The sequence below is a fragment of the Prochlorococcus sp. MIT 1201 genome (genome assembly GCF_047303415.1).
GTDB classification, from domain to species: Bacteria; Cyanobacteriota; Cyanobacteriia; order PCC-6307; family Cyanobiaceae; genus Prochlorococcus; species Prochlorococcus marinus_D.
Genome location: NZ_CP138947.1, coordinates 456,021 through 513,691 on the forward strand (window position 1 = coordinate 456,021; position 57,671 = coordinate 513,691).

The 57,671-nt window shown below is 50.0% G+C and carries 53 protein-coding genes (2 of these 53 cut by a window edge); 26 read left to right on the plus strand and 27 right to left on the minus strand.

Annotated elements, in window-relative coordinates; translation table 11 throughout:
* Both SIB41_RS02185 and SIB41_RS02190 read left to right on the plus strand, forming a co-directional pair.
* On the plus strand, positions 1-1,614 hold the 3' portion of the coding sequence (locus tag SIB41_RS02185; RefSeq protein WP_413360106.1) for a cysteine peptidase family C39 domain-containing protein. 546 nt of this gene lie to the left of the window's left edge; 1,614 of the gene's 2,160 nt are visible here — the last part of the coding sequence; the start codon falls outside the window, past its left edge; its stop codon occupies positions 1,612-1,614.
* Positions 1,611-3,731, plus strand: coding sequence for an ABC transporter transmembrane domain-containing protein (locus SIB41_RS02190; protein ID WP_413360109.1), 2,121 nt, complete (start codon positions 1,611-1,613; stop codon positions 3,729-3,731). The genes SIB41_RS02185 and SIB41_RS02190 overlap by 4 nt, the downstream gene beginning before the upstream one ends.
* Before the next feature lie 5 nt (positions 3,732-3,736).
* Here the strand turns inward: SIB41_RS02190 and SIB41_RS02195 are convergent, their stop codons facing one another.
* From SIB41_RS02195 to SIB41_RS02210, 4 genes are all read right to left on the minus strand, one after another.
* Entirely contained in the window at positions 3,737-5,104 is a 1,368-nt protein-coding gene (locus tag SIB41_RS02195) for a hypothetical protein (RefSeq protein WP_413360112.1), read from the minus strand.
* Positions 5,082-6,440: a nitroreductase family protein gene (locus SIB41_RS02200; protein ID WP_413360114.1), complete on the minus strand. Its 1,359-nt coding sequence runs from the start codon at positions 6,438-6,440 to the stop codon at positions 5,082-5,084. Before SIB41_RS02200 ends, SIB41_RS02195 begins: the two co-directional genes overlap by 23 nt.
* Positions 6,441-8,873, minus strand: coding sequence for a YcaO-like family protein (locus tag SIB41_RS02205; RefSeq protein WP_413360116.1), 2,433 nt, complete (start codon positions 8,871-8,873; stop codon positions 6,441-6,443).
* Positions 8,874-8,983: 110 nt separating this feature from the next.
* Positions 8,984-9,256 carry a Nif11-like leader peptide family natural product precursor gene (locus SIB41_RS02210; RefSeq protein WP_413360118.1) on the minus strand — a complete coding sequence of 91 codons (273 nt, stop codon included), beginning with the start codon at positions 9,254-9,256 and terminating at the stop codon, positions 8,984-8,986.
* Between the two features lie 696 nt (positions 9,257-9,952).
* Between SIB41_RS02210 and SIB41_RS02215 the strand changes: the two genes are divergently transcribed.
* Both SIB41_RS02215 and SIB41_RS02220 read left to right on the plus strand, forming a co-directional pair.
* The gene (locus SIB41_RS02215) at positions 9,953-10,552 is read left to right on the plus strand and encodes an inorganic diphosphatase (protein ID WP_063415604.1); all 600 of its coding nucleotides are present in this window, start codon (positions 9,953-9,955) and stop codon (positions 10,550-10,552) included.
* Positions 10,553-10,725: 173 nt separating this feature from the next.
* Entirely contained in the window at positions 10,726-11,199 is a 474-nt protein-coding gene (locus tag SIB41_RS02220) for a L,D-transpeptidase (RefSeq protein WP_413360120.1), read from the plus strand.
* Positions 11,200-11,300: 101 nt separating this feature from the next.
* Here SIB41_RS02220 and hemC read toward each other — a convergent pair whose 3' ends face one another.
* Together hemC and rpoD are read right to left on the minus strand one after the other, a co-directional pair.
* Positions 11,301-12,254, minus strand: a complete 954-nt coding sequence (gene hemC, locus SIB41_RS02225; RefSeq protein WP_063419793.1) for a hydroxymethylbilane synthase — start codon at positions 12,252-12,254, stop codon at positions 11,301-11,303.
* 559 nt (positions 12,255-12,813) lie between these two features.
* A complete protein-coding gene (gene rpoD / locus SIB41_RS02230; protein ID WP_413360122.1) occupies positions 12,814-14,148 on the minus strand; it encodes an RNA polymerase sigma factor RpoD in 1,335 nt (444 codons plus the stop codon).
* Between the two features lie 416 nt (positions 14,149-14,564).
* Between rpoD and priA the strand changes: the two genes are divergently transcribed.
* Positions 14,565-16,841, plus strand: a complete 2,277-nt coding sequence (priA, locus tag SIB41_RS02235) for a primosomal protein N' (RefSeq protein ID WP_413361328.1) — start codon at positions 14,565-14,567, stop codon at positions 16,839-16,841.
* Positions 16,842-16,855: 14 nt separating this feature from the next.
* Here priA and SIB41_RS02240 read toward each other — a convergent pair whose 3' ends face one another.
* Genes SIB41_RS02240 through SIB41_RS02255 form a run of 4 tightly spaced genes read right to left on the minus strand, consistent with a single transcriptional unit; the run spans position 16,856 to position 19,101 of the window.
* Positions 16,856-17,101, minus strand: a complete 246-nt coding sequence (locus SIB41_RS02240; protein WP_236072640.1) for a hypothetical protein — start codon at positions 17,099-17,101, stop codon at positions 16,856-16,858.
* Positions 17,102-17,120: 19 nt separating this feature from the next.
* Positions 17,121-17,612, minus strand: a complete 492-nt coding sequence (locus tag SIB41_RS02245) for a hypothetical protein (RefSeq protein ID WP_011130638.1) — start codon at positions 17,610-17,612, stop codon at positions 17,121-17,123.
* A 3-nt stretch (positions 17,613-17,615) separates the two neighbouring features.
* On the minus strand, positions 17,616-18,542 hold the full coding sequence (gene argB, locus SIB41_RS02250; protein WP_063415596.1) for an acetylglutamate kinase: 927 nt from the start codon (positions 18,540-18,542) through the stop codon (positions 17,616-17,618).
* Positions 18,529-19,101: a DUF2854 domain-containing protein gene (locus tag SIB41_RS02255; protein WP_063415594.1), complete on the minus strand. Its 573-nt coding sequence runs from the start codon at positions 19,099-19,101 to the stop codon at positions 18,529-18,531. The genes argB and SIB41_RS02255 overlap by 14 nt, the downstream gene beginning before the upstream one ends.
* A gap of 52 nt (positions 19,102-19,153) precedes the next feature.
* On the opposite strand from SIB41_RS02255, the gene SIB41_RS02260 reads away from it, so the two are divergent.
* The gene (locus SIB41_RS02260; protein ID WP_063415592.1) at positions 19,154-19,354 is read left to right on the plus strand and encodes a hypothetical protein; all 201 of its coding nucleotides are present in this window, start codon (positions 19,154-19,156) and stop codon (positions 19,352-19,354) included.
* A gap of 9 nt (positions 19,355-19,363) precedes the next feature.
* Here SIB41_RS02260 and SIB41_RS02265 read toward each other — a convergent pair whose 3' ends face one another.
* Positions 19,364-19,846: a single-stranded DNA-binding protein gene (locus tag SIB41_RS02265; protein WP_063415590.1), complete on the minus strand. Its 483-nt coding sequence runs from the start codon at positions 19,844-19,846 to the stop codon at positions 19,364-19,366.
* 29 nt (positions 19,847-19,875) lie between these two features.
* Here SIB41_RS02265 and SIB41_RS02270 point away from each other — a divergent pair, with 29 nt between their 5' ends.
* The gene (locus SIB41_RS02270; protein WP_413361330.1) at positions 19,876-20,697 is read left to right on the plus strand and encodes a precorrin-6A/cobalt-precorrin-6A reductase; all 822 of its coding nucleotides are present in this window, start codon (positions 19,876-19,878) and stop codon (positions 20,695-20,697) included.
* A 20-nt stretch (positions 20,698-20,717) separates the two neighbouring features.
* Entirely contained in the window at positions 20,718-21,059 is a 342-nt protein-coding gene (gene cutA, locus SIB41_RS02275; protein WP_413360126.1) for a divalent-cation tolerance protein CutA, read from the plus strand.
* A 13-nt stretch (positions 21,060-21,072) separates the two neighbouring features.
* Here cutA and SIB41_RS02280 read toward each other — a convergent pair whose 3' ends face one another.
* The 4 genes from SIB41_RS02280 to SIB41_RS02295 all read right to left on the minus strand — a co-directional run bounded on the left by SIB41_RS02280 (position 21,073) and on the right by SIB41_RS02295 (position 25,820).
* Positions 21,073-22,080 (minus strand): adenosine kinase, encoded by a 1,008-nt coding sequence (locus SIB41_RS02280; RefSeq protein ID WP_155728099.1) that lies wholly within the window; start codon positions 22,078-22,080, stop codon positions 21,073-21,075.
* A 64-nt stretch (positions 22,081-22,144) separates the two neighbouring features.
* Positions 22,145-23,464: an adenylosuccinate synthase gene (locus SIB41_RS02285; RefSeq protein ID WP_413360128.1), complete on the minus strand. Its 1,320-nt coding sequence runs from the start codon at positions 23,462-23,464 to the stop codon at positions 22,145-22,147.
* An 87-nt stretch (positions 23,465-23,551) separates the two neighbouring features.
* Complete coding sequence (psb27, locus tag SIB41_RS02290) at positions 23,552-23,992, minus strand: photosystem II protein Psb27 (RefSeq protein ID WP_196757478.1); 441 nt, start codon at positions 23,990-23,992, stop codon at positions 23,552-23,554.
* A gap of 28 nt (positions 23,993-24,020) precedes the next feature.
* A complete protein-coding gene (locus tag SIB41_RS02295; protein ID WP_413360130.1) occupies positions 24,021-25,820 on the minus strand; it encodes a proline--tRNA ligase in 1,800 nt (599 codons plus the stop codon).
* A gap of 147 nt (positions 25,821-25,967) precedes the next feature.
* Here SIB41_RS02295 and SIB41_RS02300 point away from each other — a divergent pair, with 147 nt between their 5' ends.
* The 3 genes from SIB41_RS02300 (at position 25,968) to SIB41_RS02310 (ending at position 27,742) form a co-directional block, all read left to right on the plus strand.
* On the plus strand, positions 25,968-26,432 hold the full coding sequence (locus SIB41_RS02300) for a hypothetical protein (RefSeq protein WP_011825410.1): 465 nt from the start codon (positions 25,968-25,970) through the stop codon (positions 26,430-26,432).
* 366 nt (positions 26,433-26,798) lie between these two features.
* On the plus strand, positions 26,799-27,323 hold the full coding sequence (locus SIB41_RS02305) for an inorganic diphosphatase (protein WP_011130626.1): 525 nt from the start codon (positions 26,799-26,801) through the stop codon (positions 27,321-27,323).
* Positions 27,324-27,379: 56 nt separating this feature from the next.
* Positions 27,380-27,742: an arsenate reductase family protein gene (locus tag SIB41_RS02310; RefSeq protein ID WP_413360132.1), complete on the plus strand. Its 363-nt coding sequence runs from the start codon at positions 27,380-27,382 to the stop codon at positions 27,740-27,742.
* A 641-nt stretch (positions 27,743-28,383) separates the two neighbouring features.
* On the opposite strand, the gene SIB41_RS02315 is transcribed toward SIB41_RS02310, so the two are convergent.
* Positions 28,384-29,877, minus strand: a complete 1,494-nt coding sequence (locus SIB41_RS02315; RefSeq protein ID WP_413360134.1) for a hypothetical protein — start codon at positions 29,875-29,877, stop codon at positions 28,384-28,386.
* An 81-nt stretch (positions 29,878-29,958) separates the two neighbouring features.
* Between SIB41_RS02315 and lepB the strand changes: the two genes are divergently transcribed.
* Positions 29,959-30,684 (plus strand): signal peptidase I, encoded by a 726-nt coding sequence (gene lepB / locus SIB41_RS02320; protein WP_413360136.1) that lies wholly within the window; start codon positions 29,959-29,961, stop codon positions 30,682-30,684.
* Here lepB and SIB41_RS02325 read toward each other — a convergent pair.
* Entirely contained in the window at positions 30,674-31,930 is a 1,257-nt protein-coding gene (locus SIB41_RS02325; RefSeq protein WP_011130622.1) for a dihydroorotase, read from the minus strand. The genes lepB and SIB41_RS02325 overlap by 11 nt on opposite strands.
* Positions 31,931-31,934: 4 nt before the next feature.
* Entirely contained in the window at positions 31,935-33,266 is a 1,332-nt protein-coding gene (locus SIB41_RS02330; RefSeq protein ID WP_413361332.1) for a histidine phosphatase family protein, read from the minus strand.
* A 151-nt stretch (positions 33,267-33,417) separates the two neighbouring features.
* On the opposite strand from SIB41_RS02330, the gene SIB41_RS02335 reads away from it, so the two are divergent.
* From SIB41_RS02335 to SIB41_RS02355, 5 genes are all read left to right on the plus strand, one after another.
* Positions 33,418-34,809, plus strand: coding sequence for a type II CAAX prenyl endopeptidase Rce1 family protein (locus SIB41_RS02335; protein ID WP_413360138.1), 1,392 nt, complete (start codon positions 33,418-33,420; stop codon positions 34,807-34,809).
* A gap of 92 nt (positions 34,810-34,901) precedes the next feature.
* On the plus strand, positions 34,902-35,369 hold the full coding sequence (locus tag SIB41_RS02340; RefSeq protein WP_011130619.1) for a hypothetical protein: 468 nt from the start codon (positions 34,902-34,904) through the stop codon (positions 35,367-35,369).
* Positions 35,369-37,177, plus strand: a complete 1,809-nt coding sequence (locus SIB41_RS02345; protein ID WP_413360140.1) for a peptidoglycan D,D-transpeptidase FtsI family protein — start codon at positions 35,369-35,371, stop codon at positions 37,175-37,177. Before SIB41_RS02340 ends, SIB41_RS02345 begins: the two co-directional genes overlap by 1 nt.
* A gap of 92 nt (positions 37,178-37,269) precedes the next feature.
* On the plus strand, positions 37,270-38,442 hold the full coding sequence (locus tag SIB41_RS02350; RefSeq protein ID WP_413360142.1) for a transaldolase: 1,173 nt from the start codon (positions 37,270-37,272) through the stop codon (positions 38,440-38,442).
* Positions 38,443-38,710: 268 nt separating this feature from the next.
* Entirely contained in the window at positions 38,711-39,376 is a 666-nt protein-coding gene (locus SIB41_RS02355) for an SDR family oxidoreductase (protein ID WP_011130616.1), read from the plus strand.
* A gap of 169 nt (positions 39,377-39,545) precedes the next feature.
* Here SIB41_RS02355 and SIB41_RS02360 read toward each other — a convergent pair whose 3' ends face one another.
* From SIB41_RS02360 to SIB41_RS02385, 6 genes are all read right to left on the minus strand, one after another.
* A complete protein-coding gene (locus tag SIB41_RS02360) occupies positions 39,546-40,673 on the minus strand; it encodes an NAD(P)/FAD-dependent oxidoreductase (RefSeq protein ID WP_413360144.1) in 1,128 nt (375 codons plus the stop codon).
* On the minus strand, positions 40,670-41,218 hold the full coding sequence (gene frr, locus SIB41_RS02365; protein WP_011130614.1) for a ribosome recycling factor: 549 nt from the start codon (positions 41,216-41,218) through the stop codon (positions 40,670-40,672). The genes SIB41_RS02360 and frr overlap by 4 nt, the downstream gene beginning before the upstream one ends.
* A 50-nt stretch (positions 41,219-41,268) precedes the next feature.
* On the minus strand, positions 41,269-41,982 hold the full coding sequence (gene pyrH / locus SIB41_RS02370) for a UMP kinase (protein WP_413360146.1): 714 nt from the start codon (positions 41,980-41,982) through the stop codon (positions 41,269-41,271).
* A gap of 311 nt (positions 41,983-42,293) precedes the next feature.
* A complete protein-coding gene (gene cobO / locus SIB41_RS02375) occupies positions 42,294-42,986 on the minus strand; it encodes a cob(I)yrinic acid a,c-diamide adenosyltransferase (RefSeq protein WP_413360148.1) in 693 nt (230 codons plus the stop codon).
* 43 nt (positions 42,987-43,029) lie between these two features.
* Positions 43,030-43,659, minus strand: a complete 630-nt coding sequence (locus SIB41_RS02380) for a class I SAM-dependent methyltransferase (protein WP_413360150.1) — start codon at positions 43,657-43,659, stop codon at positions 43,030-43,032.
* Positions 43,656-44,819 (minus strand): site-specific integrase, encoded by a 1,164-nt coding sequence (locus SIB41_RS02385; protein ID WP_063419812.1) that lies wholly within the window; start codon positions 44,817-44,819, stop codon positions 43,656-43,658. The genes SIB41_RS02380 and SIB41_RS02385 overlap by 4 nt, the downstream gene beginning before the upstream one ends.
* Positions 44,820-44,893: 74 nt before the next feature.
* Between SIB41_RS02385 and hemH the strand changes: the two genes are divergently transcribed.
* The 5 genes from hemH (at position 44,894) to SIB41_RS02410 (ending at position 51,547) form a co-directional block, all read left to right on the plus strand.
* Complete coding sequence (gene hemH, locus SIB41_RS02390) at positions 44,894-46,069, plus strand: ferrochelatase (RefSeq protein WP_413360153.1); 1,176 nt, start codon at positions 44,894-44,896, stop codon at positions 46,067-46,069.
* A gap of 208 nt (positions 46,070-46,277) precedes the next feature.
* Positions 46,278-48,059 (plus strand): biosynthetic-type acetolactate synthase large subunit, encoded by a 1,782-nt coding sequence (gene ilvB, locus SIB41_RS02395; RefSeq protein ID WP_413360155.1) that lies wholly within the window; start codon positions 46,278-46,280, stop codon positions 48,057-48,059.
* Complete coding sequence (locus SIB41_RS02400; RefSeq protein WP_063406467.1) at positions 48,059-48,421, plus strand: hypothetical protein; 363 nt, start codon at positions 48,059-48,061, stop codon at positions 48,419-48,421. The genes ilvB and SIB41_RS02400 overlap by 1 nt, the downstream gene beginning before the upstream one ends.
* A gap of 110 nt (positions 48,422-48,531) precedes the next feature.
* A complete protein-coding gene (locus SIB41_RS02405; protein ID WP_074160848.1) occupies positions 48,532-49,797 on the plus strand; it encodes an amino acid ABC transporter substrate-binding protein in 1,266 nt (421 codons plus the stop codon).
* A gap of 73 nt (positions 49,798-49,870) precedes the next feature.
* Positions 49,871-51,547 (plus strand): NAD(P)/FAD-dependent oxidoreductase, encoded by a 1,677-nt coding sequence (locus SIB41_RS02410; protein WP_413360159.1) that lies wholly within the window; start codon positions 49,871-49,873, stop codon positions 51,545-51,547.
* Here SIB41_RS02410 and pgeF read toward each other — a convergent pair.
* Genes pgeF through SIB41_RS02425 form a run of 3 tightly spaced genes read right to left on the minus strand, consistent with a single transcriptional unit; the run spans position 51,532 to position 54,544 of the window.
* Positions 51,532-52,386, minus strand: coding sequence for a peptidoglycan editing factor PgeF (gene pgeF / locus SIB41_RS02415; protein WP_413360161.1), 855 nt, complete (start codon positions 52,384-52,386; stop codon positions 51,532-51,534). The two genes, SIB41_RS02410 and pgeF, sit on opposite strands and share 16 nt — an antisense overlap.
* Positions 52,383-53,282, minus strand: coding sequence for a Tab2/Atab2 family RNA-binding protein (locus SIB41_RS02420; protein WP_413360164.1), 900 nt, complete (start codon positions 53,280-53,282; stop codon positions 52,383-52,385). Before SIB41_RS02420 ends, pgeF begins: the two co-directional genes overlap by 4 nt.
* Positions 53,279-54,544 (minus strand): S1 RNA-binding domain-containing protein, encoded by a 1,266-nt coding sequence (locus SIB41_RS02425; protein WP_413361334.1) that lies wholly within the window; start codon positions 54,542-54,544, stop codon positions 53,279-53,281. The genes SIB41_RS02420 and SIB41_RS02425 overlap by 4 nt, the downstream gene beginning before the upstream one ends.
* A 69-nt stretch (positions 54,545-54,613) precedes the next feature.
* Between SIB41_RS02425 and SIB41_RS02430 the strand changes: the two genes are divergently transcribed.
* From SIB41_RS02430 to SIB41_RS02445, 4 genes are all read left to right on the plus strand, one after another.
* On the plus strand, positions 54,614-55,435 hold the full coding sequence (locus tag SIB41_RS02430; protein ID WP_413360167.1) for a creatininase family protein: 822 nt from the start codon (positions 54,614-54,616) through the stop codon (positions 55,433-55,435).
* 74 nt (positions 55,436-55,509) lie between these two features.
* Complete coding sequence (locus SIB41_RS02435; RefSeq protein WP_413360170.1) at positions 55,510-56,241, plus strand: aldehyde oxygenase (deformylating); 732 nt, start codon at positions 55,510-55,512, stop codon at positions 56,239-56,241.
* A gap of 163 nt (positions 56,242-56,404) precedes the next feature.
* Positions 56,405-57,442, plus strand: a complete 1,038-nt coding sequence (locus SIB41_RS02440; protein WP_413360173.1) for a long-chain acyl-[acyl-carrier-protein] reductase — start codon at positions 56,405-56,407, stop codon at positions 57,440-57,442.
* A 26-nt stretch (positions 57,443-57,468) separates the two neighbouring features.
* Positions 57,469-57,671 carry the start of an acetyl-CoA carboxylase carboxyltransferase subunit alpha gene (locus SIB41_RS02445; RefSeq protein ID WP_413360175.1) on the plus strand. The gene runs 787 nt beyond the window's last position, so only the first 203 of its 990 coding nucleotides appear in the window; it begins with the start codon at positions 57,469-57,471; the stop codon falls past the right edge of the window.

The window sequence follows — 57,671 nt, forward strand, 5'->3', positions numbered from 1 at the left end:
TTTATTACTGGTATATTTGTTCAAAACGTATTACAAGATGGCTGGCTAAATTGGTTTAGGCCATCTGTTTCTTTACTACTTTTGATGGCACTTTTGATGACTGCAATCAAATTTTATCAATTCTATTTGCAGCGAAGAATAAGGCTTAAACTACTCAAAGTTTCAATTGAAAAATTTTTTAATTCGCTTCTTGAAAAACCAATTGACTTTTTTGACCAACGACAACCTGGAGAGGTGGCATCCAGGCTTGGTCAACTTACAAATACAGTACTGCTCACAACAGGACAGTTTGTTGAAGGCATGTCTTCAATCATCAGTGTGTTCATTTATCTCATAGCAATATCATTAATCAACCCAACAATATTTATTGCAATCCTGCTCTCAATAATCTTTTATTTTATTTATATTTTATTAGCAGCGCCTATTTTGATTGAAAAATCAAAAAGAGTTGCAGTTACTGGTGGCTATGCCTTTTCATCAACATTGTCAGCTATTGACTCTATTGACACCGTCAAATCAATGAGTTTGCAAGTAGGTGTACTCGACCAATTTCTAGAAAACTTTAATAAGCAGTCTTCTATTAAGCAAGAAGTAACAATATTGTCCCAATCAGTAGATGCCTTGGCAGACGTTTTAAGTAACATAATGAAACTCATATTGATTGGACTTGGAAGTCATCTTGTTATTAAAGGAGAGATGCAATTGAGTGGTCTCGTAACAATAAGTATGTTACTACAACAAGTTATTGACCCTGCTCTTACAAAAAGCGTTTCCTATATTAGAAACCTTGGTACATCCTATGGCGATGTTGCTAGGTTAGCAGATGTTTATCTAGATCGATCTAAGGTTAAACCAGATACCTCACAGCTTGCAGAGTATAATGCAAATCAAATTATTTTTGAGCAAGTTGAACGAAGGCAAATAGATAAGATCGACAATGCCTCTTTCTCAATAATAATAGAGAAAGGCAGTCAATTCTATTATATCGATCCAATCAAGTTCAACCTTGGCTTTAATCAGCAACTCAAATTCGATCCAGGAGGAGTATATTTATTTAAGGGACCACATGGTTCCGGAAAGACAACATTCTCTAATATTCTTTTGGGCAACCTTAAATTTAATACAGGTAATGCTGTCTTTCAAGTCAAAGATAAATCTGGTCAGACCAATAACTTATCTTTAAGTTCTCCTGGTATTATGAGCTCTTATGTTAATGAATCCTCCTCATTTTTTCCGGGACCAATTTCTGATTCAATCACCTATTTTGGTCAATTACATAATCTTGAGACTTTCACTGATGTTGCCAGTGAATTAGGCATTACGGAGCTTATTGATAGCATTCCTGGAAAGCTTTCATATCAATTAAATGCTACAAGTAGTAATATAAGCTCCAGACTTCTGAAAATGATTGAGATTACTAGAACTGTAGCTTTAAATCCAAATCTAGTTATTTTTGATTATGCTTTTGATAGCTTAGACTCTAAATTCTGTCAAAGAGTGATTGATTGCCTTTCAAGAAGAGGCTCAATTGTAGTAATTATAGCACACTCCTTGTCATTTATTGATAGCTACCAAACTATCACAATGTCACCATTGGAGGCATCTGAATTATGACTCAAACTATCCACGATATCTATAGGAACGAAGAAATTCCGATTCAAAGAAAATACAGACAATTAATGGGTCAAGATCTTCTAACAAAGAGTATAAACCCTGCCTTCCTTAACGAATTTGAGCTTGTTGTTAGTTTTGTGTTTTTCTATTTTGGCATACCCTTAAAATATTCTGAGATTGATGTTCCTGAACTTGAATCACATGCAGAAGGGCACCATCTTCTATCTAAATACCTTAGAGATCACGAATGTATTGTCAAACATGAGTACTTTAACCCTGACGATTCAACTTTGATTAACAGTCAACTGCTTATTGTCTTTGATTCTAAAACTAATCTACCTTATGTTCTAACTAAGCCTAATGGAATCAATCTATTTGTTTTTGATTCAACTAAATCCACTAACATTAAAGTCCCCAATTTAAATGAATATGATTTCAAAAGAGATGTCTTAAATATTACCTATACAGACCTAAATAATAAGCAATCCTTTTTTGACTTAATAAAATACTCTGCTAAACACTTAGGCCCTATTTTTTTGGTCCTATCACTTAGCCTTGTCACCGCATCAGTCTTTGGAATATTCTATCCCATTATTCTTTCAACATTAATTAATACTGTTATCCCTCAAGGTTTGACTAATCAATTATTGCCACTTTCGGCATTGTTTGTTGCGATAACGGCTGGCTTTGTTATTGCGCAATTTGCTTCGATCTATGCTTTTATTTTTGCTGATGCTGTTATTGATGTTCGTTTGCAAGTAACAACGTTTAGACGTTTGTTTGAGATGCCTATTAGTTTCTTCCAGAGCTATCGTAGTGGTGACTTAATGGCAAGAGCACAAGCAATCACACAGATACGCTCCATACTATCTGGATCATTTATAGATACATTAGTCCATGGATCTATCATAGTTACTACTCTTCTTGTAATGATAATCTTTAGCTGGAAACTAACAATACTTATAGCAATAATTACCCTGTTATATATTATATTTACATGTTTCTTTGGATTTCTCGAGGCAGGTTCTAAGATCGGTGAACTAAGGTCGAAGGGGCTAAATATTGGCTATATCTTTAACTCCTTAAAACTATATACTCAGATCAAAGCAGAGAAAAGAGAAAAACTTCTCAGCAATCAGTTTGGAAGACTTATTTTTCGACAAATCAAATCAAGTTTTAGGGCTGAGATGTATGGTCAGTACGCTGATCTAATTGATGTCATCTTAAAAACATTTGGTCTTTTTGCACTATTTGTATTTGGCTATCACCTAGCGACTTCTACAAATAAAGCAGGACTCACAGATCTAAATATTGGTAAATTTGTAGCTTATATTAGTTTATACATTACATATGTAGCCTCTTTGTACAAATTGGCACGCTCTATTTCTAAAAATGCCAGTACTTTAAATGCACTCTGGCTACGCACTGATCCAATCTTCTCTTTTGATAGTGAAAGACTAGATAACGAATTTCCACTTTTAGAAAATATATGCTCACTTCGTTTTAGTAATGTTACGTTTTCATATCCTTCACAAACAAGACCACTGTTCGATAATTATTCCCTTTTGATAGAGAAAGGGGCTACCGTAAAAATTCAAGGTGGCCTCGCATCAGGTAAAACAACGTTACTAAACCTTTTACTCGGTTTTGATTATTCATCTTCAGGCTCAGTCGAAATAAATAATATTGACATACGAAGTATTGATTTATTTGATCTCCGCAGGAAATTTGGCGTAGTACCTCAATCTAGAGAAATTCTTCCAGGTTTTTTGAAAGATTATTTGCTTAATGGCAGTCAATTCACTGAAAATAATGTTCTGCAAACAATGGAAGCATTAGATTTTTTAGAAGAGTTTAAAAAATATCCTTTGGGGCTTAATACTCCTTTGGCCTATGGTGGATTTAATTTTCCATCTGCATTTCGAGAGATGCTTTTGATAACAAGAGCATTGCTATCAAAGCCTCAGGTGTTTTTTGCTGACGATTCGCTTTTAAGTTCAGATTCAAGCCTTATCAGGAATATAAGAGAATACCTTGGCATAGATGCAATTATAATTATTACCACACAGTCTGACACTTATAATAGTCAATTTACGAATATAATTCAAATTGACTAAATCCATTAACCTGTTATTTCAATACCTATTTTATTTCCATCAAGATCAATTGCTTTGATACTTAGATCATGACACAGCAGTTCAATGGTCTCGAAGTAATTTATTCTATAGCGTATCGGTTTTGAAATAAAAGGTTGAAGCGAGGCGCAATAACTCACTATATGTTGAGCAAGTAATGATCGACCTTCATTTTTATCTTTATGGTTTTTCCATACCTTGTTGACCAAATAATTCGAGTAATCCTCGAAATTCCCCTGAGCTTGTGCAACCCTCCAACTTGAACCATAGTAATCACTTTTAAATAATCTATTACCTTCGAACTCTTTTCTTCTCATTTTAATCTTATTTGCTGAATCCGCCAAATTTAATAACATCAACCATTTTTTTAAATATGCCGTATATATCATTTCGTAGCCTTGATAATGCTTGCAATCCTGAACGATTCTCAATCCTCTAATAATAGGGATTATTGCATCAATGCGCTTTCTGTGAATTAGAAGACGTGCCATATTCAAACTTCCAATATGCTGATAAAATATCTTCTCTGTGTTTAGTATTATATTAATCTCATGTTTTATAGCCATTTCAATCTGTCCTGTCATTGCACAGCAAAATGCTGACTGGTTTTCAATTAGGAAGTATTTCTCTTCATACTCTTCGGGCAGGCATTTCTTTTTAGAATATAAATTTAGATTGTTCATTAACATAAAGCATTGGAATCTATCTTTTGTTGTAATAGCTTTCATGTAATTGATTAAACTCTTGCTTTTCATTGACAAATGTTTGGCTCCAATGTACTTTATTAGATCCAAACATAGAGAATATTCTTGTGCATTCGTTAGGACCGTAATCAGCTCTTCTAATACTTCACTGGCAGAGTCTGTATCTATTAAGCCGAACTTATATTCGGCCAGTAGATATTCAACTACTGTACTTAAGTAGCCTTCTTCTATGCAGCCCAGTAGTACCTTCTCAAACTTATCGTCAGAGATAGATGTCATTTTATATTTTTTGTCTCTAGAAATCTGTTCTTTAGTAAATGAATGAGCGCTAGTTATATCCCACTTCATTTCCTTGAGGATGTCCCAGTAGTGCATCAAACTCTTTCTTAGAATTTTGAAGTTGTCTATACTCTCGGTGTCGCCATCCTTTAAAACTTGTTCCCAATGGCTTCTAAGTTTTTCATTTGTTTGACCAAAGCGAAGTTTAATTTTCTTACCTATTTCTTCCAAGCAACTACGACAAGGATGATTTTCGTTATTCTTTAGTTGATCAATAGAATTTGCGATACTCAGGATCTCAAGGCAGCCTATACCTTCATATTCCATCCAGTATTTAATTAGATCCTGATTAGCCTGGCGTATGCTTTCCAAAACCTACCTCTAGTACCGGTGTTTCAATATGTTCATCCACTCCTAGTAATTTTGTGATTGCCTTTGTAGGGCCTGTACCTCCTGGGCAACAACCAATGTTCAGCGAACGACATGCTTCATAAAAACTTGATAGAGCGCAACCTGCATTAAGCAACATTAGCCTATATGCAATATTATTATATTTATAACTTAATGCTGGATAAATACCTGTAATTAACAATATATATGCTGGCGCCTCGCTTGAGACCCAACAACGTTTTAGATAACTTTCAATTAATTGCTGCAGTTTTTCATTCCCTTCCTGACTAACGAAATTACGGTATGAACAATTGTAGTTCATAACCCTTGCCGATTTTTCCGAATTTTTACTCTCTGTTTTTAGTAGATAAAACTTTTGCTCGTATATTCCGCCTGCACTGGGATAAGGCCTATGTAATATATCAAAATTATACTTTTCACTATTCCCGCAATCATTTGTATTTTTCGCTTTAAGATTAGCGAAAGCCCTATTAAATAATTCTAGTAGTTCTTTTGTATCTATTTCTGCGCACTTTGATTTTGGTATGCGCTGCGAATATGGAGGCAACCCTCTTTGAATATGATACTGAAGTGGCTCCAGGGCATTATTACGATCTAATCGACTTAACCATTCATTTTTTCTTCCAAATCGATAACTGCCTGTTCTGTCAGTTAAGTCATCATGATCCCTTGTCATTTTATTGAAACTTATATCATGTCTTGCCCACATCGAATTCACCAATTCATTATTAATTTCGCTTTCCATATTTAACACCAATAGATTATACACTTCGTTCTTCCATTCGTCCTCCCATTTGTCCAAACCTTCCATTACTTCTGTTATGTATCCAGTTATTGTTGCCTCGCTTTTTTTCCATTTGACTATGATCTTGCTGAGACTATTCTCAAGCTGCCATTTATCATTGCGGCAATTCATGCTCATGAGATCTATTGATAAATTTAATTTTTCTGGTCTCAATGTTAGTATTTTTGCTGCATAAGAATTTTCTTCTATTTTACAATAGCAACTTCCACCTTCGCCGATTAGCTTTACATCAAGCATTGAGGATGCGAACATATAATTGACGATTTTTATATAGTTTGATCTTGCCAATAATCCTAAATTTGATCTTAAGTCTTTGTAAATGCTAATCTGCGTATCCTTGGTTAGGATTTCTTTTACTCTAGCCACTTCCTCTGCGCCCCCTATTTTTATTGCCATCTTGTTTTTATTTGTACCTTTTTTTGATACGAATACTCTCTCCTTACTGCAACTAATCGATGTATCTGGTTTAGGAGAAATGCAGATGCTGTACATCTAGAAGAAAAATCCAGTTTGATTTAACTCGCTTTCGCTTTTTGGCTTTTTTAGATACCCTAATTTGACAGGAACATCGTATAATCTTCCTGGCCCATAACGAGGCCAAAAATGACGCATTCCTGGAATGAACACTTTCGCTACTGGAAAGCCTATACTACTCGATGTATAGTTAGCCCCATATATTTCCAGCCCTTTATTATCTATTTCTTTAAGAATCCAATGTAACTCATCTTCGATAAAACTAAAGTTATGTGTTTCCATGCTTTCCTCTTCTACAAACTCTGTCTTGCTTGCTTTTAGGTACTGGTGCTCATTAACGTTTTCTTTTATTAACCATTGCTGTACAATACGATCAATTCCACCATTACCATCAGGGTCTACTTTTCTGTCGATATTACTCATTTCTCTGCATAGCATTTGATACATTTCAGTGACGGCTCTTGAGACGGCAATTGCGTAATTTGCATGACATCCAAGCCCTAAGCATATATTTTTCCCATTCATTCTATGACTTATACTTGCTACTACGGCTACAGGAAAGTCTGTAGGGAGCCAAAGCAATTGAAAAGTTCTCTCTAGCTTTTTCATCTCTACTTTTATATTCCCCAAATAGTCCTCAAGTATTTTTGGCTCTCTTGCTGCTTTTAATGTAAGTTTATTATACCACCAAATAGCGCAACTATCGCGTTCAATCACTTCGTATATTCCTTGTATCAAAGCCTCCGCGATTGTATTTCCTGAAGATAGACCATTGCTACAGCAAATTGTTGTACCAGGCTGCATATTTTTTTGGTAGTTGAATCCGAGTATTGATGTTGGGAAAAACTTACTTTCTGTAGGCCGGATTAAGTTAATCAATGGTGTCCATAATATTGGATCATTTTCATTAAAAACCTTAGGGACTGTATGAATCAAACCGATGCTACTTGCATTAATTTCATCTCTATTTCTATATTGACTTTCACTATATTGCATTATTTTGTTTGGGTGGATACAACAATTTTTATTTTCAATATAACTAAGTTTTCTTTCAGGCACCTTTAAGATTGAATAATTTGCTGAATACCGTTCCAATGCTTCCGCAATACAGCTGACTTGAGATTGGTAGGCTGTTCTCCCCTTCCCTGATGCGCTGACTGGAAATCCTGTAGCACGCGAAGTGTTACCAGTTTGTTTCATTGCTCTAGTTTTCCTACCAAATACTTTTGAGCCATCGTAAGTATAAATTAATTTGTTTATTGATGTTAATTGTAATTTTTCTAGGATACCTGTTACATCGTCTACAAATGGTTTAATCTGCTCTCGCGTCTTTGCAGTTGATTTAATCCGTCTCCCTCCATCAATTATATTACAGTCCTTCTTTTTACCTCTAGTCAGAGTATTGATTGTCGGCACTTTTGTAATCTCATAATCGTACTGACTGAGTTCTTTTCTTATTTTTTGAAAAGTTTTAATTTTAACGACTTCCTCCCTCCTTAACAGCTGCTCACTCACTTCCTCCTTGATTATATGTATTCTCTTCTCTTGTATATGTTGATGTGTCTTGAAGTTAATTGTAGGACTTTCGATTATTTCCCTGTCAATTGACCATACTAAATCTTGGCTTGCTTCCAGGCATTCTATATTTACTATTCTTTCTTCAATGATGTGGTTCAAGGCTTCGAGTATTGCATTCCACGTCTCTTCTCTTGGCATAAGACAACTTGGGGGAACAAAAGGCAGCTGATTTCCGAGCACATGAGCAGCTCCTGCTCTCATTTTGACTCGTTCATTGAGTATCTCTACATACTTCTTTTGCTTTGATGTGTAGATTGGGCCTATTTCAATTTTGCTTGCACTGTATATTATTGGAACAATGATTCCTCTTTCATCAATGTTAGCATCTGTTTTGTACGATTGCATATCTACACGATTTGCGTGCACAATCAGATTGATAGATTCATGCTTTGACCCCAGGAATGCTATGTATTTTCTTCCAATATCTTCTTCCAGTCTGTTCTTGATATAATTAGCAATTTTAATCCGCCCCGCGTGTTGATACCCTCCATAACCAAATATTTTAACTTGACTTGTTTTATAGTTGTTTGATTTATTTTTGCTGATTGCTTGAATAGGTTCTGCCTCGAAACTGTTGTTTGTTAAATTAACAAACCAACTTTTTTGCTCATCCGTCACTTCTTCTTCTTGGGTAACTAACAAATTATTGCTGACAAGCCAATCCTTCAGGATGTAGGCTTGTGGCTTGTGTCTAAACCATTTTGTATTTTCTAAATCTTCAATATCGTTTGATGATGTTAGTAATTCAGCTATAAATTTAGCATGATTGTCGTTAAAGATATATTCTTTTTCTTTATTGATTAGATAGAGTACATCTTCCTCAAGCAAAAAGGCTTGTGTGCCCTTGACAAGACAACGATTTTCATCCATCATTGTAAAATTAATTGTATTTAATGCTAGAAGTTTTCACTCATGCCTGTTGTTCCAAATAGACGAGTATACTTTCTAAGCTAATGAGGCTTTCTTGCTTTGGCCTAACCTGTTCAGCAGGATGAGCAGGAGCAGCAGCAGCTTCCACCGCCGCTAGTTTCGAGTTGCTCTGGCGTCAGGTTTTCTTCAAAATAGTCTTGGAATTGGCTTTCCGTAAAGTTAAATCCGTAACTGGTAGCAATCTCTGAACATTCTTTTGCGCTCTTTGCATTGTTCAATTTATCGTGAATAGCGTCCCAGTCTGTTCCCGAATCAGCTGGGTGACCTATGAAGTCTGCAACAGTTTTGACAGTATAAGTCGATGGATGATCGGTTGAGTTAGGCATGATTTTTAACAGAATAATTTAATTATACATTAACCGCTCAGACCAGCCCTCCTTCTCCTTTAATGTTTTCTTTGTTTTTATGTTTACGCGTCTGTTCGCATGTTTAATTATGTATTTCTTTCGATCTTGTTTTTGTTTTCTTTTTCTATCTTATTGCACGATGCAATCTTATTTCTGAAGTCTTTGCTCTCGATTTGATAAGAAAAACTTATACACTGCCATCTCTTCCGCTCTCGAAGTTCCCATTGGGGTTGGCTTGTTTCGCTAGTCTATGCCTTTATCTTTTGGTTTGTTTTTGGTACGGGGGCATCTATGCCTAGTTGCCTTTTCTAACCTTCTCCCCTTTTTGTCTTGTTTTAACTTTTGCATGTTATTCAAATTAAAAGTTTGTCTTAGATTCTTGTCTGTTCTTGAGTCATCTGTCTCTGAGGGTTATCTTTGAAGTATAAACAATTGCTATTGGTTTATTCTTTTCTATTTGACTCCTCTTATTTTCTAAGATACTAAAAGTATTGGATAATCTTGCTATTAGATGTTTCTATGCCTTCCTTTGAGTCAGTTTTGATTTCCTGTGTTCCTTAATGTATCGCCATACCTTTTGTTTTAATTAACTGTTGATAAGTTTTCCTTCCTTGAGACCTAGCAACTCTGTAAAAGACCCATTTTTTTGTCATCTCACCATTTAATATCTCCCCCATTACAGTCTTAAAGCTCAACATCGATCAGGCTCCAAGCCGCAGCACTCCCAACCTCTTGCATGTGTTGCCTGCCTTTGCCGATGAATCGGAATTGCGGCTCAACACGATCGTGGAGCTCAACTCCAACACGATCAACAAATATGAGCTGATCACGGAAACAGGCCACCTCAAGCTTGATCGTGTCGGCTACTCCTCCCTGGCCTATCCCTTTGCCTACGGTTGTATTCCTCGTACATGGGACGAAGACGGTGATCCACTCGACATCGAAATCGTCAGTGTCACAGAGCCGCTGGTGCCTGGCTCGATTGTTGAGGCAAGGATCATTGGCATCATGACCTTTGATGATGGTGGTGAAGTCGACGACAAAGTGATTGCTGTGCTGGCTGATGACAAGCGCATGGACCACATCACCAGCTTTGAACAGCTCGGAGAGCAATGGCTGAAGGAGACCCAGTACTACTGGGAGCACTACAAGGACCTTAAAAAGCCTGGTACCTGCAGGGTGAACGGCTTCTTAGGGGTGCAAAAGGCTGTCGAGATTATCAAGGCCTGCGAAGCCCGTTATCTCGCTGAGATTGATCCAAAATTGGTTGATTGATCCTTGCGGTAATGGTCGTTGGCAGCGAATGGACATTGCCTGAACGGTTTTGTTGCTCGCTGTTTATCTTGAGACTGATCAGTCTTTGCTGGCCCGTGTCAAGCCTGTTGTGTCGTCCGTTTTCGCTGTTGCCTGTTTCATTGATCTTGGCGTGAGCTGTTGCTTTGCCAGGCATGGTTCAAGCATCTGCTGAGATCTCAGCGGATAACACTGAAGCGTCTGCATCGCCTGAAGCCCCAGCGGATAACTCTGAAGTGTCTGTATCGCCTGAGATCAGTACGAAAGTTGTCTCGCTGCTTGGTCGTCGTGTAATCAGTGTGATCCGCGATGGAGAGAAGCTTGGCCCCTGGCCGGTTGCTATTGGTGATCCTCGTACGCCTACTCCTACTAGTGTCTTTAAGGTGGAGAACAAAGTGACCAATCCGCAATATCAGAGCACCAAATCTGGGCGATTGAATCCTGCGATTGGGGTTGCTAGCCCGTTTGGCGATCGCTGGATTGGCTTTCTGCAAAGTGGTCAGAGCAAATTCGGCATTCATGGCACCCCATGGCCCTACTGGGTCAATGCAAAAGGTGCAGTCACCAATGGTTGTGTGCGCATGAAGCATGCGCATGTACGTCAGTTGTTTGACGTCGTCGAGGTGTGAACAGCTGTGGAAATCCTGCGCTGATCCTTTTCAGCGCAGCCAATAGACTTATGAGTGGTTGATTGATCTAGCTAGCTGGCTCAATAGAGATTGAGAGGAGTTCAGGTTTCTGGCCTGACAGCAGCGAAGATCTCCGCAAGGATCTCTCCAGCACCTTGAGATTTCAGGGTTTCAGCGAGTTCCTTGCCGATGGTTTCACAGTGATCAAGTGGGCCGCGCTGCTGATCACGTATCAACCGCTTGCCATCCAAGCTGGCAACCATGCCCGTGAGCAGTAATTCATTGGCTTCGATGCGGCTATTGACTCCGATGGGGACCTGGCAGCCCCCTTCTAGTTCTCTCAGTAAGGCCCGCTCAGCAAGGCAGCGCTGTGCTGTTGGTTTGTGTTCCAGTGCCTTGATGACCTCGAGGACTTCGGGGTGTCCCTCCACGCATTCAATGCCTAGGGCTCCCTGGCCAACGGCATGAAGGGAGATCTCGCTGGGAATCAACTGATGAATGCGATCTCCAAAGCCAAGCCTTGTCAGACCTGCTGCTGCAAGGATCAGGCAGTCATAGTTGCCGGCATCCAGCTTTTCAAGGCGGGTGATCACATTGCCGCGCACATCCTTAAACACCAGATGGGGGTAGTGATGCCGCAATTGGGCGAGACGCCGTAGCGAGCTTGTGCCAACGATTGCCCCTTCAGGCAGGGTGCTGAGTTGATGATCGGCATTCTTTTGATTCACTACCAGAGCGTCGGCTGGGTCTTCTCGCTCAGTCACGCACCCAAGCATGAGCCCTTCGGGAAGATTGGTGGGTAGATCTTTGAGGGAATGAACAGCGATATCGGCACGGCCGATCAGCATCTGAGCTTCAAGCTCTTTGGTGAACAGGCCCTTGTCGCCGATCTTGGCAAGGGCGACATCGAGGATTTTGTCTCCCTGGGTTGCCATCGCTTCCACGGAGATGGAAAGGCCAGGGTGTGCTTTCTCCAGTTCCGCTTGCACCCAATTGGTTTGCACCATGGCCAGCTGGCTTCGGCGGGAGGCGATGCGCAGTTGGGTGAGGACCATGTGTTCAGAACTCCAGCCCTCCAGATTAAGCAGTCGACCCCACGATCTTCGCGATGGGCTGATAATCCGTTAATGCTCTGAGGGAAGGGAGGTTTTTCGGTTGTCTGCTCAATCAATAGGACTTGTTCATTTCCTTTCCCAAGACCAGCAAGAGATGTAAGAGCTTCTGCTTGGAAAGCAAATATCACTTCCCAGCTATTGAAAAAGTGATAAGAAATATCTTTAGCTTGTCTCCGGATTGCATGCTGAAAAAATAAAGTCGTTCCTGGTGAGTGACTTTATTGAATTTAACGTGGAGGCGCTAACTTGATGGCCAGATTTTGATTTCTATCAGAAAGATGGAGGTGTTCTATGCCTAACATGAATGGTCATAGTGGTTAAAGTATTTTTAGTGCCTTTGATCGGATTGAGACTTGTTGCTTTTTTCGTGGCCTTAACCTAAATATCTTCGCTGCTCTACTGGTATTAGGAATTAAAGATATCAGTGGCTGAAAGGTCTTGGTCGCCTGCATTGAAAAAGGGGGCTTAAGCCCCCTTTTTTGATTGACTTTTAAATTGATTACTTGATGTATTCCTTTAAGACACCATTGCGGTTCGGGTGGCGAAGTTTGCGCAGGGCTTTTGCTTCAATCTGACGGATGCGCTCTCGTGTGACCTCAAAGATTTGTCCAATTTCCTCGAGGGTTTTCATGCGGCCATCGTCAAGGCCATAGCGCAGACGCAGAACATCACGTTCGCGGGGGCTGAGGGTTGCGAGAACACCTTCTAGATCTTCTCGCAAGAGAGTTTTGGCGACATCTTGTTCAGGATTCTCAGTATCAGATTCGATGAAATCACCAAGTCTGGAGTCTTCCTCTTTGCCAATCGGAGTCTCGAGGGAGATGGGTAGTTGAGCACTTTTTGCGATGAATCGAAGTTTTTCGATTGTCATCTCCATGCTTTCGGCAATTTCCTCTTCTGTTGGTTTACGGCCAAATTCCTGGCTCAGCACTTTGGTTGTTTTTTTGATGCGTGAGATTGTTTCGTAGAGGTGAACAGGAAGACGGATTGTGCGGCTCTGATCCGCAATTGCTCGGGTGATGGCTTGACGGATCCACCAGGTGGCATAGGTGGAGAATTTGTACCCTTTCTCGTGGTCGAATTTTTCGGCAGCACGAATTAATCCCAGGCTGCCTTCTTGGATTAGATCCTGGAAGGACAGGCCTCGATTCATGTATTTTTTGGCGATCGAAACCACCAGCCGCAGGTTGGATTGCACCATCTTTTCCTTGGCTCGGCGCCCCAGCATTAGGCGACGGCGGAATTTGATGTTGGGCATTTCAACAAGGGCAGCCCATTCCTTGTTGTTGGGGTAGTGACCGTGATCACTATTGAACTGCTCTGCCAGTTCCTCTAGATGCAGGAGGTCAGCAATTTTGCGGGCTAGTTCAATCTCCTCGTCTGGACGCAACAGGCGGATACGGCCGATCTCCTGGAGATAAACCCGGATGGAATCTTCGGTGTAGACGCCTTTAGGACCGATCTTGATATTGGCTAGAGCTCTGGCCTTCGCGTCTGCTTCGCTGGTTGCTTTAGCAGCAGCTTGGCTGCTTTCAGTTTCAGCGCTGGCCTTAGGGGCGCTTGCCGCTGCTGTAGCAAGAAGTTGGTCAGCCGTTAAATCAAGGTTTTTGCTGACAGTAGGGGTAGGGGTGGCTTTTGCTTTTTTTGCTTTGGGGCTGGACGCTTTAGCAGCAGAGCTAACCGGCTTGGCAGCAGTCTTTGCCTTAGGTGTTGTTGCCTTGACTTTCTTGGCTTTGGCTTTAACCGTGCTTTTGGCCACTTGGGGTTTGGCAGTCTTTGCAGAGGCTTTTGGCTTGGCCTTTGCAGCTGCTGCTTGGGTGGCTGCAGGACTCATGGCAGGTGAGGGAATTACAGAGGAAAGTGGGAATGAGGGAGCAGAACCCAGGCTTATGCAAAACCATGCAAAAGTGGCCACTGCAGCACCGACGGCTCAAAGCATCAGATCAGAACCTCATAAACAAGTGATCATCTGAGCTAGAAGTAGCCTGACGATCCTGTGATCCAGGTTGAGACTTGGGATGCTCTGATTTGGAGCGAAAGGAACAGGGAATGTTTTTGTGGACCAAAGCAGGGCTGTCAGGGGCTTTCTCAGACCGACCGAACTTTTATAGAGGGTTCCCTATAGAGGCTCGAATTTCGTGTCTTCCCACTGGACGGAACTCTGCTTGGTTCCGACGACAGCCTTTGGACTGTCCAACATTCACATTCTAAAAAAAACTTGTGACGCCTGCAAGTCTTGATCCGGCTGAACTGGCCCACTGCCCTTCCGAACGCTGCGCAGAGGTGGACGTATGGGTGGAGGCAGGTCGTGAAGGGCGGTGTTTCACCTATGTGGACAGCAGACGGTTAGGGGTGGATTTAGGGGATCTCGTGGTCGTTCGCCTGCGGGGACGAAGGATGCACGGCCTCGTGATGGATCGGCGGATCTCGTCTCCTGTTGATCGTGGCCAGGACTCTGGGAGTGAAGCACCGCCGCGTCACTTAGAGGCCATCGAGGCTCTTGTGCAGTCTGCGGCGGTAGATCCTCTCTGGTTTGGCTGGATTGAAGCGATGGCTGTTCATTGCCATATCAGTTCATTTCGCATGCTTAAAGCAGCTTTGCCGCCTGGTTGGCTCGGTCAGCGGCAGTCTCATCAGACGGAGCCCCGTCGACTCTGGTGGATTCAACTCGAATCTTCTGCGATCAATCCCCAGAATCTTCCTCAGCGTCAGGCTGATTTGCAGGCGGCCTTGGCTGCAGGGGGTGGTGGTGCATGGCAGAGGGATCTTCAGGCTGCTGGCTTCGGCTCTGGTCTTGTCAATGGCCTCATCAAGCGAGGTCTCATTCGTAGGGAAAAGCGTCAACCTACTGATGCCTCCAACGGGCTTTCCTGCTCAGATGCTTGTGATCAGGATTTGGAGGTGCCTCAGTCTCTGACTGTTGAACAGCAGGAGGTTGTGGAGGCTTTCCAATCCCAGCTTCTTGGCACTGGGATGCTGCTTTGGGGGGTGACAGGCTCGGGCAAGACAGAGGTTTACTTGCAGCTTGCGGCAAGAGAACTGCAAGCCGGTCGTCATTGCTTGATTCTCACGCCGGAGATTGGTTTGATCCCTCAGTTGGTCGATCGTTTCCGTCGCCGTTTCGGAACCAAGGTTCTGGAATATCACAGTGGCTGTTCCGATCGTGAACGGGTGAGCACCTGGCGGCAGGGGCTTACTGCTGCCACTCCATTGGTGGTGGTTGGTACTCGTTCAGCAGTCTTTTTGCCATTGGCACCATTGGGTTTGATCGTGCTTGATGAGGAACACGACAGTTCTTACAAGCAGGAGTCACCCATGCCTTGCTACCACGCCCGTGATATGGCCATGGATAGGGCCAGGCGAACTGGCGCCAGGGTGGTGCTGGGAAGCGCTACGCCTTCGCTTGTCAGCTGGAAGAACCTCGCTCCTCAAGGCCAGCTTGTCTTGGCTCGACTGACCCGTCGCATTTTCGATCAGCCCTTACCGCCTGTGCATGTGGTTGATATGCGACAGGAATTGGCCGATGGCCATCGTCGCTTGATCAGCCGTCCATTGATGGAACGTCTTTCGGCATTGCCTGAGGCCGGTGAACAGGCGGTGGTGTTGGTGCCACGACGCGGCTACAGCAGCTTTTTGAGTTGTCGTAGCTGTGGAGAGGTCGTGCAGTGTCCTAACTGCGATGTGGCGCTTACGGTGCATCGCAGTCGTCAAGGGCACCAGTGGTTGCGTTGCCATTGGTGTGACTATCGCGCTGAGGTTGAGTCCAGTTGCCATAAATGTGGATCGAAGGCTTTCAAACCCTTCGGTGCAGGCACGCAGCGCGTGATGGAGCATCTCGTTGAGGAGCTTCAGGGTCTGAGGTTGTTGCGTTTCGATCGTGACAGCACCGCTGGGCGTGATGGGCATCGCCGTTTACTGGAGCAATTTGCAGCAGGGGAGGCAGATGTGCTGGTTGGCACCCAGATGTTGGCCAAGGGTATGGATTTGCCTCGGGTCACTCTTGCGGCGGTGTTGGCAGCAGATGGTTTGCTGCATCGCCCTGATTTACAAGCTGGAGAGCAGAGCTTGCAACTCTTGATGCAATTGGCTGGTCGTGCAGGACGTGGCGAGCGGCCAGGTCATGTGCTCGTTCAGACCTATTGCCCTGATCATCCTGTGATTCACCATTTGGTGGATGGTCGCTATGGAGAGTTTCTGAAAGAAGAGGCCTGTCTTCGTCATGAGGCTGGTTTGGTGCCTTATAGCCGGGCCTGCTTGTTGCGTTTGTCAGGTGATTCAGCTGCCGTGACAGCAACAGCTGCTGCGGTCCTCGCTGAACAGATCAAACCCCTTTGTGAGGCTCAGGGTTGGTGTCTTGTAGGACCAGCGCCAGCTCCGATTGCACGGGTCGCTGGTCGAAGTCGTTGGCAACTGCTATTGCATGGTCCGGAGGAGAGTCGTTTGCCGCTGCCATCAGGATCGACTCTTTGGAATGGATTGCCCCGTGGGGTTTCCTTAGCGGTGGACCCAGATCCAATTCAGCTTTGATTAGGCCATCATCTTCAATGGTTGATGTTGTTGGAGGTCCGTTCGAGGGGCATTTTGAGCACGCCGAAGCCGAGTCTGAGCTGAACGTTTTGCAGGATCAGGCTGGTCTTCAACAGCTCCATGACCCAAGGGTTGCCAACCTCGAGTCGGCTGGAGCGTTTGCGATCAAGGTCTAGCTGCTGAGGGTCGCCTTGCTGTAGAGGCCAACTCAGATCCCCGTCAGGGTTGTTGGTGAGTCTTTGGCTGGTTACTGGGTTCACTCGTTTGGCCTTAATAGGCTCATCTCGGTGGTATGGCCAAGCCACTGAGCAGCATGGTTAACCCGATGAGAACGAGCAAGACCAAGATTAAGAAGCCCAGATTGGGGGCTTTTGTTGGTCCGGTGGCTGGCGGTGGCGGCGGCGCTGGCCGCAGTGAAGGTCGACGGGCTGAGACAGGGCGTGCAGCCGTTGTGGCTGTCATGTTTAAGTTCGGCAAGCGTATCGACCAGTTGGCAGGCCGTTGCAAGCTTGGTGCTTCCAACACGATCAGTAGCTGTTTTGCGTTCTGGCGAAGTTCGAGGTCTTTGCAGCGGGTGAGAAGACGACAGGTTGCGAGGGCCTTGCGCTCGTCACCTTGCCCCATCCAAGCAGTAACCATCAACATTCTGATCCTGGCCCCCTCCGCATGGGGCAGTGGATGGCTTGCTGCCAAAGGCTCTAATAGAGCAAGGCTTTGGCCATAGTCTCCGCGGGCGAGGGCGGCTTCAGCCTCGGCCAGATTCGCGTGCATCGCTCAGCTGCGACCAACCACCATGGTGCCGATGCCGGCGTCGGTGAATACCTCGAGAAGCAGGGCGTGTGGAACACGTCCATCGATGATATGGGCAGCGCCGACCCCTTGAGCTAAAGCTCTGATGCAGCATTCGGTTTTTGGGGTCATGCCGCCAGCCACCACCCCTTCAGTGATGAGCTGGCGTGCTTCAGAGAGACGCAACTGATGAACAAGGGAACTTGGATCATCCCGATCTAGCAAGATGCCTGGGGTGTCGGTTAGTAGGATTAGTTTCTCTGCTTCAAGAGCGGCGGCGATCTCACCTGCGACCGTGTCTGCATTGATGTTGTGTGAGTAGCCCTCAACAGTGGCGGCCACGCTTGAGATCACTGGTACATAACCCTTTGCGAGAATTGGTTCAAGTACATCGGTGTTGACTCGGGCTACATCTCCGACGAAGCCATGGCTGCCGTCGCCCCAGGGTCGGGCTTCAACCAGACTCCCGTCACTTCCACTAAGGCCAACAGCCTTGGCCCCCAGTTGGTTGAGGCCATTAACGATTTGCTTGTTAACGCGTCCAACTAAGACCATTTCCACCACGTCCATGGTGTCTGCATCGGTAACGCGAAGGCCGTCGCGGAATTGGGCTGGAATCTCAAGCCTTTCCAGCCATTGATTGATCTCTGGTCCGCCGCCATGAACCACAACGGGCTGTACGCCCACGCTGACGAGTAGGGCAAGGTCGCGAAAAACCGCTTCCTGCAAATTGGCGTGGGCCATGGCGGCTCCGCCGTATTTGATAACAATGCGCCGTCCGCTAAAACGTTGGATGTAAGGGAGGGCTTCGCTAAGCACAGAAACCCTGAGGGAGTCATCCTCTGTAAGCCTTCTCGCGGAGTTGGTTTGGCAGGGCTCAACCAGCGCTGCAGCAGATTTAGCTGACTCCATCTTGACCTGCTAGTTCATCATCCTTGTTGATTGGCAGCAGGATGAGATCCAGGACCCCCGCGCTTGGAGATTTCAGTTCGGCGTGCAGGCCTTTGGCAAAGAAGCGGCCCAATCGTTCCTGGCGTTCCTGCCAGAGATCGAGTGGCACAGCACCCAGCTTGAATCTCAACCGTACGCCGTACCCTGCTGCAGTTTCTAGTTCTTCAATTTCTTGGAGCTGAGGGGGGTTGTCTTTATCCCAGAGTTTGAGCGCTTCTAAGGACGTCTCAAGATGGGCTTTCTGTCCATAACGCCAGCGGGTTACATCCCAGACGAGTTTGCCCAGTTCCGGTGCTCCCTTCTCCCTGGCTTGACGCAGAACTGCGGCTGGAGTGACGCGTTTAGCAGGGGGAAGTTCAGAGGATTTTAGTGCTAGTCCTCCTATGAGGATGGGCACTCCATAGAAGATGGTTGGGAGGCTTAGGTTGGCATCGCCATTTGTGTAGGCCACCGCACCAACAACTGCAAGTACACCACCTGCCACGGTGACGAGGCTGCCTGGAGAGAACAGATCATTCATGGCGTTTATTCTGACGCTTTAGCCTCCAGGCTGAGGGTAAGGATCCGTTGAAATGGCTTCAGCTCATCCCTTTGATAGCGACTTATCTGAGTTGATCACTCAGTTGGATGCTGATCGAGCTTGGTTGCTGGAGCAGATTGATCGTGGTCGTTGGGTTGAGTTGCGCCTTGACTTGGCTGCTCTGGAGAGGGAATTGGGCCAGCTGTTGACTCGAGCTGCCGAGGGCCTTGAAGACGAGAACAGCTTCGGGTAATGAATGCGTTCAGAAGGGAATGTCATCGGTGTCTGGCACCAGTGGGGCACTATTCCAGCTGGCAGCTTCTGATTCTGCAGTTGTTACCGGTTTGGGTGTTGGCGTCTCGGCTATCGGTATAGGTCGTGAGGTCTGGTTGGTTGTATTGCTAGTAGATCGTTCTGGGCTACTAGCAGTTTGACCAGCTTGGCCGGAGAGGGAATGAAGACGCGCGAGTGTGAATTCGGCGCGCTTTTCCTTGGTGCCATCTTGACGGGGAACTGTGTTCATTCGTAGTCGACCTTCAATCACAAGCCTTTGTCCAACTTGGACGCGGTTTTGTAGATCCTGGGCAAGGTTGCCCCATCCCACCACTTTGAGTTGACCAGGGGCAGTGTCGACACGAAGTGCATCGAAGCGCACCTCCATTTCGGCGATCGGTGTTTGGTTGTCTTGGGTATAACGAATGGTTGGTGCCTGGATCACTTCCACTTCAAGTACGCAGTGGTTCATGTCCTTCCCTTGGAGTGAGAGTCATTTTGATGCAAGCTTGCAGGAATGACCAGCCGCATGTCTGGTTGCTATCTGGGACTGGTGAAGGACCTGTTTTGGTGGCCGCTTTGGTGGCTCAGGGATGGCGAGTCAGTGTCAGTGTCGTCAGTGCTAGCGCCGCAGGGGCCTACGCAGGTCTGTCCTTGGAAGATCTTTGGACGGGCCCCCTCGACGGAGTGGAAGGGATACTCGGGGTGCTTGATCAGGCTTGTCATCGCCATCAAGGTTTTGATTGGGTGGTGGATGCGACCCATCCCTTTGCAGTCAAGATCAGTACGGATCTGCAGCGTGCCTGTCAGGAATTCGCTCAGCCTTTGTTGCGCTTTGAGCGTCCCATGGAGGGTTGTGGAGAAGCATCCCTGATCGCGAGCTCGGCTGATTTGGCAAGGCAAACATTGCAAGGAAGTCGATTGTTGATGGCTCTTGGGGCAAGGCATCTTGGCCAGGCTGTCAGGGCAGCTCGTCAGGCTGGAGCTCAAGTGTTTGCCCGTGTGCTTCCTTCGCCGGAAAGTCTTCGACATGCTTTGGCGAGTGGCTTGCCCGAGCACCATCTGGCTGTGGTGCGTCCGCTGCAGGGGCAATCTCATGGCGAACTGGAGTCAGCCTTGTGCCGGCGCTGGTCGATTACAGCAGTGGTTTGCAGGCAGTCGGGGGGGGGGACGGAGCAGCTCTGGCACAAGATCTGTCGGCAGCAGGGGCTTGGCCTTTGGTTGATCTCCCGGCCACAACCCTGCGTTGCAGTAGAAGCCATCGGTAGCGTTGAGAGCCTGCTCAATCGGCTTTCAACCAATCCAGTAGCTCCACTTTGCTGACGTTCTTCGCAAAGGTCTTCATGGTTGATCGAAGATCCTCATCGACACTGGTTTTGGTGTTGACCACAGAGGCAAACGCAAATCTGGCCGAGGGATTGGCCAATGAGCTCTTGGCTCGCAGGTTGGCGGCCTGCGTGAGTTTGCAGCAGATTCAATCCCACTACTGTTGGCAGGGGAAGCTGGAACGAGCGCAGGAAGTGCAATTGCTGATCAAGACCAGTCAGGATCAGCTGGATGCACTGCATCAGACGATTAAAGAGTTACACAGCTATGAGACCCCAGAGTGGATTTACTGGTCAGCCACTGCAAGTGATCCTTACGCTGCTTGGGTAGCAGCAGCTGTGGAACCTGTTGAAGGGTGAAACAGCCCTTTAATTAGTTCAGATGCTTCGCTACTAATTCCGGAAGCGACACCTGTGAGCGAGGACCGAGTTGAGTGATCACCTGGCCGGCGCAGATGGATCCAATTTGTCCACAGGTTTCCAAAGGGGTTCCCTGGGTGTAACCGTGTAGGAAGCCACCGGCGTAGAGATCACCTGCACCTGTGGTGTCAACCACGTTGCCAAGTTTGTAGGCAGGAATATCCCAGCGTTGATCACCAGCGAGCACGACAGATCCGTGCTCGCTGCGGGTGAGGGCTGCCACCTTGCAGCGGCCTTTCACTTCTTCCAATGCAGCCTCGAAGCTGACACTCTTGTAAAGAGAGGTGATTTCGCTGTCGTTAGCAAACAGCAGATCAACGTGGCTATCAACCAGCTCGAGAAAGCTGTCGCGATGCCGATCAACGCAGAAGCCATCGGAAAGAGAGAGGGCTACTTGGCCTCCTGAGTCACGACAGACTTGTGCGGCAGCGATGAAGGCTTTTTTGGCTGCCGGACTGTCCCATAGATACCCCTCGAGGTAGAGCACCTTGGCTTGGCGAACCATTGACAGGTCTAAATCTTCAGGGTCCAGCTGTACCGAAGCTCCTAGATAGGTACACATGGTGCGTTGCGCATCAGGGGTGACCAGGATCAGACAGCGAGCCGTAGAAGGACCATCACTTGCTGGTGGAGTCTCGAATCGAGCGCCTACTGAACGGATGTCGTGGCTAAAAATGCTGCCTAGTTGATCATTTTTGACACGACCGATGAAGCCTGCCTTCCCGCCGAGCTGCGCCAGACCTACCAGGGTGTTGGCGGCGGATCCACCTGAAGTCTCTAGACCTGGTCCACTGATGGAGTAAAGCGCTTCTGCTTGGGCTTCATCCACCAAGGCCATATTGCCTTTACTCAGACTGTGCGCATCAAGGAAGGCATCGTCTGCCTGCACCAGCACGTCCACGATGGCATTGCCTATTCCAACCACATCGAGAGGACGATCACTGAACCTGGGGATAGCCATGGAGGGATGCATGGGAAACCTCAGAAGTATCGATCCCCGTCCACCAACTGTTTTGAGGAAGGGTTTAGGCGCTTAGGAGAGCCCGTTTGGGACCGTGGATCGGATCTTCTACAACGATTGTTTGATCACGGTTGGCACCTAGGGAGACGATGGCAATCGGCACTTCCATCAGGTCGGCGAGGAAGCGCAGATAGTCCATCGCTGTGGTTGGTAGGTCTTCAAGACGGCGGCAGTCTGCAGTGGAGCATTGCCAGCCTGGCAGGGTCTCGAAGATTGGATGACAGCTGGCAAAGTCTTCTGCGCTGCTAGGGAAGTGTTCAATTCGTTCACCATTGAGTTCGTAGGCCACGCACACTCGGATTTCGTCGAGCTCATCAAGCACATCGAGTTTGGTAATCGCCAGGCAATCCAGGCCATTCACTGCTACTGCGTAACGACCAATGACTCCATCGAACCAGCCGCAGCGTCTGCGGCGGCCTGTGGTGGTGCCGAATTCACCTCCCCGGTCACAGAGCTGTTCATTGATGCTTCCTTCCAGTTCTGTAGGAAAAGGACCTTCTCCTACACGGGTGGTGTAAGCCTTGGCAACACCGATCACTCGATCGATCAGCGTGGGTCCGACTCCAGCTCCGATGCATGCACCGCCTGAGATTGGATTGGAGGAGGTGACATATGGATAGGTGCCGTGATCAAGGTCTAAAAGGGTCCCTTGAGCTCCTTCAAAAAGAATGTTTTTGCGGCTGCGGGCAGCTTGATGAATAGTTTGAATACAGTCGACAACGTGTGGAGCAAGCCTTTGGCCATAGCCGAGGTATTCCTCGATCACCTGCTCTGAGTCAAGTGGTGCTACTCCATAAATTTGTTCGAGTAGACGATTCTTTTCTTGTAGAGGGCCACGCAGTCGTTCTCGTAGTCGTTGGCTATCTAAAAGATCAAGTACGCGAATGCCGTTGCGTTGGGATTTATCGGCATAGGTGGGACCGATGCCCCGTCCAGTAGTGCCGATACGGTGATCGCCACGTTGTTGCTCCATCGCCTCATCCAAGAGGCGGTGATACGGCATCGTTACGTGGGCAGTCGACGCCAGTTGAAGACCTGAGATATCAATGCTGTTCTCAAGCAGCATGTCTAGCTCCTTGAGCATCACTTTGGGATCGATGACTGTGCCAGAGCCGATGAGGCAGATTGTTTCTTGGTAAAGGATTCCTGAGGGAATGAGGTGCAGTTTGAGCACCTGGTCATCCACAACGATTGTGTGGCCGGCATTGACGCCACCTTGATAGCGGACGACAACATCAGCTGAACGGCTTAGGAGATCGGTGATCTTGCCTTTTCCTTCGTCACCCCACTGCGCACCGATGACGACAACATTGGCCAAGGACACTGCGGCCCGAAGCCGCCGTTATTCACAAACGGGGATCTTCCCAGATATCCCTGCCTTAAGTCAAACAGTGATTACCTAGCAGTTGATTTATCTGCCTCTTAATACAGTTTGTTCTGCCTTGGCAAGTTCTTTAGTGATCCGATTTTGAAGTTCTTCCGGTAGGGGGCGGTTGGCGAAGTTGTTGTAATGACCAGCTAGAGAATTGAGGGCTGTCTGCATGGTGGTGAAGGACTGCAGGTTATTCACCTTGGAGCGAGGCCGATATCGGGCGATGTAGTTGTAGCTCAGGTCACGAGCCTCCTCTTGCGCTGCTGAAAAGCCTTCGTCGTCCGAGGACAGGGCGATTGCGTCTTGCAGGTTGTGAGCCACGTTGACTGTGTCGTCTACATAGTTTCCGGACAATTGGATCTCGGCTGCATTGGCGCTTCCGTTGGCTGTGAGCATCAGGCAAAGGACAAGGCAGATTGCCAATCCTGCCCGCATCAACTGCTTGGCCATGTGATGCAAGGCAGTAGTCATCCGGTTCATTCCATTCCCAAGAATTTTAAATGGCTGGTCAGACCCTTGTGTTTTGGTTCGCTGCTATCTCTTTAACCAGTGCGGTAAAGGCCTGTTTTGCAGTAAGTATTTGAACCTTGCGGCTGGATCTTTGAATCAGTTCCACCTGCCCCTTGACGGCATCTCTGCCAACCACGACTCGCCAAGGGATACCGATCAGATCAGCATCTTTGAATTTCACGCCGGCGCGTTCAGTCCTGTCATCAAGTAGCGCTTCGATATCAGCTGCTTGTAGTTCGCTGTAAAGCTGTTCGGCCAGCTTTTGCTGAACCTCATCCTGGATGTTGGCTACCACGATGATGACCTCAAATGGGGCTATAGCCAGAGGCCAATTCATGCCAGCTTCGTCATGGTGTTGTTCCACAGCGGCCTGGGCAAGTCTGGAAATCCCGATGCCGTAACACCCCATCCAGAAAGGCTCCTGAGTGCCCTGGTCATTGGTGAAACAGGCCTCTAGGGCTTCTGAGTACTTGCGACCTAATTGGAAAATGTGTCCTACCTCAATGCCTCTTCTCTCCTCCAGAATCTGGCTGGAGTCATGGATACAGCGATCGCCAGCCTGCGATTTGCGTAGATCGACGCTTTTGGGCACTTCCCCGAGTTTTGACCAGGTCATGCCAGTTCGATGCTGATTGCTTTGATTGGCACCGCAGACAAAACAGTTCAGCTCAGTAGCTGTCGGGTCAGCTAGGCGTAGGAAATGTTTTGTCCAGCTTGTGGCTCCGCTTAACAGGGCATCGTCTAGGTCAGGCCCTATCGCCCCAAAGGGCCAGGCGTCAAGCTTTTGTGCAGTGATTTGATCGGCGCTGATGGGGGCCACATCGAGCACCCCCTTGTTTAGTTCCCTGCTTAGGGCGTTGATCAGCTTTACCTCATTGAGTTGCTGGTCTCCTCGGATGCTTACAAGGACTGGTTGAAGTTCACCATCTTCGATGCGGGCCAGCATGACCAGCACCTTCACCACTTGAGACGGAACAAGGCCCTGGGCGGTACACAGTGTCTCGATCGTTCCCTGTTCGGGTGTATCAAGCAAGGCAACTTGTGAAGCAGGCAGGGGGATGGCTTTTGGTGGATGAGAGACGGCCTTTTCTTGGTTGGCGGCGTAGAGGCCATCACCACTGATCAGGATCAGGTCTTCGCCAGCATCCGCTGTGACCATAAATTCTTGAGACGAGGCTCCACCGATGGCTCCGCTGTCGGCTTCCACGGCGACGGTTTCGAGTCCGCAACGGGAGAAGATTCGTTGATAGGCCTCATCCATGGCTCTGTAGGTCATGGCGAGGTCTGCTTCGCAGGAATGGAAGGAATAGGCGTCCTTCATGATGAATTCGCGGCCGCGCATCAGGCCAAAACGTGGGCGGATCTCATCGCGGAATTTGCTTTGGATCTGATAGAGCGTTACAGGAAGCTGTCGATATGAGCGCAGCAGGTCTCCGGCAAGACTTGTGATCACCTCTTCATGGGTGGGGCCGAGTCCGAGTTCTCGTCCTTGGCGGTCTTCAAGGTGGAACATCAGGCCTTCGCCGGCCGTATACCCCTGCCATCGGCCACTACGCCGCCAGAGTTCTGCAGGCTGCAATTGAGGTAACAAGGTCTCCAGAGCACCAGTGGCATCCATTTCCTCCTGCACAATCGCTGTGATTTTGCGCAGGACCCGCCACATCAGGGGTAGGTAGGCATAAATGCCTGAAGTCACACGACGGATATATCCCCCTCTGAGCAGCAATTGATGGGAGGCGATTTCCGCGTCAGCTGGTATGTCGCGCAACGTCACCAGCATCAGGCGGGAGACGCGCATGAATCGGACCTCAGTGGATCGGGGAAGCTACCATCCGCGGTCTAAAAAAGCCGATCGCCAAACTGTCTCAAGGCGCCGAATCGGCCTGTACGAGATGAGTCTCACCTGCTAATGTCGCGCAACATTAAGAAGCTGGTAGTAGATCTCATGTCTGATGGCTCGGTCAATTCTGATTCTCCTCTGCCCAGCCCTTCTTCAGATTTAAGCAAAGATATTAATGCTGTGATGGCTCAATCTGATGCGCTTGTTGGGATCGATGACGTTCAGAAGTCTTTGAATCGTTCAAGGGCTTCGGTGTATCGCTACACAAATACAGATCCACGCAACCTCAATCCTTCGTTTAATCCTCGCAAGCTCAATCCTGAGTATCGAAGCGATCAGAAAGATCCCCTTCTTTTTCATCCAAATGAAGTCGCCCGTTTCGCAAAGGATGTTTTAAGGATCAAAGAAGTCACTGTTGAGGTTCTTAATTCCCCCTCAACAGCAACGCAACAGGTTCTTGGATCAATCCTTGAGGAGCTGCGTGCGATTAGGTCACAGCTTGATGGATTGAATGATGCACCGTCAGATTTGGCCGCCCATCGAGAGCGGCAGGATCGTCCTGCTGCATAACGTCTCTTTCGGTGACAGAATATTTTGTAGCGGTTTCCGGCAATGGCTTGCCCAGGCCCTGAAATCGCCCCGATGAAGGTGGCTGATGCTATCCCCTACACCGGGTCGTTCTAAACCACCCCTGCATGGATCCTGACCCAGCCTCAGTTTCAAGCCCCTCGTCTAAGGGTGAGGAGCCGTCCAGATCACATCATGATTCTGGTCTCATTGGACCAGATCCTGAAGATCCTTTCAGTTTGAGTGCGCCTTCGATTGCGTTGCTGGGTTTGACTATTGCCATCGCAACCGTTGGAGTACCCCTCGCGGCAGTTTTGACAGATCGGTCTGCGGGGAGGGAAAGCATGGTTCCCACAGCCTTGGAGAAAGATGGATCTAAGCTCTCTACTCCCATCTCCTTCACCCGGGTTGGTCAACCTGTTGGTGGAGATTCCGGCGGGAAGCCGGAACAAGTACGAATATTTCGATGAGGCTGGTGTGATGGCCCTCGATAGGGTTCTTCATTCCTCGGTTCGCTACCCGTTTGATTACGGCTTCATCCCCAACACCCTTGCTGAAGATGGTGCACCTCTCGATGCAATGGTGATCATGGAGGAACCCACATTTGCTGGCTGTCTGATTAGGGCACGACCAATCGGGGTGCTTGATATGCATGATTCCGGGGCTTATGACGGCAAGTTGTTGTGTGTTCCCGTTGCTGATCCCCGTCAACGGTCGATCAGCAGCATTCGGCAGATTTCAGCCAGTCAACTGGAGGATGTGGCTGAATTCTTCCGCACTTACAAAAATCTTGAGGGGCGAGTTGTTGATATCGGTGGCTGGAGAGATTCAGAAGCTGTTGAGCCTCTGTTGGAGACCTGCGCCAAAGCTGCGCAGGTTAAGCTGAAAAAGTAACTATGAACCCTAATCGCTTGATTGAACGAGTTCATTCTTTGCTGGCCAGTTAAATCATGCTCAACTCAATAAGGATTTATAGCTATTCGCGCTGTGCTACTTGTCGGAAGGCCTTGGCTTGGCTGCAGGAGCATCAAATTGTGCATGATCTTTTCGACATCGTTGAGACACCTCCTAGTCGAGAGATGCTTCGTGGCGCCAGTAAGCAGTTAGTAAGCCGCAAACTTCTCTTCAACACAAGTGGTGTAAGTTATCGCTCGCTTGGCGCGGATGCAGTCAAGGCCATGAGCGATGACGAGGCGCTCGATGCACTTGCCTCCGATGGCAAGTTGATTAAACGTCCTTTCTTGATCACTGAAAATGGCAGTGTATTGGTGGGCTTTAAGCCGGATGCCTGGGCTGAGGCGTTGCTGCCTTGAAGAGAAAACCCTTAGCAATAGGAGTATATTTCGGCAAAAATAAATGTTGTTTTGATGCGATGAATTTTTTGTAGGGCTGCTAAAGGGAAAATGACAAAAACAGATCGCAAACGATGGGCGTGCGATTATTGCTATTCGCAATTTGTAAAAGCCAGTAATCAATAGCCTGAAGGATGATTCATATATTGTTTTTTCCTGGGGGATTGACTGCCATGGCGATAGCAGGTGTATGACGAGCCATGAGTCATCCCTGTGCGCGAATATAATGGCCTTGCCTAAGTATTTATCTACTTTATCTGCAAGTTGATGGCAGCCTGTAAAGGATAGGGCTTGTTGTCTATTCATACTGGTGGAAGGAGATGGTTTGCGTTGGATATTTTCTAGATAAAGCAGCAAGTTTTTTCAAAGAAGTTCAATTAAGTGGATCCGGATCAGGCCCAAAAAGTCAAGAGATTAAGGTCGCTGAGGGCTCGCTATGCAATATTAAATGCGGAGACAATTTTAATCTTTGTGGCCGTTTATCTTGTCGCTATTTTGTTTTCTTTTGTTTACGTATTTCAGGCTCTTGCTGTCTTTGGATTTCTTCTAATGGTAGCTTGCATGATATCTTATAGTGTTATTTTATTGCTAGATTCTTGCTTTTAGCTTGTCGTTTTCGCCTCGCTGAAGTTAAGACCATCGAGCTCACTGATCAATTCATTAACCCCACCTTGTTCTCTGAGCTGGCGGAAGCTGGAGCGCTTGAACTCTTCAAGGAAGGCCACCATTAGTTCTTGACTACGTTCGAGAACGGGGCCCTGCTCGAGGGTGCGAGCGAGCTCTTCCCAGAAGCGATCAATCGTATCGACTCCTAGTTGCTCTAGCACCATATCTTTGCGGCCAAGTTGGTCGCCGGCATTGCGAGAGAGCTGCAGAAATGTATCGATCATTCCGGCTGCAAGTTGCCGGCTTAGTTCCGATTCGGCCTTTTCAATGACGGCAAGCCCTTTGAGTGGAGTGGGCACGATCACGCCATCCATACTTCGCTGCAAGGCGTGACTAAAGAGTGCCAAAAGTTGGGGGCGCATGCTTGGCCCTACCTCACTGAGGATTAGCGGTAGCCAGAGCCGAAGCAATTCGGCTAGTTCACGTTCTTCGTTCTTGTCCACAGATTGATGACTACAAAGACTGCGGATTCGTTGCGGCAGATGTGGTGAGCGAATGATTTCTTGCATCGCATCCACGATGCGTAAGGTGAGAACTTCAAACAGCTCCAGGGCTAATAGGGCTACGACGCCCCTGCTGATGACAGCGCGCAAAGGTTCCAGCTGAATGAGCCCAGCGCTGGATAGGCGCTCGGTAACGGGCACTACCCGCAAGAGTCTCCAGAATGGCAGCAGTAGAGGCAGGTCGATCCAGCGTCGCAGCAGGGCCTCTCGCCAGCTAATACCGGGGAAGCGACGCTTCAGGCGCATAGCCCTTAGCAGGATGTCGAGGAGAAAGAGAAGTTGGAAGGGAGTGTCGAGGCGCCAGGCATCGTCAACAGGCTGCCCGTTTTCGTTGATCGATCGCCAATAGTTGGTGGCGATCAGGGGAAGAATCTTCTCGGTCCAGAACAGTCTTTCTTGCTGCCAATCGAGGTTGTTGAGGTATTTGTTTCCCAAGAGATGGGCGGCTGCCTGCTTGGAGGAATCCATCCCAGCCCTTGCACGCAGCAGGCTTTTTAGTTTTTCAAGGGTGCCGACGTTGCCAGAGCTGACGAACGGATTCTCATCGATCAGTTGAGTCGTGAGCTCGACTTGATTAAGGCGTAGTTGTTGTGACGCAGGACTATTGATTCCTTGTCTTGCTGCGGTTTGATCGAGTTGGCTGAAACGTTTGATATAAAGCTGGGTATCTCTATGCGGTTTGATGCCTTTAACAACGTCATAGAAAGGCGTCACGTTCGGCACCCATGGCAACGGCACCATCAACGATGTCGAGGGCAGTAGATAGAGATTGCGGTGTAACCAGAAATTGCGTAGCGGAATGTAGGTAACGTCGAAGAGGATCCAACTCAAGTTGGTGGCAGCGATTAGCGCCAAAACTTGATCCCAGCGCTGCCAGAACTTACGCGAGGGGGAGGGTTTCAACCCTTGCCAGCGGGGACGCACCATGGGCTGAGGTTGCTTTGATCACGCTAAGGGGCCGGACAGGCTGGCCTTATCGTTAAGCATCGAATTCATAACAGGGCTGAGTTGTCTGACGCGCAGCAGCAGGACCATCCCACAAACGATAAGGCGTCTGCTCCCCGGGGAGCATCAACCTCTAAACCTCATCCATTTTGGGATTTCTGGGGACCAGTCTTCTTCACTTTGGGCCTGTATTTCGGCATTCGTCATTACGTCGCTGAGGCGAGATACATTCCCTCTGAATCGATGATCCCAGGGCTGCAAGTCCAGGATCGTTTGCTGGTTGAGAAAGTCAGCCTTCGCAGTCGATCTCCACGTCGAGGCGAGATTGTGGTTTTCAACACTCCTTCTTCTTTTAATTCAAAATTAATTAAGCAGCTCGAGAGGCGTCGTTTGCGTGATGGTGAGATCGCAATTCCTTGCTTGCTAGTCAACCTTCCCTTTATGAACTGGATTGGACTAAATAATCCTAGCTGTGATGCCTATATCAAGCGTGTTGTGGCTGTGGGTGGAGATCAGTTTTCCATTAGTCTAAGAGGAGAAGTGAGCGTGAATGGAAAGAAGATTGAGGAGCCCTATGTGACTAACTATTGCCCTATTTCAATGCAGGGAAGGGGTTCATGTAAAGCATTTATCGCGACTGTTCCTAGGGATCATGTCTTGGTGTTAGGTGACAATCGAAGCAGTAGCTCTGATGGACGAATTTGGGGATTTCTGCCTGAGAAAGAGATCCTCGGGCGTGCCTTATGGCGTTTTTGGCCTTTTGATCGTTTCGGCTCACTTATTCCCTGAGTCCACATGCCACGACACGGCCTTGTAGTTGGCAGCCCTGCCAGGGTTGATTAGCGGCTTTGGGGGCATCATCACTGTGTCGATCTTGGATCCAGAGCTGATCAGGGTCGAACATCAGCCAGCGCCGGCTGCCAACGGTCAAGCGTTCTTCGGGCAGGTTGAGCATTTTTGACGGTCCAAAACTCAGAGCATGCCAAAGCTGCTCTACAGACCAACCAGCTTTGACCACAAGCTCTTGCCAAAGCGCAGGCAGCACGAGTTGATGGCCTGCTAGGCCAGGCTCAAGCTGATTGGGAGGCAGTTGGGTATCTTCCTCATCCAGGGGTATGGCATGGACAGCCACGGCCGTGAGGGTGCCATTGGCGAGGGCCTTGATCAAGGCGGCTCGATCTCTAGGACTGCCAAGAGATGGGCTGACCCTCCATCCAAGCTCTGTGGGATCAAGTTTGCTTTGGTCAGTCACCAGATGCCACCAGCACACGCTGGCCATAGGCCGGGAGGGACAGGACCCCAAGATGGCGACTCCAGGGGCAGTGGCCAGGTTCATCAGTCTTAGGGAACGTTCAGGGTGCTGCCGATGAAGTTCGAGAAGTTGTCCCAGGGGGAGGGTTTCGCTGGCGAAGGGGTCAGGTGCCCAGCCCGCTCGTAGTGTTTCAACGCCTTCGCGCACCATCCCGCCACCTTGAATTTTTTCATCTCTGGGGGCGATTAACACAGGGGCTGACCCCATTTCGCCTAGCACCAGTCCTCGCTGTAGGAGAGCGATCGGCAGGATTAGATCGTCGTTTGCCAGCCCTACGGCACCGTGTTGCACTAAATCCGCGTGGGGGGATAGTTCGCTGCCGGCACCATCTCTGCTAAAGCTGCCCCACAAGTGAATGTCGACATCGCTATTTGGATTTAAAAATCCCTGCAATCTTTCGGGGCGATCACGCCAGGAGGAACTGCGGGGTAGCAGAGCTAGTTGGCCATAACCGGCAGCAGCAGCTGCATGTCTCAGGCTTGCAAGGGTTTCGCAATGACCACTGATTGGATCTTCAAGGATGGAATGGGGGTCTACAAGACAGGGGGCGAGTAGTTGTTGGCTGGCTGATTTGGGGGGCAGCCCGAGCTGTTGAGCCTGTATACGTGCCTTCGCTCCAAAGGCGATCAGATGGTTGTCTCTGATCAGCACAGCATCTTCAACGACAGGTTGATCCGACCCGTGCAGGATCCTTATGGGGTCTAGAAGTTGTGCCTCGGGCATCACGTTAGAGCGCCCCAGCAGCTGTGCGATCGAGCACACCACCAAGGTGAGAGGTGAGGTTGAGAGAGGTCACCACTGCAGGTTGGCCGGGATCTGTAGCGATGTCGACCACCGTGACACCTCCATTCCCTTGTTTGACTGCCCAGATATCAGCCGGGGTCATTCCGAGTAGATGGCAGAGAATCGTTTTGTTGACAGCGTCATGAGCCACCACGAGCGCTGTTGCTTCTGGAGCCAGGCTGTTGGCGATCTTGTTCCAGCAGGCCACTGAACGCTTCCATACATCCTGGATTGTTTCGCCTTCGGGCATCTGCACCGTCTGCGGAGCTTGTTTCCAGGCCTCTAGCAGTTCAGGCCAGCCGGCTTCAATGTCTGATTCCAGCTTCCCTTCCCAAAGGCCATGGCCGATTTCCACCAGCCCCTGGGTGACTTCGAGTTGGACATCTGGATGGTGCTTGAGGATGGCTTCCGCCGTTTGTCTTGGTCGGGTCATCGAACTGCTGTAGGCCTGATCGATCAACACATCGCTTAGGAATGCACCGGCTGCGGCGGCTTGCGCGAAGCCATTTTTATTCAGCGGGATGTCGATTTGGCCTTGGAACCGGCCTTGTTGGTTCCAGTCGGTTTCACCATGGCGCACAAGGATCAGTCTCGGCCCCTTCCCTTTGCTGGGTAGTTGCTGATGCAAGTGAACGGTGCTGTTGAGGCATTCGACTTGTGCTTGATGGGATTGCTCTGAGAGGGGTATCAGGTTGAACACCGAGAGTGAGGCGTTATCGAGGCGCAGTCGTCGCAAGCCTTGGTCTGGCTCACCAAGGAGAACAAGGATTAAGCAGCGCAGGATGCAATTGTGCGAAACAACCAGAACTGTTTCGTCACCCTCCATTGGGTGACGTTGAATGAGTTTCCGTAGGAATTCACGAGCCTGTTCCATCAGCTCGCCAATGGGTTTATAGGGATTGCCGTCTTCTCGCTTGAGAACCAATTCCTGTGGTTGTTGCTTCCAGGTGCGATAGGCATCTGGGAACATGCTCTTTACCTCATTGCTGCAGAGACCACTCCATGGAGCCAGGTCGATTTCCAGTAACCCATCATCGAAGCAAGGTCTGAGATCACTGCCTTTGCTTGCTAGTAGGTTTGTTGTTGTGGATGCGGCACGCTTCAGAGGGGAGCTGTAAACAGCATTGATTTGGATTTCTTTTAGGGCTTGTCCAGTTTGACGGGCCTGTTCTTGGCCTTGCGAGGTGAGCGTGGAAAGATCACTGCGACCCTGAATCCGTCGCTCGCGGTTGAAGCTGCTCAGCCCATGACGGACGAGGAGAAGACGCAGGGGCACCGGCAAAGATGTTTTGACGCGGCCATCGTATGGGGCCCCCTGCCAGCGCAGTATGGGATGGTCGTCGGAGATGCCCTTGAGGGAGTGTTGAACAGCTGTCAGCGCGCTGTGCTGCGGCCAGCGAGAATCAGTTTCAATTGATGCCTGGTCGTTGAGCTTTGATCCCCTGTTCAGCCTGATCAGGCGATACACCCGTGAGCCGCTTTGGAAAGTCGGACTGGCTTTCGTATCACTGATGTTTGCGGTTTTGATTTGGTTTGTGGGGTTGCAAGACAGCTTCAGCAGGCCGTCAGTGACCCCAACCATCTCCATGCAGCAACAGGAGATGGCTTTGCTTGCTGATCAGGCCGTCCCTGCAGCCATTAGGCCTCTGCTTGTGGGTGAGGATCCAACATTGGCTTTGCAAGAAGCTCTCGGTGAGATCCCTCTCAGTCAGATGAATGACCGCCAGAGGCTGTTGCTCGCCGGACTCCAATCTTCAGAGGCAGAACGTCGTGAGCTCCTGGCTGCTTCAGTGCAGTCACCGTTACTGATCCCTCTAGAGCAGGCGCTACTGGCTAGTAAGCAAGAAGGGGGCTTGTCACTTGCTGATCGTGAGGCGCTTGGCTCATTAAGCGGGGACCCTTTGCTTCAGCAGGTTGGTTGCTTTGCTCTTGGCGGGGATCGCGATGACTGCGTGAATCCCCGTGTCGCATCGAGCATGGCTTTGCGGCTGGTCTTGAGCGTGGTGTTACCGGCGGCGGCTCTACTTGCCGGTACTGCGCTTTTGTTGCGTCATCTTTGGATGTTGTTGCGCAAGTCTGTTGTTCCCTGGCCACCGCTTCAGGCCTTACCACTTTCCTTAACGGACATGGTGCTCCTGATTGCCTGTGGATTTGTGGTCTTGGGTGAGGTGATTGCTCCCGCTTTCGTGGCTCCGCTGAGTGCCTTGATGACGAGGGGGATGGACAGCCCCTTGAGCAAAGCATTGACAGTGGTGATTGGCTACGGCGCGTTGGCACTACCGCCATTGTTGATTCTGCGTCAGCAGCTGCGCAGTCTGCAGGCAACTGATCGGCCCGTTGATGGATGGTTGCAGTGGCGTCTGCAGCCTTGGGGTTCAGCGTTGCTGAAGGCAGGTCGAGGCTGGTTGATGGTGATGCCGTTGGTTCTCTTGACTGGATGGCTGATGGGATTGCTGTTGGGGGATCAAGGGGGAAGTAACCCCTTATTGGAACTGGTACTGCGCAGCAAGGATCCATTGGCCTTGATGTTGCTAGCCACCACCGCTGTGATTCTGGCGCCTCTCTTTGAGGAGTTGGTTTTTCGTGGTGCGCTTCTGCCTGTATTGGCGAAATCTTTTGGTCCGCTATGGGGTGTGGTAACTAGCGCGTTGGTGTTTGGTGTGGCTCACTTGAGTGTTGGTGAATTACCACCGCTGTTTGTGTTGGGCTTGGGACTCGGTCTATTAAGGCTTAGTTCAGGTCGTCTTTTGCCTTGCGTGCTGATGCATGCCCTCTGGAATGGGGTTACTTTCATCAATCTTTTGCTGCTTGGCGGATAACTGAACTCTTCAATCAGCCTTGATTGTTAGCGACTTAGCCTTGCGGAGGCCTATTGAGGGTGGTTCACTGATTTATTAGAGTGGCTTATTAGGTGGTTGCCGCACTTCAACAGCGTTCGGTAACGGCTAACCGTGCTGTTTCTCGGGCACGTTCTGTCCGCACACTTGAGCTGATCCAGGGATCCTTGTCTTCAAGGAAGGTGGCTCGCCAGTCGCCAGTCCTGGCAGGACTGCATCGGGCTGCTGATGGTGCATTGATCGGTGTTTTGGTTGCTGCGGCATTGATGTCCGCTCTCACGCTGCATTGGCAGCATCGTTGGACGATTGCTTTCAACAGGCTGGAGACCACTCGCTCATTGGCTCATCGTCTTACGGAGTCAACAGCGATGATTGAGCGTCACTTGTTGGTTGAAACCAGGTTGCCTCAGTCGATGGTTCCCACAAAGGTTGCCAACCTTCTTTACCTCGATCGCTCTGCGAATCCGTCTGGTGGTGTTGTTTCTGGAGAGTCGCAACTGCTTAGCCAATTGATGGGCCAACCCATTAATCACGGCTACTGATGCCTGCCTCAAAGGCTCGTCGCTCACGAAGCTCCAGGAGGCGTGCCCAGGACGTGATTGCGTTGGAATCAGTTCCTGCTCATCGGATGCGATGGGTGTTTTCCATCCTCTGCGTTGGGCTGATTGGACTTGTGGGCCGGATGGCTTGGCTGCAGGTTCTGCAAGCACCGGAACTTGAAGCCCGTGCAAGGGCTTTGCAGACCCAGCGAACCCAACCGATTGGGACACGGCGTTCAATTGTGGACCGCAATGGACGGCTGGTGGCTCTCGATGAGGAACGCTTTCGACTTTGGGCTCATCCTCGTTATTTTAATTTCCCCGGGGATGATCCCGGTTTGATTCGTAAGCCACTGGATGTTGCTCGCAAGCTCTCCGGGGTGTTGGCGATTCCTGTTACCGAATTGGTGCAGCGATTTGGCGACCGTCCTTCTGGTGTGAAGCTTGCTGAAGGATTGGATCAGGACATCGTCAATGAAATCCGTAACCTTGGTATCAGTGGTTTAGATCTTGAGGCTTATCCACAGCGGCTCTATCCGCAGGGCTCTCTGTTTGCCAACGTGGTGGGTTTTCTTAATTTGGATCGCGTCCCACAGGCGGGATTGGAGCAAAGTCGCCACGAGGATTTGTTGCGTCATGAACAGGTTCGCAGCCTGCGCCGAGGAGCGGATGGCACCCCCCTTCCTGACGACCTGGCTCCGGGAGTGTTTTATGGCGATCATCTAAGCCTGCAGCTCACTTTGGATGCTCGTTTGCAGGAGCTGGCGGGGCAGGCACTTGTGGCCCAGGTCAAAGAGTGGAAGGCAAAGAAGGGAGTGGCCATCGTGATTGATGTCACCAATGGAGAGTTGCTGGCGCTGGCGTCCACACCCACATATGACCCAAACAAGTATTGGAAATATTCGCCCTCTCTCTTTCGCGAGTGGTCCGTTCAGGACCTTTATGAACCTGGTTCTACCTTCAAGCCGATCAACCTTGCCCTTGCTCTTCAAGAAGGTGTGATTGAGCCGGGGGGAATGGTGAATGACAACGGATCACTGAAGATCGGTGGATGGCCAATCTCCAACCATGATCGTAAGAGCCATGGGGTGATCGACTACGCCAAGGTGCTGCAGGTTTCTAGCAACGTCGGCATGGTGAAGATCATGCGTCAGCTCAAACCCTCGCTGTACTGGGATTGGTTGCGACGGCTAGGACTTGATGTCAAGCCCGATACCGATCTGCCGGGGGCTATTGCAGGTCAGTTAAAGACGAAGGAGCAATTCGTGGCTCAGCCAATTGAGCCGGCCACGGCGGCATTTGGACAGGGACTGTCGCTCACGCCACTGAAGCTGGCTCAGTTGCATGCCTTGATTGCCAATGGTGGCCGACTGGTGAGTCCCCACATCACCAGGGGATTGCGGGCGGGAGAAGCGTTGGCTCCACGCGCCGCCGCAACAACTGGACATCAACTACTGCGCCCAGATGTCACCAGGATTGTGCGGGACTGGATGGAATCGGTTGTAGAGACAGGGAGTGGGGAAGGGGCGAAAACACCTGGTTATCGCATTGGTGGCAAGACCGGCACTGCTCAGAAAGCACTGAATGGGGTTTATTTGCCGGGAGCAAAGATTTGCAGTTTTGTTGCCCATCTGCCGGTTGACAATCCTCGCTATGTGGTGGTCGTTGTGGTGGATGAACCCCAGGGAGGCAATGCTTATGGGTCCACGGTGGCGGTGCCTGTGGCGAAGCAGATCATTGATGCTTTGCTGGTGCTTGAAAAAATCCCACCTAGCACTGAGCAGACCCATTCTCAGCCGGCCAAAGGCTAAGTCTTGGCAAATCTTCGATGGTGAGTTCTGAACCTGGGCTGTCAGCAAAAAAAACGCCGCTAGCTTAAAGATCTTGCGAGACGTTCTGCTTCATGGCCACACTCCTTGAGCAGCTTTCCACCATGACCGTGGTCGTGGCGGATACCGGTGATTTGGACGCGATTAGAAAGTTCACCCCCAGGGATGCCACGACCAACCCTTCATTGATCCTTGCGGCGGCTCAGATTCCTGCTTATCAGAGTTTGATCGATGAGGCTCTTCACTCCTCCCGTCAGTTATTGGGCAACTCTGCAGCTGTGGAGGAGGTGGTCCATGAGGCTCTCGATGAGATTTGTGTAATCTTTGGAAAGGAAATTCTCAAGATTGTTCCTGGCCGTGTTTCCACTGAAGTGGATGCTCGCCTCAGTTTCAATACTGAAGCAACAATCGCTAAGGCTCACAAACTCATTGGCCTATATAACGACGCTGGCATTACTAATGATCGCGTTTTGATCAAGATAGCTTCTACTTGGGAGGGTATAAAAGCGGCTGAGGTTTTGGAGAAGGATGGAATTCATTGCAACTTAACTCTGCTGTTTGGCTTTTCTCAGGCTGTCGCTTGTGCAGAAGCAGGAGTCACTTTGATCTCTCCTTTTGTTGGGCGAATCCTTGATTGGTACAAAGCATCTACTGGTCGGGATTCTTATGCAGGTCCAGAAGATCCTGGTGTGATCTCGGTTACCAAGATCTTTAATTACTTCAAAACCTATGATTATAAGACTGAGATCATGGGTGCGAGTTTTCGCAATCTTGACGAAATCATTGAATTGGCTGGATGTGATTTGTTGACCATCTCACCAAAGCTTTTGGATCAGCTGGGTAGTACAGAGGCTCCGCTGATGCGTAAGTTGGATGCGGTCAATCCTGTTGCTGCAGAGTCTCAGGTCCATGTCGATATGGAGAGTTTTGAGTCAATGATGAGGGCTGATCGCATGGCTTTTGAGAAGTTGGATGAAGGGATTCGCGGCTTTAGCAAGGCGATTGAAACTCTTGAGGCTCAGTTGGCGCATCGATTAGCTGTTTTGGAGGGAGGAGCGGCCTTCTGCCATGTTGTTCAGGAGATTTTCATGCTCAATGATCTCGATGGTGATGGTTGTATTACTAGAGAAGAATGGCTCGGTAGTGATGCGGTATTTGATGCCTTGGATCATGACCATGATGGCCGACTTCTTCAAGAAGATGTTCGTTCCGGGCTGGGTGCTGCTTTGGCACTAACAACAGCTTGAAGTCTTGCTTAATAAGTTAATAAGGTGATGAGTATTTGTCATCATTCCTTGTAATATTGAAAAATACTCTGCTTTGCCTGAGTTGAAGCTGGAGAGTTTTTTCTGCCATCTAGAAAGGACTAATTCTCTGAATCCCAAGATCGGTATCCTTTGATCAGAGCATGAGTGAGATCAGGGTTGGCAATCCTGCCAATCCAGCTGGCATGCGTGCAAAGATACTCTCTCGCTATAAAGTTATTCTCTAAATAGGCTTCTGCTTTCTCTGCTCTTGGCGACCTATCTGATCACAGGAACGAATCGCGGCATTGGCTATGAATATTGTCGTCAGCTTCATGCTCGTGGTGACGTGGTTGTGGCTGCATGCCGTAAGCCTTCGCAGCAATTGGAAGGCTTAGGCGTGCGTATTGAGGCCGGAGTCGAGATCACTTCAGATGGATCGATTGCGCGCTTGAAGCAACGGCTTCGCAGCTTGCCGATCGATGTGCTGATCCACAATGCCGGCATTTTGGAAAGCACGACTTTGAAAGATTTTGATCCCGAGAGCCTTCGTCGTCAGTTCGAGGTCAACGCCATTGGGCCATTACGTGTCACACATGCTCTCATGGATCATCTACTTCCTGGGGCCAAAGTCATTTTGATGACTAGCCGAATGGGCTCGATCGATGACAACAGTTCCGGCGGTTCTTATGGCTACAGGATGTCGAAGGTGGCTTTGTGTATGGCAGGAAAGTCATTAGCCATCGACCTTAAATCTCAAGGCATTGCCGTGGCGCTTCTTCATCCAGGGCTTGTGCGTACCCGCATGACAGGGTTCACTGATCAAGGCATTACTCCAGAAGAATCAGTTGATGGCTTGTTGGCTCGTATTGACAATCTCAATTTGGAAAACTCAGGCACTTTTTGGCATGCCAATGGGGAGATTCTTCCTTGGTAACAATTGGTTTGGTGAAGAAGTGATTGACGTTGCTTTTGGCCTGTGATTTTGCATTCTTCGTAATCACTTGAGAGCACTTCACTGCTCACGCTGAAATTTATTTTAAATTAGAAATGCTTGAATGCTAGTTATCGAACTTCGTTCGGCTAATCTTCATTCTTTTATGTAATTAACGTTGCAATAGCAACCGTTTAATCACACGCTGGGCAATGTCGCCATATCCCATCTCTCCAGAAAGGATCTGAGCAATCCGTTGTGGAGCTGTTGGCCTTTTGATCCCAAGCTGATATCCCACCTTGGGGAATCGATAAAACACCTGAGCAATCCTCTTGCCCCAGGCCATGGAGTCTCCCCACCGTTGTCGCATGGTTTGGCTGTAATCAGCCAGGTTGTTGGTATCACCGTTCAACCAATGATTCAGGCAGCGGGCTGCTTCACATCCACTCATCAACGCTGGGCGCAGACCTTCTGCCAGGAAAGGATCGCATAGTGATGCCGCATCTCCCACGGCGACGACACCATCGCCATGCAGTGCTTGATGGCCGTTCCATACCCGTAAAGATGCTTCTTGTCGTTTGCCTGCTTGCGGGTCAAATCCCAGGTTCGGTAGCAGTTGTTCCAAGACGGCATCACTATCGGCGGCATTGCGGCCGATGAACGTACCTACGCCTACATTCACGCCTCCTGCCAAGGGGAAAGCCCAGGCAAAACCATGATGAACCAGCCCAAATTCAAATCGGGCTGAACCAGTTTTGAGGTTGCCTCGACCCTCCAGGCGTACAGACATGGTGCTCGCGTGATGCAGGGTTTTTGGTCCCAATCCCAAGGCTTCAGGCCAAGCTGACTGGGAGCCATTCGCCAGTACGACCGCTCTTGCTTCAAGTTGTCTGCCGTCATCGGCTGTGACTTGCCATCGTTCTTTTTGTCTTTGCAAGCTTTTGACCGTAAAGGGCCGGAGCAGTTCGGCGCCTGCATCAATCGCCTGGCTTGTTAGGAGGGCATCAAGCTTTTCTCGCCGCACAATCCAAAACGGGGCGGAATCTTGCAGGTCGGCCACGACGGGATCACTGAGCTGCCAGCTGAACTCAACCCTTTCAATGACTTCATCAACGACCGATTGCAAATCAAATGGAAACCACTCCTGCACCGCAGCTGCCATGCCTCCGCCACAGGGTTTGATCGTTTGGTGTGCATTCTGTTCGAGCAGTGTGACGCTTTGGCCGGCTGCAGCCAGATGGAAAGCTGCCGCAGATCCAGCGGCGCCTGCTCCGATGACCAGCACATCGCGAGTGCTCAAACCTTGAGAATGTCGGCTTCTTTTTCGGCGAGGTATTTTTCGATTTCAGTGATGAATGTGTCGGTGAGTTTTTGTATCCCATCCTGTTCATCATGGCTCTGATCTTTAGAGAGCTCAGCATCTTTTTCTAGCTTTTTCACTTTATCAATTGCATCGCGACGGATGTTGCGCAGGGCTACTTTGCCTTCTTCTGCATATCTTGCTGCCAGTTTGCAGAACTCTTTGCGGCGCTCTTCAGTTAGCGGCGGCACATTGATGCGAATGATCTTGCCGTCATTGTTGGGTGTCAAGCCCAAATCACTAGTGGCAATGGCTTTTTCAATCAGGCCCATTGATCCATTATCAAAGGGCTGTATGGCAATCGTCTGTGAATCAGGGGTGGATATTGTTGCTAGAGATTTCAGGGGCGTTTCTGTGCCGTAATACTCAACGTTGATTCGATCAAGTAGGGACGGGTTGGCGCGTCCAGTACGGATGGTGGCGAAGTTGCGCTGTGTGGCCTCCACTGATTTGTGCATGTTGTCTTTGAGTTCCTGGTTCGACATGGCTTCAGAGAGGCGAAGGCTGGGTGAAGGGATGAGTTGGGATGGCCTGTTTAGGTTGCATTGCTGATACGGGAGCCGATTGCTTCGCCAGCCACTGCTTTGCCGATGTTGCCAGGTTCAAAGAGGTCAAATACAACGATCGGGATATTGTTGTCTTTGCATAGGGCAATGGCAGTGCTGTCCATCACCGCCAGCTCGCCGCTTAGCACTTGCTGGAAGGTGAGTGAGTCGTAGCGTTTTGCATCAGGGAAGTGTTTGGGATCACGGTCATAAACCCCATCCACCTTCGTGGCTTTGAACACCACATCAGCGTTGATTTCCGCAGCCCGAAGTGAGGCCGTGGTGTCAGTTGTGAAGAATGGATTACCGCAGCCTCCACCAAACACAACCACTCGGCCTTTCTCTAGATGACGAATGGCTCGCCGACGGATGTAAGGCTCCGCCACCTCTTGCATTTCGATTGCAGTTTGTACTCGGGTTGGTACCCCCGCTCGCTCTAAGCCGTCCTGCAATGTGATGGCATTCATCACTGTGGCCAACATGCCGACGTAGTCGGCCGTGGCCCGATCCATGCCCGCGGCAGAACCCTTTAGGCCTCGAAAAATGTTGCCACCGCCCACCACGATCGCCAATTGGGTGCCCTTGGCCACCACTTTGGCTACATCCTCTGCGATGGATTGAACAATTGCTGGATCGATGCCATAACTCTGATTGCCCATCAGCGCTTCGCCGCTGAGTTTTAGAAGGACTCGCGCGTAGGCCATTCATCGTCCAGATCCCGAAGAGAGTAGCAAGCCTTCTCCGAATCGTCCTTGAGCTGGATGGTCTGAAGGGTTGTCGATTCTCAGATTCGCTTGGATGAAGTCATCATTCCTGATCGATGCGAGAGAACGTGCTTTGTCGCAGCGATGTGATGGCCCGTCTGAGCTGTTGAGCGCTTGAAGGCATCAGACAGGATCCTTCTTGTTGGAGCGAGCTCATTGTGCACAGAGCTTTGCTGGTGAACGGTCTGTCGGTTTTTGTTGCTACAGATCAGCTATTGGATGTGCATTTAGAGGTGAGATGATTGATTGCTTCAAAACTCAATGCCTGCTTGTGCTTTGACGCCTTGCTCCTTGAAGGGGTGGTGCACCAAGGTCATTTCTGTGACCAGATCTGCACATTCAATGAGCTCCTTTGGTGCGCCTCGGCCAGTGAGTGCTACGTGGGTTAGGGGTGGCCTTTCCGTGATCCCCTCTAGTACTTCTTCTACCTTGAGATATCCCAGTTTCATCGCCACATTGACCTCATCAAGCACTACAAGTTTGTGGGTGTTGCTGTGGAGGTAAATCAGAGCCTGTTGCCAGGCTTTTGATACCAATTGCTGATCTCTTTCCCGGTCTTGGGTTGTCCAGGTGAAGCCCTCTCCAAACGCATGCCAGCTCAATGCGTCACCAAAAACTTTTAACGCTTTTGCTTCGCCTGGCTGCCAACTCCCTTTAATGAATTGCACGACTGCAACATGCTCGCCATGGCCAAGGGTGCGTAAGGCTAGCCCTAGCGCTGCTGTGGTTTTGCCTTTGCCATGTCCTGTGAACACAAGGATTAGGCCTTTCTCTTTGTCTCGTTCTCCTACACGTTGGCGCTGAATGTCTTGTCGGCGCTGCATGCGTTTGCGGTAGCTCTGTTGGTCGGTTTCGGGGGCTAAATGCCCGCCTATGCCGAGAACTTCTGCGCTGTGATCGAGTTCGGTTGAAGAGGGCGAATGCGGAGCTGGCGGCTTGGTCATCAAAGTGTTGGCAAGGTCTTGAGCATGCTTTGAGTTGGGCTGCTTATGGAAGGCGGGCTGTGATTCGTTGTAGTGCTCGGCCTGCTAATAGTTCTTGCTCAATAGTGCTGTAACCCATCTCCCGAAGTTGCTTGGGCAAGTCTGCTTGCAGCATTGTGAGAGCGGTTTCAGTTTCGAACAGGGCACAAAACAACTGTTGGGGCAGTTTGAGGCAGGGGCCTGCTGGATGGAGGTCTATCAGCACTAGCCAACCCCCCGGTTGCAATAGGCGCATGCAGGCTTTGAGCACTTGTTGTCGTTCTTCTGAGCTGAATTCGTGCAAGGCCAGGCTGATTTGGATGGCCGCAAATTGGCCGGTGTTCAGCGGTGGCTTTTCTGCCATGCCCTCGATGCATTGCAGTTGGGGGGTTCGTTCAGCTGCTAGTGCCAGTGCCTTTGGTGAAAGATCTAAACCTGTTACAGCGAAACCAGCCTCGATCCATGGTGCTGCTGTTTCGCCAGACCCACAGCAAAGATCCAAAACTGGTGCTCCTTTAGAAATCTTGTCTTGAAGAGCAGTCAGCCCTAAGGACCTCAACCGCTTTGCACCCCCTACGCTGAGGGCCGAAATGGTTGTCACTAGGTCATAAAACCAGCGATGCTCGTAGGCAAAGGTTCTTAGTGGTGAGGTCATGGGCTGAGCTGTCGAGCTAGGGCTGCATCTACCGCTTGTTGTTGGTCACGTCGGGTGATCCAGTGGTGATAGGTGCGGGTATGAATAGCCACTGAATGGCCCATCATTCTTGCTGCAACTGTGTCTGGAAGGCCGATGTGGATTGTGCGTACCGCCCAGGCATGCCGCAGGTTGTAGGGGGTGAGGGGCAGTTGATAGCGTCGGAATTGTTCCGACACTCTTCTCCCCACCTGTTGGAGTGTGGTGTGACGCAGATCGACATTCACCGGCGGCAGGGCCTGGGCATTGTTTGCTAGTTGTTCAAGTTCAAAATGCTCGACCCAGTCTGGATGAAACGGCCAAACCTGATGCTCGCCGGTTTTTGTGTTTGGTAGGACCCGCAGCACCTGATCTTCCCCCTTCGCTAAAGCAGCAAGGTCGCAGAAGAACACCTCGTGATTGCGCAGGCCGTAAGTGGCCATTAGTCCATAGGCAAGTCGCCATCCTGGGTTGGGGATGCGCTCCACCGCCTCGATGATCTGCTTGTCGCTGGGTAGTTGACGAAAGCGCGCCTGATGCAGGCCATATCCATCCGCTTCTGCGCGCCAATCTTCCGGCAGTGCCATTTCCAGGTGGCGTGCCAATGCAGCTAGGGCCGTGGCGCATTGCTGTCGGCTTCGGCTGCCATCTGCATAACTGGCCAGAGTGTCTTTTAAAAGGTCTGAATCAAAACAGCTCTGCTTGTTAACAGCTAGGGCTTTGAGTCGTCGTAAGTAAGGAAGGTAAGCGGACGTCCATGTGCTGCGGCTACCGGCCGGTGACCGTCGGCGATATGGATCAGTAAAGAATGCTTCTTCAAAGCTGACTAAAGCTTCTCTAAGACCTGTCGCTATCTGTTCAGGTTGTTTCCGTGTTGATTTGGTCGTCCACTGGGACCAGTCGAATTGTTTGCGTTGCAGTTGGTAGTGCACAAGTTGCACAATTCGCTCAGCCTCTTTCAATCCTTTTTGTTCTGCCAAAAGCTGCAAACTGATTCGTTGAGTTTTGATCAATCCAGTTCCATTCCGGCAGGGCAGTGCGCCGCGTAAATTGAGCCACTGGCCTCGCTGTTCAATTCTCAGGTTGATGCCGCTGTCAGCCAGGGCACGGTTGATGTTGATTAGCTCGTTGCTCAGCTCCATGGCCTTGTAGGGATGGTGCCACCTTGGCGTTGATGGCAGCTACCCTCAAGTCCCTCTAAAGAACTCTCTTCTCTATGGCCCGGGTCGGTGTCCTCTTGATGAACCTAGGGGGGCCTGAACGTATCCAGGATGTAGGGCCTTTTCTCTTTAATATTTTTGCCGATCCGGAGATCATTCGGCTGCCTAACCCCGCTCTTCAGAGGCCTTTGGCCTGGTTGATAAGCACGCTGCGCAGCAGTAAATCCGAGCAGGCTTACCGCTCAATCGGGGGCGGTTCACCTCTGCGGCGGATCACTGAACAACAGGCTCGAGAGTTGCAGAGCTTGCTTCGGCAACGCGGTATCGATGCCACGAGCTATGTGGCGATGCGTTATTGGCATCCATTCACAGAATCCGCTGTCGCAGATATCAAAGCTGATGGGATTGATCAGGTGGTGGTGCTTCCCCTCTACCCTCATTTTTCGATTAGTACCAGTGGCTCGAGTTTTCGAGAGTTGCAGCGCTTGCGACAGACGGATGAATCTTTCCGCAAGCTGCCAATACGTTGTATCCGCAGCTGGTACGACCACCCTGGATATGTTCGTGCCATGGCGGAGTTGATCGCTGAGCAGGTTCGGCTGAGTGATGTGCCTGAAGAAGCTCAAGTGTTTTTTAGTGCTCATGGAGTGCCCAAGAGCTATGTCGAACAAGCAGGTGATCCATATCAGAAGGAGATCGAGGCTTGTACGACTTTGATCATGGCTGAGCTGGAAAACCTTCTTGGCTATGGCAATCCTCATTCCCTTGCCTATCAAAGCCGAGTGGGGCCAGAGGAATGGATTCAGCCCTATACCGATCAAGTTATTGCGCAGCTTGGTGAGGCTGGTACACGGGATTTAGTGGTTGTGCCGATCAGCTTTGTGAGCGAACACATCGAAACTCTCGCCGAGCTTGATATCGAATACCGCGAGCTGGCGACCGAAGCAGGGATTGTTCATTTCAGGCGGGTGCCTGCTCTTGATACTTACCCCACATTCATTGAGGGTCTGGCCGATCTGGTTGGATCCAGTCTTGAGGGGCCAGAGATCAATCTCGATGAGGCTGCCAAGCTGGCCGGTCGAGTGAAGTTCTATCCCCAGGAGAGATGGCAATGGGGCTTGAATACCAGTTCTGAAGCATGGAATGGACGCATAGCCATGCTTGGGTTTGCGGCTTTTTTGTTGGAGCTGATCAGTGGCCATGGCCCTTTGCACGCGATCGGTCTGCTCTGAGTGTTGGCTCGTTAAGGGTCGTCTCACTCTTCTTGTTGGTTCGTCTGTGGGATGACTGTTCTCAACGGAGTCCATTTGTATTGGGGCATTCGCCCTCAGGCAGCAGGCTCACTTACGGATTGATTTTGCTGGTGATGGTGAAGAACCAATAGGCAATCTGTACGGCAGGCCCTTAATCTTTAGGAGCAGACCATGCTTTGCCACTGCCGTGACCTTGACTTCTTCAACCACGGCTCTCGGTGGTTCATCACAACAAGTGCAAAAGCTTATGACGGGCGCCGATGCCCTGATGGATGCTCTTCGCCGCAACGGTGTGGAGATCATCTTTGGTTATCCAGGTGGTGCAATCCTTCCGATTTACGACGCCGTTTATAAGGCTGAGCAGCAGGGATGGTTGAAGCACATCCTTGTTCGCCATGAGCAGGGGGGCGCCCATGCGGCTGATGGCTATGCAAGGGCTACAGGTCGTGTTGGAGTTTGCTTTGGAACCTCTGGGCCAGGCGCAACCAATCTCGTTACTGGTATCGCCACGGCTCAGATGGATTCAGTTCCAATGGTGGTGATTACAGGACAGGTCCCTCGACCATGCATTGGTACAGATGCTTTTCAGGAAACTGATATTTTCGGGATCACTCTGCCTATCGTGAAACACTCCTGGGTTGTTCGCGATCCGGGTGATTTGGCTTCAGTTGTTGCTCAAGCATTTTTTATTGCAGCTTCTGGGAGACCTGGTCCGGTGTTGATTGATATCCCTAAGGATGTGGGCCAGGAGGAATTCAACTATCAGCCAGTTGAACCTGGATCGGTAGTGCCTGCAGGATTTCACCGATTCCCGGCTCCAGAACTTTCCTCAATTGAGGCGGCTCTCGATTTAATTGATGATGCTCAGAGGCCTCTCCTTTACGTTGGCGGAGGAGTTATTTCTGCCGGAGCTCACGAGAGTCTTAAGGGTTTTGCAGAACGTCACCAGATACCTGTCACCACCACATTGATGGGTAAGGGGGCGTTTGATGAGCGACATCCTTTGGCTTTGGGGATGTTGGGAATGCATGGCACTGCCTATGCCAACTTTGCAGTTACTGAATGTGATTTGTTGATCGCTGTCGGTGCACGTTTCGATGACCGTGTTACAGGCAAGCTTGATACTTTTGCGCCCCGCGCAAGAGTGATTCATTTTGAAATTGATCCAGCAGAAGTAGCTAAGAACCGACGTCCTGATGTTGCGGTATTGGGTGATGTTGGTGTCAGCTTGGTGAAGTTATTGGACTTGAGTAAGCAAAAGTCTGTTGAGTTGAGGACTTCAGCGTGGCTAACTCGTATTGAGAGTTGGAAGAACCTTTACCCCTTGATGACTCCGCCTGAGGAGGGGCCAATTTATCCTCAGGAGGTGCTCTTGGCAATAAGGGACTTGGCTCCTGAGGCCTACATAACAACTGATGTGGGCCAGCATCAGATGTGGGCGGCTCAATATTTACGGAATGGGCCTCGTCAGTGGATTAGTAGCGCGGGATTGGGAACGATGGGTTTCGGGATGCCAGCTGCTATTGGTGTTCAAATTGCTTTGCCAGATGAACAGGTTGTTTGTATCGCTGGTGATTCCAGCATCCTGATGAATATTCAGGAGTTGGGAACACTGATTGAGTACAACATCCCAGCCAAGATTGTGATTGTGAACAACCACTGGCAAGGGATGGTTCGTCAGTGGCAGCAAAGCTTCTACGAAGATCGTTATTCAGCCACTGACATGCTTCCGGGCATGCCTGATTTCGTGGCATTGGCGAAGGCCTTTAGGGTTGGTGGGGTGTTGATCACTGAGCGAAAGGATCTCAGGTCAAGTTTGAAGCAGGCCCTTGCGACTCCAGGTCCGATGCTCATCGACGTGCATGTGCGACGTGATGAAAATTGCTATCCGATGGTTCCTCCTGGCAAGAGCAACGCTCAAATGGTGGGTTTATCTAACCACCCTGAACTTTCTGGGGTTTCTCTGTGATGCAACGACTGCAGTTTGTTCTTCTAAGCATTCTGCTTGTTTTGTTCATCGCACCATTGCCTGTCATGGCGGCGGAAGTGCTGCGTGTGAGTAGCTCCTCGTTGCTCCTGGTTGGTGACCACAACCGAACCTATACCGTTCGTCTTGCTTGTTTGCAGGTGGATCCATCTGATGAGGCGGAAGCGATGGCTTGGTTGAAGTCAGAGCTACCCAGGCGCCGGCGGGTCAATCTGCGCCCAGAAGGTTCTAGCGAAGGTGTGCTTTTGGCGCGGGTGACCTCCATCGGCAGCGATGTAGATCTCAGTGCAGGGCTAGCGGCTGCTGGTTTAGGTCGTTTAACGTGCGATTCGCCTCAGGCTTGAGATAGGAGTGGCTCTGCAAGATCAAATTGTTTCTCTAGAAAGATCTTGTGATAAAGCCAGAGGTGTCTGATCCATCAGCCCTACTCTGATGACGTTGGGTCTTCAGGATCATGGCCCCCTCCCAAGCGGCCCCTTCAAGTGGTTCGTCTTTGGCTGCAGATTCCATTGCAAGTGGGTCTTGGAGGCAAAGGTTCTTTAAGGCTCCCTGGCGGAGCTGGTTGATGATTTTTGCCAGCCTCCTTGGCTGTCAGGCGGTTTCGGCAAGTGGGCTGCTGTCTCCATCTGTGGTGGTTCTGTTGCCAAAGGGCTCTGCTGTAGAAGGTGCCAATGAGATCTTCCTCAAGGGCTTCCAGTTGGGAGAGGAGAAGGTAAGAGGTTGCGGTCTTTCGCTGGCGTCTGTGAAGTTGCGTCTTCTCAATCTGGATGATGATCCTGCTGTGGCTTTGTCAGGTAACCCGCGGTTGAAGTTGGTCGTGGCGCCTCCTGCTGCGGATCTTCGTGCTTTTTCTGCTCTGGCGTCTAAGCGCAATCTCAGTGTGGTGTTGCCTTATCAGCGGGGCGCTTCGTTACGAAGTCTTGGTGAGCTGGATGCACGTTCACGCCTGTGGTTCTTGGTGGCACCTGTTCGCGATGATCATCAGGCCATGGCTCAGCGAGTGATGGAGCAGGGTTGGCGCCGCGTCATGGTGGTGCGAGATCCATCTGAGCTTGGTGTTGCTGCAGCGAAATCTTTTATTGAAGCCTTTGAAATCCTTGGGGGGAGGGTGGAGAGCTACGAGCCCGAGTTGGTGCAGAGCGTGAATCCTGACGATGGCGAACGACTTAAGCGTTTGCAGCAGGACCTGGTCTGGCTAGGACCTGATGCTCTTGTCTTGGCGTCTCGCCCATCAGGTCCTCTTGCGCAGGCTTTGAAAAAGGCGCAGATGGATGGATCGCTTGGACGGGGACCACAACATCCAGCCTGGGTATGGCTTGCATCATCGGATTTGGCGAGTGATATCGGTCCAGAAGCCTGGGAGCAGCTCTTGTTGAAGCAATCCTCACGGGGGCCTGGTTGGCAGAAATTTTCTGAATCGTTTGAGCAGCATTGGGGGCAGGCGCCCGATTTGTTGGCCGCTGCTGGCTTTGATACTGCTCGAATAATTGCGCTGTCAACGATGTCTGCTTCTCTAGCTTCTGCAGAGGGAAGCGCTGATCCTCTTGGATGGGTTGATGCAGAAAGTGAACCCCAGCCTCTTTGCAAAGCTTTGCGCTTGCGGCTCGAAGGCAAACAAGTGCGTTTGGAGGGTGCCGCTAGCAGTTTTGCTTTGCGAGCAGGACAGACACCTTCTGGGACAACAGTTTTTACACGAGTTTCTGCTTTGGGGCCTGACTGAGGCAGAACTCGAATCTGCTGGGATTGAATCAGGATTGGATGGAGCTGATGCGCTTTACGTGTGAGGTGATGACGTGTTGCGGTTGAGTGAGTTGAAGCTTCCCCTTGATCATTCGCCAGAGGCGATCGAAGCAGTCATCCTTAAGCGGTTGCGTATTCCGCCTTCCCAGCTCATCAATCACAGGCTGGTGAAACGAAGTATTGACGCTCGACATCATGAGCGGATCCAGTTCATCTACAGCGCGGATGTGAAGGTTCGAGGGGAAGCAGCTCTGTTGAAACGCCACGCAGGCAATCAAAAGATTCGTAAGGCTCCAGACACCCGCTATTACCCAGTTGCGCAGGCGCCAACAGATTTCCCTCAAGTAGAAACGCAGCGGCCGGTTGTGGTGGGTGCAGGCCCTTGTGGTTACTTCGCAGCTCTGCTTCTGGCACAGATGGGTTTCAAGCCTTTGCTGTTGGAGCGCGGTCAGTCGATCAAAAAGCGCACGCTAGAAACCTTTGCTTTCTGGAGGGGACAGCGGCCTTTCAATCCTGATTCCAATGCCCAATTCGGTGAAGGTGGGGCGGGGACTTTCTCAGACGGAAAGCTTTATAGCCAGGTGAGTGACCCTGAACACTATGGGCGCAAGGTGCTTGAAGAATTGGTGGCCAGTGGAGCCAATCCAGAGATCCTTACGGTGCACCGACCTCACATTGGCACCTACAAATTGGCCACGGTGGTGCGTGGAATGCGCGCCAGAATTGAGGAGCTTGGTGGTGAGATTCGATTTGAGACTCGAGTTGATGAATTGCTGCTGCGGCGAGATTTAGATCATTCACGCACTGGCAAGCCTTTGCAGGTGGTAGGGCTGAAGCTTGCCGATGGCAGCACAATTAGCAGTCGGCATGTGTTATTTGCCCTGGGTCATTCAGCCCGGGACAGCTTCGCCATGTTGGAAAGGGTTGGCGTGAAGCTTGAGGCCAAGCCCTTTTCTGTAGGACTCCGCATCGAACACCCCCAGCCTCTGATCGATCGCGCGCGCTGGGGTCCAATGGTGGGTCATCCACAACTCGGCCATGCGGAATACAAGTTGGTTCATCACGCTCGTAATGGCCGCTCTGTCTATAGCTTCTGCATGTGTCCGGGGGGAGTTGTGGTGGGTGCTACATCGCAAGCAGATTGCGTGGTTACCAATGGCATGAGTCAACACACGCGCAATGAACGCAATGCCAACAGTGCCTTGGTTGTGAATTTGGAGCATCAGGATTTGTGCAGTTATGAGCGTTGGCCAGGAGATCCTTTGGCAGGAGTGGCCTTGCAGCGGGACTTGGAACGAAGGGCTTTTCAGCTTGGAGGGGGTGGATATTGCGCCCCTGCTCAGCGCCAGGAGGATTTCCTGGCGGGCAGGCCTACAACTTGCCTCGGTGAGGTGATTCCCTCTTATCTGCCAGGGATCACGTTGGTTGACCTCAAACAGATGTTGCCGGCTCCGTTGATTGAGGCTTTAAGAGAGGCCTTGCCGGCCTTCGCTAGGCGTTTACCAGGCTATGAGCATCCTGATGCTGTACTCACTGGGGTTGAGACCCGTACCTCATCGCCTGTGCGTATTCCCAGGGATAACTCCTTTGAGTCGCTTAACACCACTGGGCTGATTCCTGCTGGAGAAGGGGCTGGTTATGCCGGAGGCATCCTTTCGGCTGGCATTGATGGGATTAGGGCTGCAGAAGCCCTGGCGAAACAGCTTGTGGTTGCTCAGTCTTCAGCTTGAGCAACGATTCCACTCCACTGCACAGCTTTGATGTGGTCCCTGCGCCATGAGTAAAAGAGGCTGGGCTCTGCCACTGTGCATAGCGGGCAACTGCTGATCTGCTCGCTGCTTAACCCAGCTCGTTTTAGTTGTTCAGCAGCAGCTAAGCGAATGTCGAGACGCAGTCGCTGTGGCTGTTTTTCTGCATCGAGAATGCCTCGTTCTTTTAGTGCGGAGAGCCGTTTCTCCAGCTGGATTGCTGGGTTGTTTGGATCTGCTTCGAGGCTTTTGGCCACAGCTTCTGCAACATCAACTTGAATCTGATAGTTGGAACCGCTTACGGCTGGTCCTAGCGCAACAAGCAGAGTCTCGATTTTTGCTCCTCGAGATTCCAACTTTGCTAGAGCTTCCTGCAGGATTTTGGCGGCTACGCCTCGCCAGCCCACATGACATGCGGCTGCATGCCCCGTGGACTGGTCGGCAATCAGTATTGGAGTGCAGTCGGCAGTGCAGACCCAGAGACTTTGTCCACCCCTGTCGCTGACGAGGCCATCAGCCTCTGGCCAGGGTGGGCGGTTGGCTTGTGAGGCTTGGAGCACCTTGCCGCCATGAACTTGTTGGGGTCTATGAACGCTAATGCCTGCGCTTAGGTAACCAGCTAGTTGATCGGGGCCTCGATCTTGCCAGCGTCGCGTGAAGAATCCATGTTCGAAACCAGCCTTTTGTAGAAGGTCGGCCTGCAGGTAGTAGCCCCCATAGCAACCAACCCAGGTCCATCCTTTGAGTTGGTTGAAAAGGGTATCTGGAGTAGCAAGCGGGTCTTGGTTGTCAGTTTCCGTTGCCGGCCCCAGCGATGTCATGGTTGCGGCAGGTCACGCAGCATCCAGAAACCAGCAAATCGTTTTTCCTCTGGGGAGGTCTGCACAGAGATGAATTGCAGTCCGCCGGCTTGCTCTCTTGCCTCTAGGAGGCTCTGTTGAACTGCCGTGGCTGTTTTGTCATCTAAATCCGTCACCAGCCAGCGATCGTCTTGACCTGCTTCAAGCATCAGCTGCGTGCCATCGACGGCCAAGCAAACTGGTTCCAGGCCTCCAAGCCAGCCTGCTAGAGCCAAAGCACGGGTTTGACTGAACATTCGTACACCTGGCACGGGGATGTTGTCGTTGTCGTTTACTCCAACTGGGAGTAGGCCGCCGAAGCCGATTGGCCACTCTTGGGCTTCGCGTAGCAAACCTAAGGGTAGGGAGGCCCAGCTCCAGGCGTCTCCCCTTACGGCCTCAGGTAGAGGCACTGGGGGTGTTGGTATCGGAGTTGGGGGAGGAGCCAGTGGACCAGCCATGTAGCCCTCCTCAAGGGGGTAGACATCCCGTTCTCGCTCGGCGAGCCAGTCGAGTAGGGCATAGGTTCTGCGGCTTGGAATGACTTCGATGCCAAGCTCTGCGGCAGCCCGTTGCACCATGGTGCGCATCGATATACGCCAACAGCGAAGCCTGAGAGGGGCCTCCCAGCCTTGTTCCTGAGAGTCTTTCAGGGCCTCTCTCAGGGCATCAGTCAGCCACAGTGAATTGACTTCTCCTGCAGGGCAGCGTTTTACCCAGCGGAATGGTGCAGTTCCTGACGGGTCCTGGGAGCTGCTAATTAACAACTCCCAACGTTTTTTGCCGTCAGATTCAAGGATTGGTCGCGAGTAGAAGTCGAGCTCCCAGTCAGTCTTAGGGTGTTGGTCTGTGATGTTGGGCGTATTGGCAGCAATCATCCTGCTGACTGTTCCTGCTGCCTAAGGACGTTACGAGCTTTGTTGGCTCGATCAGTCGCTTCAGCCATAACCTTATCTTTTTCGATTAGGAGTTCGCCCGGTTGTCCTTCCAGTAGGGCTGTGTTCAGGGCAATGCGTCCGCGACCAGGGTCCATTTCGGTGATCAAGGCTTTGACTCGATCGCCTTGGTTGAATACCTCCCGCAGGGATCTAAGACTGCCACCGGTGATCATGGATTGGTGAAGGAGGCCACTCACACCGCCTAGGTCTATGAAGAAACCGTAGGGCTTCACTGCTACGACTTGACCTTCCACGAGCTGTCCTACTTCAAGTTCAGAGAAGCGGGCGGCGGTAGCGGCCCGCTTCTCTGAAAGCACCAGCTTGCGGGTTTCTGGATTGACTTCCAGGAATGCCACACCAAGGGTTTTTCCGACAAGCGCTTCGTGATTCTCTCCATTTTGGAGCTGAGAGCGGGGGATAAATCCTCTCAGGCCTTCAAGGTCGCAGGTCACTCCACCACGGTTGAATCCATTGACCTTGACCTGGGCGACCTTGCCTTCCTTCTCCATCTGCTGCACCTTGCTCCAGCTCTTACGCAGCTCTAGAGCTCGACAGCTGATGGTGACCATCCCATCGGCATTTTGCTCTCGAGTGACGAGTACTTCGACCTCTAAACCCTTTGGGAAGCGCTCTTTGAGGTTGGTAATCACGCCAAGGCCGCATTCATTTTTGGGCATAAAGCCTGGTGCTTTCCCGCCGATGTCGACGTAAACACCATCACTTTCCAAAGCGATGACCTTGCCTGTAGCCACTTCCCCTGTGGTTCCAATTGGTTCGTTTTCATCTAGAGCAGCCAAGAAGGCGTCTTCATCGAAGTCGAAATCGTCGACACTGCGTGCTGGGTTGGATTGCCCTTCTTCGTTGCGATGATCGATGCCCTTGGGGGCCGAAGCGCCTCGGTGTGACTGATCGGCCGGACCAAGTAGATCGGCCATCGTCATGTTTTGCAGTTCGCCGAGATCAAAACGACTCTCATCTGAGGCTGCATCAGCTGAGACGGATCGATTGGGGGCGTTGCTGAGCTGGCCTGATGCTGCAGTTGCTTCGCTGCCAGGTGAAGTTATTTCGGCGGCTTCTCGCACTAGCTTGTCTTGTTCCCCACGCTTGCTGATGTGCATGACCTGCAGGGGCTTGCGAGGGGCTTCCGCTGCGGGTTTAGGGGGCTTTGGTCTATTGGGCTGCGGACTGCCTGATCCCGCCATGGGGGCCTTGGGGTCGTCGATCAAGCATTCTGACAGGCAGGGTGGGGTTCTGTTCGCAGATTGGGGCTGATGTCTATTTCTTGCAGGCGTTTTGACCATCTCAGCTGGCCAGAGGCTGCAGAGGCGGTGGGTCTGGAGGGATCCACCTTGGTTTGGCCATTCGGGGCCTGTGAACAGCATGGTCCGCATTTGCCTCTGATAACGGACGCTTTTTTCGCAGAGCGGATGTTGGTAGAGGTCCTTGAACGCTTGCCTGCTGACCTGCCGATCTGGATGTTGCCAGCCCAGTCATTGGGATTTTCTCCGGAACATGAGGCATTCCCAGGAACTCTTTCCCTTTCAGCGAACCTGATGTTTCAGCTGGTCATCGAAGTTGGTCAGCAATTGGCGGCCATGGGAGTTCGTCGTTTGCTGCTTTTCAATGCACATGGAGGCCAGATTGGCTTATTGCATGTGGCGGCTCGGCAGCTTCGTGCTCAATGCCCTGAGATGGCTGTATTGCCCTGTTTTCTCTGGAGTGGTGTGGGGGCATTAAAGGATTTGCTCCCTGAAAGTGAGCGTGAGGTAGGCCTGCATGCTGGTCTGGCTGAGACCAGCCTGATGCTGTCCATGGCGCCTGAGCTGGTAGGGCTTGATCGCCCTGTCGATGGTGACCACTACACCCCTGGCCTATCTACCACTCCGCCGATGGGTTGGAGCCTTGAGGGCCATTCTCCATGTGCTTGGCTTACGGACGATTTCAGTGAGTCCGGGGTGATCGGTGATAGTCGAGAGGCTAATGCTGCGCTAGGGAAAGCATTGGAGCAGGCTTTGGTTGATCACTGGGTTAATTTGCTGATCAGCCTGATGGGAAGCCAATGGCCTCCGGTGAGAGAACCAGAATGCTTGTGATTTAAAGGGCGGCTTGAGTCAATTTCCCCTAGTAGAGGGTTAAAGTCTCTCGACTTACGACTTTTAAAAGATCCATGCCTACGCTAGAGATGCCTGTGGCAGCTGTTCTTGACAGCACTGTTGGATCTTCAGAAGCCCTGCCAGACTTCACTTCAGATAGTTATAAGGATGCCTACAGCAGAATCAACGCAATAGTCATTGAGGGCGAACAGGAAGCCCATGACAATTACATCGCGATTGGCACGCTGCTTCCCGATCATGTCGAAGAGCTCAAGCGGCTTGCCAAGATGGAGATGAGGCACAAGAAGGGCTTTACAGCTTGCGGCAAGAACCTTGGCGTTGAGGCTGACATGGACTTCGCAAGGGAGTTTTTTGCTCCTTTGCGTGACAACTTCCAGACAGCTTTAGAGCAGGGGAAAACACCTACCTGCTTGCTGATCCAGGCGCTCTTGATTGAAGCCTTTGCTATTTCGGCTTATCACACCTATATCCCTGTTTCTGACCCCTTTGCTCGCAAGATTACTGAAGGTGTCGTGAAGGACGAGTACACACACCTCAATTATGGCGAGGCTTGGCTCAAGGCCAATTTGGAGAGTTGCCGTGAGGAGTTGCTTGAGGCCAATCGCGAGAACCTGCCTCTGATTCGCCGGATGCTTGATCAGGTAGCAGGGGATGCTGCCGTGCTGCAGATGGATAAGGAAGATCTGATTGAAGATTTCTTAATCGCCTACCAGGAATCTCTCACTGAGATTGGCTTTAACACTCGTGAAATTACCCGTATGGCAGCGGCAGCCCTTGTGAGCTGAACTGCTGCTTATGGGCCTTCCTTTCCCCTTATATCCATTTGTGAGCAGCTTGGTCGAAGTTCAAACACTGGACCGTAAAGACCAGCATTCATGGGATTATGGTTGACTTGGACCTCGTCAGGGCTTATAGGGTGGGCTCAGTTTTTTCGTATGTCAGCACTACATGTTTGGTCTGATCGGTCATTCCACCAGTTTTGAAGATGCCAGGAAGACGGCACTTCAGATTGGCTATGACCATCTAGATGGAGACCTGGATGTTTGGTGCAGTGCTCCTCCGCAGTTTTTGGAAGAGATTGAGGTAGAAAGCCTTACAGGAAAGAAAATAGAAGGCGCTTATATCGATTCATGTTTTGTGCCAGAAATGTTGAGTCGGTTCAAAACTGCCCGTCGCAAAGTTCTCAATGCCATGGAAATGGCCCAGAAGAGAGGAATTCGGATCAGTGCCCTAGGCGGATTTACCTCAATTATTTTTGAGAACTTCAATCTTCTTAAGCATCAACATGTACGAAACACCACGCTTGAATGGGAGCGATTCACAACCGGCAACACTCATACGGCTTGGGTTATTTGCCGTCAGCTTGAGAACAATGCCCCACTTTTGGGCATTGATTTAAGCAAGGCGCGTGTAGCGGTAGTTGGTGCAACTGGCGATATAGGTAGTGCTGTTTGCCGTTGGCTTTCCTCTCGAACTGGTGTCGCTGAACTTCTTTTGGTGGCTAGACAGCAACAACCTCTTATAGATCTTCAAACTGAATTGGCTGGCGGCAGAATATTGAGTCTTGAAGAGGCCTTGCCTGAAGCTGATGTTGTGGTTTGGGTTGCCAGCATGCCTAGAACCCTGGAAATCGATATGGAGAGTTTGCGCAAGCCTTGCTTGATGATTGATGGGGGCTATCCGAAGAACCTAGATGCAAAGTTTGCTGGTAGTGGGGTGCATGTTCTCAAAGGAGGAATCGTTGAGTTCTGCAATGACATCAGCTGGGATGTTGGCTGGATTGCAGAGATGGATAAGCCTGCGAGGCAAATGTTTGCCTGTTTTGCAGAAGCAATGCTGTTGGAGTTTGAGAATTGCCACACAAACTTCAGTTGGGGGCGTAACCAGATCACCCTTGAGAAAATGGATTTTATCGGCATGGCGTCTTTGCGTCATGGTTTTTCAAGCCTCAATCTCAATCACCAACTTCAGGCTGCAGCAGCCTGAACCTTGTTTCCGGATCTTCTCTTGTTATGGCTCGTCGTTATCTGTTTGAGTTCGAAAAGCCATTGGTAGAACTAGAGCAGCAGATTGAGCAGATCCGAGAGCTTGCACGCGATTCCGAAGTCGATGTCAGTCAGCAGTTGCTCCAGTTAGAAACTTTGGCGGCTCGTAGACGGGAGGAAATTTTTCAAGCTCTTACACCGGCCGAAAAAATACAAGTCGCGCGACATCC

Coding starts and splice junctions, on each gene's coding strand:
- SIB41_RS02190 (WP_413360109.1), top strand. CDS start 1,611: ATGACTCAAACTATCCACGATATCTATAGGAACGAAGAAATTCCGATT.
- SIB41_RS02200 (WP_413360114.1), bottom strand. CDS start 6,440: ATGTACAGCATCTGCATTTCTCCTAAACCAGATACATCGATTAGTTGC.
- SIB41_RS02205 (WP_413360116.1), bottom strand. CDS start 8,873: ATGATGGATGAAAATCGTTGTCTTGTCAAGGGCACACAAGCCTTTTTG.
- SIB41_RS02210 (WP_413360118.1), bottom strand. CDS start 9,256: ATGCCTAACTCAACCGATCATCCATCGACTTATACTGTCAAAACTGTT.
- SIB41_RS02220 (WP_413360120.1), top strand. CDS start 10,726: ATGGTTCAAGCATCTGCTGAGATCTCAGCGGATAACACTGAAGCGTCT.
- hemC (WP_063419793.1), bottom strand. CDS start 12,254: ATGGTCCTCACCCAACTGCGCATCGCCTCCCGCCGAAGCCAGCTGGCC.
- rpoD (WP_413360122.1), bottom strand. CDS start 14,148: ATGAGTCCTGCAGCCACCCAAGCAGCAGCTGCAAAGGCCAAGCCAAAA.
- SIB41_RS02245 (WP_011130638.1), bottom strand. CDS start 17,612: ATGCACGCGAATCTGGCCGAGGCTGAAGCCGCCCTCGCCCGCGGAGAC.
- argB (WP_063415596.1), bottom strand. CDS start 18,542: ATGGAGTCAGCTAAATCTGCTGCAGCGCTGGTTGAGCCCTGCCAAACC.
- SIB41_RS02255 (WP_063415594.1), bottom strand. CDS start 19,101: ATGAATGATCTGTTCTCTCCAGGCAGCCTCGTCACCGTGGCAGGTGGT.
- SIB41_RS02260 (WP_063415592.1), top strand. CDS start 19,154: ATGGCTTCAGCTCATCCCTTTGATAGCGACTTATCTGAGTTGATCACT.
- SIB41_RS02265 (WP_063415590.1), bottom strand. CDS start 19,846: ATGAACCACTGCGTACTTGAAGTGGAAGTGATCCAGGCACCAACCATT.
- SIB41_RS02270 (WP_413361330.1), top strand. CDS start 19,876: ATGCAAGCTTGCAGGAATGACCAGCCGCATGTCTGGTTGCTATCTGGG.
- cutA (WP_413360126.1), top strand. CDS start 20,718: ATGGTTGATCGAAGATCCTCATCGACACTGGTTTTGGTGTTGACCACA.
- SIB41_RS02280 (WP_155728099.1), bottom strand. CDS start 22,080: ATGGCTATCCCCAGGTTCAGTGATCGTCCTCTCGATGTGGTTGGAATA.
- psb27 (WP_196757478.1), bottom strand. CDS start 23,992: ATGAACCGGATGACTACTGCCTTGCATCACATGGCCAAGCAGTTGATG.
- SIB41_RS02295 (WP_413360130.1), bottom strand. CDS start 25,820: ATGCGCGTCTCCCGCCTGATGCTGGTGACGTTGCGCGACATACCAGCT.
- SIB41_RS02300 (WP_011825410.1), top strand. CDS start 25,968: ATGTCTGATGGCTCGGTCAATTCTGATTCTCCTCTGCCCAGCCCTTCT.
- SIB41_RS02305 (WP_011130626.1), top strand. CDS start 26,799: ATGGATCTAAGCTCTCTACTCCCATCTCCTTCACCCGGGTTGGTCAAC.
- SIB41_RS02310 (WP_413360132.1), top strand. CDS start 27,380: ATGCTCAACTCAATAAGGATTTATAGCTATTCGCGCTGTGCTACTTGT.
- SIB41_RS02315 (WP_413360134.1), bottom strand. CDS start 29,877: ATGGTGCGTCCCCGCTGGCAAGGGTTGAAACCCTCCCCCTCGCGTAAG.
- SIB41_RS02325 (WP_011130622.1), bottom strand. CDS start 31,930: ATGCCCGAGGCACAACTTCTAGACCCCATAAGGATCCTGCACGGGTCG.
- SIB41_RS02345 (WP_413360140.1), top strand. CDS start 35,369: ATGCCTGCCTCAAAGGCTCGTCGCTCACGAAGCTCCAGGAGGCGTGCC.
- SIB41_RS02350 (WP_413360142.1), top strand. CDS start 37,270: ATGGCCACACTCCTTGAGCAGCTTTCCACCATGACCGTGGTCGTGGCG.
- frr (WP_011130614.1), bottom strand. CDS start 41,218: ATGTCGAACCAGGAACTCAAAGACAACATGCACAAATCAGTGGAGGCC.
- pyrH (WP_413360146.1), bottom strand. CDS start 41,982: ATGGCCTACGCGCGAGTCCTTCTAAAACTCAGCGGCGAAGCGCTGATG.
- cobO (WP_413360148.1), bottom strand. CDS start 42,986: ATGACCAAGCCGCCAGCTCCGCATTCGCCCTCTTCAACCGAACTCGAT.
- SIB41_RS02380 (WP_413360150.1), bottom strand. CDS start 43,659: ATGACCTCACCACTAAGAACCTTTGCCTACGAGCATCGCTGGTTTTAT.
- SIB41_RS02385 (WP_063419812.1), bottom strand. CDS start 44,819: ATGGAGCTGAGCAACGAGCTAATCAACATCAACCGTGCCCTGGCTGAC.
- hemH (WP_413360153.1), top strand. CDS start 44,894: ATGGCCCGGGTCGGTGTCCTCTTGATGAACCTAGGGGGGCCTGAACGT.
- SIB41_RS02400 (WP_063406467.1), top strand. CDS start 48,059: ATGCAACGACTGCAGTTTGTTCTTCTAAGCATTCTGCTTGTTTTGTTC.
- SIB41_RS02405 (WP_074160848.1), top strand. CDS start 48,532: ATGGCCCCCTCCCAAGCGGCCCCTTCAAGTGGTTCGTCTTTGGCTGCA.
- pgeF (WP_413360161.1), bottom strand. CDS start 52,386: ATGACATCGCTGGGGCCGGCAACGGAAACTGACAACCAAGACCCGCTT.
- SIB41_RS02420 (WP_413360164.1), bottom strand. CDS start 53,282: ATGATTGCTGCCAATACGCCCAACATCACAGACCAACACCCTAAGACT.
- SIB41_RS02425 (WP_413361334.1), bottom strand. CDS start 54,544: ATGGCGGGATCAGGCAGTCCGCAGCCCAATAGACCAAAGCCCCCTAAA.
- SIB41_RS02430 (WP_413360167.1), top strand. CDS start 54,614: ATGTCTATTTCTTGCAGGCGTTTTGACCATCTCAGCTGGCCAGAGGCT.
- SIB41_RS02435 (WP_413360170.1), top strand. CDS start 55,510: ATGCCTACGCTAGAGATGCCTGTGGCAGCTGTTCTTGACAGCACTGTT.
- SIB41_RS02440 (WP_413360173.1), top strand. CDS start 56,405: ATGTTTGGTCTGATCGGTCATTCCACCAGTTTTGAAGATGCCAGGAAG.